Below are 48,675 nucleotides of genomic sequence, written 5' to 3' on the forward strand. Positions count from 1 at the left end.
CGTCCCCCCCCCCCCCCCCCCCCCCCCCCCCCCCCCCCCCCCCCCCCCCCCCCCCCCCCCCCCCCCCCCACCCCGTTGCTGTGGGTGTTGTACGTGTGCGCCGGCAATCCATCGAGTGAATCAGTGACGTGCGAGCGAATCACTCGCCACTCCTGCTGCCTCAGGGCATGCCCGCGGGCTTCCTCCACTTCGCTCCACTCGGCCCTCCACTTTCCTCCACCCTGGTCGAACTGCAACGCACGACCAGACCTCGTCCCGCTCACGTCTATTCGAAAACCGCGCTTGTACTGCGATTTTGTGTGGGGGAGCAACAGATCGTGGCGTAAAGGGTCGATCTGACGGCGGTGTGGGCCGGGACACGGTTACAAATTTCCCCCACGTCTCCCCACCTGCGCTGACCTGCTATTTATCAGCAAATGATGCTGAATAGGGACCATGTGCTCCTTGTTTGTGGGGGAAAGTGGGGTACTGTGGGTTCGGGCGGAGAGCTGAAGCACGATCCGCTCGATAGGGAGGGTTTCAGCGCAAGCTCGCAGGAGGTGTCGAGTGTTCCTCGGTACCTTTACGCCGAAGCTCGACGACAAAGGTCGGCTCACGTTGCCGGCAAAGTTCCGAGACGAACTGGCAGGAGGATTGATGATCACCAAGAGTCAGGATCACAGCCTCGCCATCTACCCCCGGGACGAGTTCGTCAAGCTTGCTCGAAAGGCAGCGGCAGCTCCACGCAATGATCCGGCAGCTCGGGCGTATGTCCGTGCCCTGGCCGCCGGCACAGATGAACAGCACGCCGATGCCCAGGGGCGAATCACCCTCTCGGCTGATCATCGGCGTTACGCAAACCTGTCCAAGGAATGCGTAGTGACCGGCTCCGTCGATTACCTCGAGATCTGGGATCTAGCAGCCTGGGAGAGGTATCTCGGAGACAACGAAGAGGACTATTCGCAGGCAACAGGCGAATCTCTCAGCGAGATCGTCTAGGCGAAGAGCCCCCGGCGAATGCCGCGAGGCCTCTGCCCGGAAAGACCCTGACGCACTTCCCCAGCGCCAGGTTCTCCTTCGGGCAGGGACCTCGAAGCATTCGCCTTCTCGAACAGTCATCGCCTTCTCGGAAAGTCAGCACCTTTTCGAAAAGTCATCGGAAATCATGAAAGTAGGAGCCGGAGCAATCATGGTGGATCACGAGGTGAACGAACCCTCGGATGCCGATGGCTTCGCGCACGTCCCTGTACTTCTGCACCGCGCCGACGATCTTCTCGGCCCTGCCATCACCGCCGTCGGTGACGGTGGAGCGGGCGCATACATGATCGATGCGACGTTGGGGCTCGGTGGCCACTCCGAATTCTTCCTGGGCAAGTACCCGGGCCTTCACCTCATCGGTCTCGATCGCGACACCAACGCACTCCGGATCGCTTCCGAGCGTCTGGCGCCATTCGCGGACCGAACGACGTTCGTGCACACCACGTATGACGGGATCGAGGACGCGCTCGAACAGGCAGGTCTGCCGTCGACGGAGTCGGTTCACGCGATCCTTTTCGATCTGGGTGTGTCGTCGATGCAGTTGGACGAAGCCGACCGAGGTTTTGCGTACTCGATCGACGCTCCTCTCGACATGCGGATGGATCAGACGGTCGGGCTGACCGCGGCAGAGGTCCTGAACACCTACAGTCACGGCGACCTTGCTCGCATTCTGAGCACGTACGGCGAAGAACGGTTCGCGGGAAAGATTGCGTCCGAGATCCTTCGGCAGCGTGAGCGTGAACCCTTCACCACCAGTGCAGCTCTGGTCGAATTGCTGTACCGAACAATCCCGGCAGCCACGCGGCGTACGGGGGGACACCCGGCCAAGCGCACCTTCCAAGCGCTGCGGATCGAAGTCAATGCCGAGTTGGATTCGCTTCGTGCAGCCGTTCCTGCCGGGCTCGACGCACTGGCAGTCGGTGGGCGAGTGGTGTTCATGTCCTACCAGTCGCTCGAGGATCGAGTTGTGAAGGCGGAGTTGGTTCCCCGCTCGAAGTCCACCAGTCCTGAAGGACTACCGGTCGAGTTGCCGGGTATGGGACCGGAGTTCCGCATTCTCACCCGTGGCGCAGAACGTGCGTCAGAGCAGGAAATCGAAGAGAACCCACGATCAGCTCCGGTGCGTTTGCGTGCCGCAGAACGCATTTCCAGGAGGCGGGCATGAGTCGTCAGGGCAAATCCGGTGCAGCGCAACGTGCATACGACAAGCGCACCGCACGGGCGGCAGGCCGGACCGGAACTGTCGCTGCTGCCGGCCCGTCTATCTCTCCTCGGGCGATGCTCAAGGGGAGAGTGCCGTTCGTCGCCTCCGTCATCGGACTTCTGTCCATCGGTCTCGCGGTGACTCTGCTGCTGACCACTCGCGCTGCCGAGGATTCGTACCAACTCAGTGATGCACGTGCATACAACCAGTCTTTGGTCGAGCAGAAAGCAGCGCTCGAACGTGACTTCCAGTCGCGTAACTCGGCTCCGGAGTTGGCAAATCAGGCAAGCGCTCTCGGCATGGTCCCCGCCAAGGACCCTGCACGACTGGTAGTTCATCCGGACGGTTCGGTCGAGGTCGTCGGAACGCCGACTCCCGCGACTGCCGGAGCTATGCCTCCGCTCGATGCGCCCACATCGGTGCCCGCACCGACTGCGACACCCCCGCGCACCACAACGCCGGTTGCTCCCGGAGCCACGCCGAGCGTTCCGAATAACACGCGAAACCTCGCGCAGAGTGAACAATTGGTTCCTGTGATCCCCACGACGACAGCACCCGCCACCACGACGGCGGTGCCTGCTCCGCCTGAGGAACGTCGGTGAGTCAGAACTCCCGTAACAACCCCGGTCGGCGTCCGCGCCGCTCGGCCACCGCCTCATTTCCGTTTCGTCAGCGAGTCGGTCGTATCACCATGTGTGGTGCGCTCGCCGTTGCGGCATTGCAGCTCTTGTGGATTCAGGGAATCGACGCGCCGAGTCTGGCTGCGGAATCTGCCAATCAACGAACCACGACCCAGGTCGATCCGGCTGTACGTGGCTCGATAACCGATCGCAACGGAAACCCCCTCGCCTTCACCATGGAAGCCAAGGCGCTGACTTTCCAGCCGGTGCGGGTACGCAAGGAACTCGAGGAAGCGCGCGCCAAGAGCATCGAGCAGGGCGCCGAGGGTGACAAGCAGGCGCCGGAAGTGAGCGATCGCCTCGCCGAGATCGCCGCCGGAATCCACGCCAAGCTCGGCGATACCGTTCCGGAAAAAGATCTGCTTCAGAAGATGAACAGCAACGAGACTTTCACGTACCTCGCGCGCAGCGTGGATCCGGCGGTTGCTGCCGAGATCTCGGACAAGTTCCGGGAGGTCGGCCTCGAGCGTCAGGACATCCGCGAGTACCCCGGTGGCTCTCTGGCCGCGAATCTCGTCGGCGCGACCGGCTGGGACGGGCACGGTTTGCTCGGTCTCGAAGATTCGATGGACTCCACGCTCGCCGGAACCGATGGATCCGAAACGTATGACCGCGGTTCCGACGGCGCTGTGATCCCCGGTAGCTGGCGTGACAAGCAACCGGCAGTCAACGGTTCGGGTGTCGAGCTGACCATCGATTCGGACCTCCAGTTCTACGTTCAGCAGCAGGTCCAGATCGCCAAGGACAAGTCGGGCGCAAAGAACGCTTCGGTTGTGGTCATGGACTCCAAGACGGGACAGGTGTTGGCCATGTCCAACGACAGCACCTTCAACCCCGCAATCGGCATCGACAAGAACGCGCCGACAGCCGAAATGGGCAATCCGTCGGTCAGTACGCCGTTCGAGCCCGGATCGGTGAACAAGATCGTCACCGCAGCAGCGGCCATCGAGGACGGTAAGACAACTCCGGACGAAGTTCTGCAGGTCCCGGGCAGCATCACGATGTCCGGTGCCACAGTCAAGGACGCGTGGGATCACGGTGTGGCCCCGTACACCTCTACCGGTGTGTTCGGAAAGTCCTCGAACGTCGGCACCTTGATGCTCGCTCAGCGAGTGGGCGAGGATCGCTACGCAGACATGCTGAACAGGTTCGGCCTCGGACAACGCACCGACGTCGGACTTCCCGGCGAGAGCGCGGGCAGCGTTCCGAGTCGCGACCAGTGGTCGGGCGGAACCTTCGCGAACCTGCCGATCGGGCAGGGTCTCTCGATGACAACCCTGCAGATGACCGGGATGTACCAGGCCATTGCCAACGACGGCGTGCGAATTCCTCCGCGGATCGTGAAGTCGACTGTCGATTCTTCCGGCACGCGGACCGAGACGCCGCAGCCCGAGGGCGTCGAGGTGGTCAGCGCCCAGACAGCGGCGACCGTTCGGGACATGTTCCGGTCGGTCACTCAGGAAGACACCGGCAACCAACGAGGAACCGGTGTTGCCGCGGGCGTCGAGGGATACCAGGTCAGTGGAAAGACCGGGACCGCGCAGCAGGTGGATCCCGCGTGCAAGTGCTACTCCAACTCCAACTACTGGATCACCTTCGCGGGAATCGCGCCTGCGGACAATCCTCGATTCGTGATCGGAATCATGCTCGACGCACCGGTTCGCGGCGTGGACGGCGGCGGCGGTCAGTCGGCGGCACCGTTGTTCCACAACATCGCGTCGTGGATGCTCCAGCGTGACAGTGTCCCGATGTCGCCGGACCCCGGTCGCAAGTTGGTGTTGCAGGCGGACTGATTGCGGTGTGTCGGTTTCGACACGGTCTTCGGGTGAATCCCGGACACGGTAATCTCAAACGTCGCAGTAACCTCATTCATCGCAGTGCGCCGAACTTTGCTTGCGTTGCGACCGCCATAGACAACGACCGCCATAGACAACGACCGCGATAGAACAACGACAATTGCCAGGAGTCGAGTGACAGTGCCGAATCGTTTGCAATCGTCGAACTCGGACGGCGCTCCCGGGACGCGTCCGACACAACCGGTTGCTACCGCGATCACGGCGCTCTCCGAACTGTCCGGGGCTCGCCTCGAATGGGTGGGGCAACCGGGATCACAGTCCTCGGAGGTCGTCGTCAAGGGCGTCGACCTGCGTGCGCAGGGAATCGTGACCGATGACCTCTTCGCCGCTCTGCCCGGTGCACGGACCCATGGCGCTCAGTTCGCCGTCGACGCTCTGGGGCGCGGTGCGACCGCGATCTTGACCGACGAGGCCGGCCTCGAACTGATCGAGGCCGCGGACAAGGCGCCTGACCGGTCCGTCCCAGTTCTCGTTCATCCGAACCCGCGGGATGTGCTCGGTGAGATCTCCGCGGAAATCTACGGCCGGCCCTCGGAGAAGATGCAGGTCGTCGGGATTACCGGTACATCGGGCAAGACCACGACGTCGTACTTGCTCGAAGCTGCGATTGCCGGAGCCGGCCGCAAGCCCGGCCTGGTCGGGACCATCGAGACTCGAATCGACGGCCGCCGGGTGCCCAGCGCTCTGACCACGCCGGAAGCTCCGCAACTGCATGCTCTGTTCGCCGTGATGGCAGAGCAGGGGATCGATACCGTCGTCATGGAGGTCTCCAGTCACGCTCTTGCTCTCGGACGCGTCGACGGCATCCGCTTCGACATCGGCGCGTTCACCAATCTTTCGCAGGACCACCTGGATTTCCATCGGGACTTCGAGGAGTACTTCCAGGCCAAGGCTCGGTTGTTCGATCCTGAGTCGACGGTGCGAGCCGAGCATGCCGTCGTCTGCGTCGACGACGTGTGGGGTCGACGGATGGCCGAGTTGGCCGCGACCGACGAGAGCGACGCGGTGACCACGGTCTCGACCTCGACGGCCGAGGCCGAGTGGACGGTCGGCGCAGTCGAGGTTGCCGAGGACGGCTCGCAGACCTTCGAGTTGGTCGGGCCGGATGGACAGTCGTGGCCAGTCTCACTTCGTCTCCCCGGGCGATACAACGTGGCCAACGCTGCGCTGGCGTTGACCGTCAGTTTTGCTGCGGGACTCGACCCGGACGCGGCTGTTCGAGCGCTCGGGACCGTGGACGTCCCGGGGCGAGTTCAGCGGATCGACCGGGGGCAGAGCTTTCTCGCCGTGGTCGACTACGCCCACAAGCCGGCAGCGCTCGAAGCCGTGATCGCCACGCTGCGCAACCAGGTTCCCGGCCGAGTGGCCGTGGTGGTCGGTGCGGGCGGTGACCGCGACGCCGGCAAACGGGCACTCATGGGTGAAGCGGGTGCGCGAGGCGCAGACCTGCTGATCGTCACCGACGACAACCCACGCACCGAGGATCCGGCGAAGATTCGCGCTTCGGTGATGCAAGGCGCCATGGACGTGCTCGAATCCGAACGCGGCGAGGTTCGCGAAGTGGGGGACCGGGCCGCCGCGATCGAGCAAGCAGTCCGGTGGGCACAGCCAGGAGATGTCGTCCTGGTGGCAGGCAAAGGCCACGAAGTAGGTCAAGAAATCGACGGGGTCAAACACCCGTTCGACGACCGCGAGGTGTTGGGCGAAATGATCGGCCGATTCGCGATCAACACAGCACATGGAGGCAAGCAATGATCCCGATGACGCTCTCTCGGATCGCCGAGATCGTCGGAGGAACCCTGCACGACGTCGACGATTCGTCGACGCAGGTGACTGGAACCGTCGAATTCGATTCGCGCAAAGTAGCTCCAGGTGGGCTCTTTCTCGCCCTACCCGGAGCGCGTGTCGACGGTCATGATCACGCGGAAGCGGCGGTGGCAGCGGGCGCTGTGGCGGTGCTCGCGGCGCGGCCGGTCGGAGTTCCGGCAATCGTCGTTCCATCGGTGCCGAACGACGGTCCCAGTGCAGTGATGCTGCTCGAACACGACACCGACGGGTCCGGAGCCGCGGTCCTGCATGCCCTCGGCCTTCTGGCCCGAGCCGTCGTCGACGAACTGGCAACTAACGGCGCACCGACCGATGGTGGACTGACGCTTGTCGGAGTCACCGGTTCTGCCGGCAAGACCTCGACCAAGGATCTGATAGCAGCGCTGCTGCGCGAGTGCGGCGAGGTGGTTGCGCCCCCCGGGTCGTTCAACAACGAATTAGGTCTGCCGTGGACAGTGCTCCGCGCCGACGAGAGGACCCGCTTCCTCGTTCTCGAGATGTCGGCCCGTGGGGTCGGTCATGTCGGCGAACTGACGAAGATCGCGCCGCCGAAGATCGGCGTAGTTCTCAATGTGGGCACTGCCCATCTCGGTGAGTTCGGTTCGCGTGAAGCGATCGCGGTCGCCAAAGGTGAACTGGTGGAAGCACTCCCGTCGGCAGCCGACGGTGGAGTTGCGGTCCTCAACGCCGACGACCGCATGGTCGCCGCAATGGCGAGTCGAACCAAGGCCCGGATCGTATTCGTCGGTCAGTCCGAAGACTGCGACGTTCGGGCGACCGACGTGGTTGTCGACGACCAGGCCAGGGCTTCCTTCACACTGAACTGTTCACAGGGTTCTGCACGTATTCGCCTGGCCGTTCACGGCGAACACCACGTGAGCAACGCCCTGGCCGCGGCGGCCGTCGCACTCGAGAACGGCCTCGCGGTTGCAGACATCGCGCGTGTCCTCGAGGGCACGAAGGCAGCGTCCGCGAGGCGGATGGAAGTCACCGAGCGCGCCGACGGCGTCACCGTCGTCAACGACAGTTACAACGCCAATCCCGATTCCATGCGCGCTGCGCTCAAAGCGTTGGTGTCCATGGCGCGATCGGATCGGCACTTCGGTCGCCGTAGCTGGGCTGTGCTCGGAGAGATGGGTGAGCTCGGACCGGAATCAGTTGTCGAGCACGACGCGATCGGTCGCCTGGCCGTCAGACTCGATGTCAGCAAGTTGATCGTCGTCGGGACGGGCCGCACCTCGCGTGCGATGCATCAAGGAGCAGTGATGGAGGGGTCGTGGGGTGACGAGTCCGTCGTCGTGCCCGACGCAGCTGCGGCAATCGCCATTCTCGAAGCGGAACTCGAACCGGGCGATCTCGTCCTGGTGAAGGCGTCCAAGTCGGTGGAACTGTGGACGGTCGCCGAAGCGATACTGGCCGCAACGCCCAGCGACAACACCGGTGACGCGAACACCGATGGCGAGAACGGCGGGGATTCGCAGTGATCCAGATTCTTCTCGCCGCAGGCATCGCGCTGGCGGTCTCCATCATGCTCACGCCGATCCTGATCAAGGCGTTCTCGAAACAAGGTTTCGGGCAGGAGATCCGAACCGAAGGTCCAGCCAGTCACCAGGCCAAGCGCGGCACTCCCACGATGGGCGGCGTCGCGATCCTGACCGGAATCTGGGCCGGCTATCTCGGCTCACACCTCATCGGTCTCGGCATGGACAACGCGGAGGGACCGTCGGCGTCCGGCCTACTCGTTCTCGGTCTGACCACCGCGCTCGGTGGAGTCGGTTTCCTCGACGACTTCATCAAGATCCGCAAGCAGCGCAATCTGGGACTGAACAAGACAGCGAAGCTGGTCGGCCAGTTCGTCGCTGCCATTGCCTTCGGAATTTTGGCCCTTCAGTTCCGCGGTGACGACGGGCTGACTCCGGGCAGTGTTCATCTGTCGTACGTCCGCGACATCGCCACCGTCTCACTCGGGTCCGTGGTCTTCATCGCCTTCTGCTACCTACTGGTCAGCGCCTGGTCCAATGCCGTCAACCTGACCGACGGCCTCGACGGATTGGCCGCCGGTGCGATGAGTTTCGTTCTCGGCGCCTACGTCATCATCACGTTCTGGCAGTTCCGCTACTCGTGCGAGACGAATCCCGGTAAGGGTTGCTACGACGTCCGAGACCCGCTCGATCTCGCGGTGCTCTGCGCGGCCGGCGCCGGCGCGTGCATCGGTTTCCTCTGGTGGAATGCCGCACCCGCCAAGATCTTCATGGGCGACACTGGTTCACTTGCCCTCGGCGGCATGCTCGCCGGATTGTCGATCACCACCAGCACGGAACTGTTGATGGTGGTCATCGGTGCACTGTTCGTCGCGGAGGCCGCGTCGGTGGTGATCCAGGTAGCGGTGTTCCGGTCCAGCCGACGGCGGGTCTTCCGAATGGCGCCGTTCCATCACCACTTCGAACTCGCCGGGTGGGCTGAAACCACGGTCATCATCAGATTCTGGTTGCTGGCGGCTATTGCGTCGGCTATCGGATTGGCACTCTTCTACAGCGAATACCTCGCAGCGCTCGGAGGCTGAAAACCATGACCAGCTCAGCGGATTCCGAGAACGACCTGTCCTGGCTCCGCGGTACGCGAGTGCTGGTCGCCGGTGGGCGGGTGTCCGGTCAAGCGACCATCGAACCTCTCGTCGCCCTCGGTGCTGTCGTGACGGTTGCCGATTCGACCTTGGACTTCGCGGAGCGCTGCGCGGAGCTCGGCGCGGACATGGTGACCACCACCTCGATCGAGGATGCTCCGGATTCGATCACCGAGTACGGGCTCGTAGTCACCAGTCCGGGCTTTCGGCCGGATGCACCGATCCTTGCAGCCGCCGCCGGTCACGGGATTCCCATCTGGGGAGACGTCGAGTTCTCCTGGCGCGTCGACCACAGCGGGCACTTCGGCACACCCCGTAAATGGCTCGTCGTGACGGGGACGAACGGAAAGACCACGACGACGTCGATGCTGGCCTCGATTCTCGACGCCGCCGGAGTTGTCGGCCGAGCCTGCGGAAACATCGGGCTGCCGATACTCGACGCACTCGCCGAGACGTCGCCGCGCGTGGAGTACCTCGCTGTCGAACTGTCGTCCTTCCAATTGCACTGGGCGCCTTCGGTGCGTCCGGATGCCGGCGTGGTCCTCAACGTCGCCGAGGATCACCTCGACTGGCACGGCGGAATGAGCGCGTACGCCGAGGCCAAGTCGCGGGCGCTGAGCGGAAAGGTCGCGGTGGTCGGCCTCGATGACGCGATCGCTTCCGAACTGGGAACTCGCGCAACTGCAGACATTGTCACCGGGTTCAGATTGGGTGAACCGGGCGAAGGAGAACTGGGTGTCGAAGCGGGACACCTCGTGGACAACGCATTCGGCGATCACGTCCGCTTGGCCGAAGCAGCGTCGATAGATCCCGCCGGCCCGGCAGGCGTCATGGACGCGCTGGCCGCCGCCGCGTTGGCGCGGGCACTCGGATTCGAGGCAGACGTCGTCGAACGCGGTCTGGCCGCACACAAGGTCGGCCCACACCGAGGGGCGCTGGTCGGCCGTGTCGGGTCCGTTGTGTACATCGACGACTCCAAGGCCACCAATCCGCACGCAGCCCGACCGTCGATACTCGCGCACGATCGCGTCGTCTGGGTTGCAGGCGGTCTGCTCAAGGGAGCCAGCGTCGACCAATTGGTGAGCGAAGTCGGCCCTCGACTCTCCGGCGCTGTCCTTCTCGGGCGTGACGCTGGTGTGATCGAGGACGCGCTCGCGCGACACGCGCCCGATGTTCCCGTGGTGCACGTGATGTCGGGGGACGATGCAGTGGTGAGCGAAAACAGCAGCAACTCGACTCTCACCATCCGGCTGCCGTCGGGTGCCGACGCGGATGCCGTCATGGCCGCAGTGGTAGTCGAAGCTGCCGAGTTGGCGTCCCCCGGTGATGCAGTTGTACTCGCCCCGGCCGCCGCGTCCTTGGACATGTTCGCCAGCTACGGACATCGTGGTGACAGCTTCGCCGCCGCCGTCGCCGCATTACCCGATCCGTTCACGGATTCGCCTGGCCAAGCCGGGAACTTGCTATGACCAAGGGTCCCAAGACCCGAATCGGTGCCTGGTTGGCGCGGCCGTTGGCGTCGTTCCACCTGGTGGTGACGATTGCCACGATGTTGACTGTCTTGGGGCTCGTGATGGTTCTGTCGGCGTCGAGCGTCGAGCAGTACGTGTCCGGTGGCTCGGCGTATTCGTTGTTCACCCAGCAGTTGATCTTCGCGATTCTCGGAGCTGTGCTCTTCTACGTCGCGCTGCGGATCCCGGCGAGAGTGCTCCGGCAGTATTCGTTTCCGCTGTTCGTCGTCGTGCTGATCATGCTGGTACTCGTCCTGATTCCGGGAATCGGCACAGAAGCGCAGGGCGCGCGTCGCTGGTTCAACGTCGGCGGGTTCTCGGTGCAGCCCTCGGAAATCATGAAGGTCGCGTTGGCGATCTGGGGCGCCCATCTGTTGGCTTCGCGGCGGCCGGACGACCGATCCGTGAAGTCGATCCTGATTCCGCTCGTGCCCGCAGCAATGCTGGTCTTCGCGCTGGTCGTCGCGCAACCGAACCTCAGTACGACCATCGCATTGGGAATCATCGTCGGGGCCCTGCTGTGGTTCGGTGGGCTGCCACTGAAGCTCTTCGGCTCGATCGCGGTGACGGGCGTCGTCGTGGCGGGCGTGCTGGCGATGACGGCCGGTTATCGTTCCGATCGAGTTCAAGCCTTCTTCAACAAGAGCGACGACCTGCAGGGCAACAACTATCAGGCCAAGCAGGCTTTGTATTCGCTCGCCGACGGGGGCCTTTTCGGACGCGGACTCGGTCAGAGCGTCGCCAAGTGGAACTACCTACCCAACGCGCACAACGACTTCATCTTCGCGATCATCGGCGAAGAGTTGGGATTTGTCGGCTGCGCAGTGGTGATCGGTTTGTTCGCTGTATTCGTCTACACGGGATTGCGGATCGCAGCCCGCAGCATCGATCCGTTCTGGCGGCTCCTGTCGGCCACTGCAACTACCTGGATCGTCGGCCAGGCAATGATCAACATCGGTTACGTCATCGGACTGCTGCCGGTGACCGGACTCCAGTTGCCCTTGGTCTCCGCCGGCGGTTCGTCCTTGGCGATCACATTGTTCATGTTCGGTGTCATCGCCAATGCAGCGCGCCACGAGCCCGAAGCAGTTGCCGCTCTGAACTCCGGGCAGGACGGCAAGATCTCGAAGTTGCTCAGACTGCCGAAGCCCGTGCTGTACCACCCGCCGTCAGGGGGCCGGCCGATCCGTCGACCGAAGCCCGCACGGCAGATCGAACCGGCACGCGGACGCGACGGCCGGCGCGCGATCGAGACGGGCGATCGACGCAAGCGGGCAGATCAAGGTGCTCGCCCTTCCTCGGATTCCAACCGAGGTGCGGCCGCTGGGTCACGGAAGCGCACCGCGGGAGGGCAGAATGGTCAGCGTCGGCAGGCGCCGACACGTAGGGCACAAGATCCACGAGAAGTTCGAGAGCGAGGAATTCGTAGGTGAGCGGCAACAAATCGGCTCTGTCGGTAGTGGTGGCAGGGGGAGGCACGGCTGGTCACATCGAACCCGCACTTGCTGTCGCGGACGCGGTCAAGGCCGCTGCGCCCGACACCAGAATCACTGCGCTCGGGACGGCGCGTGGTCTCGAAACCACCTTGGTGCCGGCTCGCGGGTACACGCTCGAGCTCATTCCCCCGGTTCCGCTTCCTCGTAAGCCCACGATGGATCTCGTCAAACTGCCGACACGCATCCTCGCCTCGGTGCGCAAGACCCGTGAGGTACTCGATTCCGTCGACGCCGACGTGATCGTCGGTTTCGGTGGTTACGTCGCGCTTCCGGCGTATCTTGCCGCACGTGGCGGTGTTCTTCGGCGCCGCCGCAAGATTCCGATCGTCATCCACGAGGCGAACGCCAGTGCCGGCATCGCGAACAAGATCGGTGCTCGCCTGGCGACGCGGGTGCTTGCTGCTGTTCCGGGTTCCGGAGTGAAGAACCGCGGCGATCAGGACGCCGAGATCGTTGGCATCCCGGTTCGCGCGTCGATCGCCAATTTCGATCGAGCGGGACTCCGCTCGCAAGCTCGCGAGTACTTCGGACTACCTCAGGACGGTCCCGTTCTGCTCGTCTTCGGCGGATCGCAAGGCGCGAAGTCGCTCAACGACGCGGTGTCCGGAGCAGCGGAAGAACTGGCGAAGGCCGGGATCTCGGTCCTTCACGCACACGGACCCAAGAACTCCCTCGAGGTCACGCAGTACTCGGAGACGGCACCGTATGTGGCTGTTCCTTATCTTTCGCGGATGGATCTCGCGTATGCCGCAGCCGACGCGACTATCTGTCGTTCGGGCGCGATGACGGTCGCCGAGGTCTCGGCGGTCGGGCTTCCGGCCGTCTACGTTCCGTTGCCGCACGGCAATGGTGAGCAGGAACTCAACGCGAAACCCGTTGTCGCAGCGGGCGGCGCGATCATCGTCTCCGACAACGAGCTCACGCCGCCGTTCGTCGCCGGTACCGTCGTCCCGATGCTGAGCGACAGCGCGCGCCTCGACAAGATGAGCAGTGGTGCTGCCAACGTCGGGCACCGCACCGCGGCAACCGAGATCGCACGGATCGTGCTCGACATCGCGGCAAAGGAAAACGCCGTCCAGGAAAACGCAAGGGGAAACCGATGACCGCGCTGCCCGCCCACCTCGAGCGAGTACACATGGTCGGAATCGGCGGCGCCGGTATGTCCGGCATCGCGCGAATCCTGCTTTCCCGCGGGGGTCTTGTCTCGGGTTCGGACGCCAAGGAGAGCCGAGGAGTCCTGGCGCTTCGTGCACGCGGGGCGCAGGTCCGGATCGGCCACGACGCCGATGCTCTCGACCTGCTGCCGGGTGGTCCGACCGTCGTCGTGACGACGCACGCGGCTATCCCGAAGGACAACCCGGAACTCGTCGAGGCCGCTCGCCGCGGAATCCCGGTGATTCTTCGGCCGGCTGTCCTTGCATCTCTGATGCAGGGCAATCGCACGTTCCTGGTTTCGGGTACACACGGCAAGACGTCGACGACCTCGATGCTCGTGGTCGCCCTGCAGCACTGTGGTTTCGACCCTTCGTTTGCCGTTGGCGGCGAACTCAACGAAGCGGGAACGAATGCCCATCACGGCAGCGGTGACGTCTTTGTCGCCGAGGCGGACGAGAGTGACGGGTCGCTGCTGCAGTACGACCCCAACGTGATCGTCGTGACCAACATCGAGGCCGATCACCTCGACTATTTCGGCAGCGTCGAAGCGTATGTGAAGGTGTTCGACGATTTTGTCGACAAGTTGCGTCCGGGTGGGCTCTTGATTGCTTGCCTCGACGACCCGGGATCGGCGGATCTCGCGAAGCGAATCGTGGCCTCGGGCCGTTCGGACATCCGGGTACTCGGTTACGGATCGGCAGACGCGCAGGAAGTGGAGGCGGGCACCGCCTTCGAGCCTGTCGACGGTGTCGAGGTCGGAGTCCGACTACTGGGCTTCCATGCGCACGACGTCGGGGGAGTCCTGCAGTTCCACCTGGCGGGCGAGAGCGCCGCGCGAACCGTGCGGATGGCAGTGCCGGGTCGTCACATGGCGCTCAACGCACTTGCGGCTCTACTGGCTGCCCGTGACGCCGGCGCCGAGACGGAGGAGATCGTCGAGGGGCTCGCCGGATTCGGTGGCGTACACCGCCGGTTCCAGTTCACCGGCCGCGAGCGTGGTGTCCGGGTGTTCGACGACTACGCCCACCATCCGACCGAAGTTCGTGCGGTTCTCGGCGCGGCGGCGGATCTGGTTCGACCGGAGGACGATTCGTCGTCGACCAATTCGGCAGCCGGACGCGTGATCGTGGTCTTCCAACCTCATCTCTATTCACGCACCGCCGCGTTTGCCGAGGAGTTCGCGCAGGCGCTGGACTTGGCCGACGAGGTTGTCGTTCTCGATGTCTACGGCGCTCGCGAAGAGCCGATGCCGGGCGTCAGTGGTGCGCTGGTCGCTCAGTCGGTCACGAAACCTGTTCACTATCAACCGGATCTGTCACAGGCGCCGAAGCAGGTGGCGGCGTTGGCTCACCCCGGCGACATCGTCATCACGATGGGTGCCGGTGACGTGACCATGCTCGGCAAACAGATCCTCGATGCTTTGCGTTCGGCGCCGCATCCCGCGCCGCGATGACACCCGACGCACGAAGTCGGCGCGGGCGTCGAGATCCTCGAGCCAGACAAGCCACCAGTACGCGTCGGCGCAGTACTCGCACCGAATCGCGATACTCGACGCGGTCGACGGAGCCGGCTTCCGAACCCACACCGACTCGTAAGTGGTTCAAGCGACCGCTGATCGTGGCACCGCTGGCAATCGTGCTGGTGGTGGGAATTGCGTTGACGGCTTGGTTGTCTCCGGTGCTCTCAGTCCGGGGCACCGAAGTTCTCGGTGCGACGACCGTCAGTGAGGAACAGATCCTTTCGCTCCTGGCCGTACCGACCGGTCAGCCGTTGATGCGGGTAGACACCGGCGCCGCCGCCGCACGTGTGGCGACGATTCCGAAGGTGGCCTCGGCTCGTGTGCAGCGGATGTATCCGTCGACTATCCGCGTCACCGTCACCGAACGGGTACCGGTCGTCTTCGTCGACTCACCTGAGGGTGCACACCTGCTGGACGAGAAGGGCGTCGACTTCGAGATGGGCGTCCCGCCGCCCGGGGTTCCGCGTCTGGTGACACCGACGCCCGGGTGGAACGACGAGCCGACGCTTGCCGCGCTCGAGGTGTTGTCGGTGTTGCCGCCGGATCTGAGATTTCAGGTGGGAGAGGTTGCCGCTCGGTCGATTTCGAGTGTCACGCTGACTCTGCTCGACGGTCGCGTCGTAAACTGGGGCGGTGTCGAGCACTCGGATCGTAAGGCTGCTGTGACGCTTCCGCTGTTGACCCAACCGGGGCAGACGTACGACGTGTCCAGTCCTGATCTGCCGACGGTGCGATAGCGCCCGGTGCAGCCGTGCGTCAGTGCGCAGCAAATACTTCGGTGTGTCTCGGCGCGCCTAATGGCGGAACGCGACGACGGTGCATAGCGTTTCGTTTCAGATCGAATACTTGACATAACTCTAACCCTGTGGTTGAGGTTTAGGGTTGTTCTCGAAGAGCATGAAGCTACAAAAACAGCAGTAACAAAGACAGCAGCACTGACAAGCAGCGTGAAACACGACACGGAAGGCGAGAGCCGATGACGCCCCCGCACAACTACCTCGCCGTAATCAAGGTCGTCGGCATCGGCGGCGGCGGCGTGAACGCAGTCAACCGCATGATCGAACAGGGACTCAAGGGAGTCGAGTTCATCGCGGTCAACACGGACGCGCAAGCCCTTCTGATGAGTGACGCCGACGTCAAGCTCGACGTCGGTCGTGAATTGACCCGTGGCCTCGGCGCCGGTGCCGACCCGGAAGTGGGTCGCAAGGCAGCCGAAGATCACAAGGACGAGATCGAAGAGGTCATCAAGGGCGCCGACATGGTGTTCGTGACCGCAGGCGAGGGTGGTGGCACCGGAACCGGTGGTGCCCCTGTCGTGGCAAGCATCGCCCGGAAGCTGGGCGCACTCACCGTCGGTGTCGTGACGCGACCGTTCTCTTTCGAGGGCAAGCGTCGTGGGGGACAGGCGGATACCGGAATCCAGGCGCTCCGCGAGTCCTGCGACACGCTGATCGTCATTCCCAACGATCGCCTGCTCCAGCTGGGTGACGCGGCCGTCAGCCTGATGGACGCGTTCCGCAGCGCGGACGAGGTTCTCCTCAACGGCGTCCAGGGCATCACCGACCTCATCACCACTCCGGGTCTGATCAACGTCGACTTCGCGGACGTCAAGGGTGTCATGTCCGGTGCCGGTAGTGCGTTGATGGGAATCGGTTCCTCGCGGGGTGAGGGACGCGCGATCAAGGCGGCGGAATCCGCGATCAATTCCCCGCTCCTCGAAGCTTCGATGGAAGGCGCCCGCGGCGTGCTTCTGTCGATCGCCGGCGGTAGCGATCTGGGTCTGTTCGAGATCAACGAGGCGGCTTCGCTGGTGCAGGAAGCTGCCCACATCGACGCCAACATCATCTTCGGAACGGTCATCGACGATTCACTCGGTGACGAGGTTCGTGTGACGGTCATCGCTGCGGGATTCGACGGAGGAGCTCCGGCTCGTCGTCCCGTGGAGTCGACCGCGCAGGGACGTGGAGCTATCGGCGCCGGGCGCGCGGGTGAGGTCGGCCGGTCACCGGTGGCCGCCGAACCTGCTGGCGAGCAGCCGATTTCCGCAGCGCGCGAGACCACCGGTTCGGGCAGCTTGCCTCCGATCGGTGGCCCCCGCCATGCGCCGGTCCAGGAAGACGAGGGCGACGACGACGTCGACGTGCCGGTCTTCATGCGTCGCTGACGTAGGGCTACAAACAGTTTCGAGAACAGGGTGCCCGGAATTTCTGGGTACCCTGTTCTTGACTGGATGTCCGGTCACGTCTGAGCCGGACGACAACTTTCGACGTTTGTGAGCACACTTATCTTGAGTACCGAGAAGTCGACCACCCGCACCCGCATTCGCCGCGTCGTGACCAGCCGAGCCGGTGGTGTTTCCGCGTCACCGTACGAGTCGTTCAATCTGGGCGATCACGTCGGAGACGATCCGGCAGCCGTCGATGCGAATCGCCGACGTCTGGCACGCGAAATAGGCGTCGAGCCTGACCATCTCGTGTGGATGGAACAAATCCATTCGCGCAACGTCACTGTCGTGACGGAACCGACCGACGAAGTGATTCCGGTGACGGATGCTCTGGTCACCACTGTTCCCGGCCTGGCGCTCGCCACCCTCAGTGCAGATTGTGTTCCCGTTCTGCTCTCCGACGAGGAGGCCGGTGTGATCGCGGCCGTTCATGCCGGACGGATCGGTGCCCGCATCGGTATCGTCCCGCGCGTCCTCGCGGAGATGGTGCGTCAGGGCGCGGACGTTTCGCGTATCGGCGCCTTCCTCGGTCCGGCTGCGAGCGGACGCCAGTACGAGGTTCCCGCTGCGATGCGCGCGGACGTGGAAAAGCACTTGCCGGGCAGCGCAACTCGCACCGAGAAGGGCACGCCGGGGCTCGATCTGCGTGCGGGACTGCGTAAGCAGTTGCTCGCCGCGGGTGTGTCCGGTGTCGCCGAGGACCCGCGGTGCACGATCGAGGATCGCGCGTTGTTCAGTCATCGCCGAGAATCTCTGACCGGGCGTCAAGCTGCAGTGATCTGGATGGAAGCGCCCGCAGCGCAGGAAACCGTCTAGGCAGAAATGCGCGAGACGGAAATGCGGCTGACAGAAATATCGACGGCACTCGACTCGGTGAGGGCGCGATTGGCGGCCGCCTGCCTTGCCGCCGGTCGCGAGGTTTCCGACGTAGCACTGCTGCCGGTGACCAAATTCTTTCCGGCGTCCGACGCTCGAATCCTGTACGAGCTGGGGTGCCGTGAATTCGGTGAGTCTCGTGAGCAGGAAGCAGTGGAGAAGGTCGCGGACTTCGACGGCGCTGCACAGACGGGCGCGATCGATGATCCGGTTCGCTGGCACATGATCGGACAGTTGCAGCGCAACAAAGCTCGGTCGGTAGCGAAGTGGGCCTATGCAATTCACTCGGTGGACAGTGCGCGACTGGCCGATGCACTCGATCGGGCTGCGCTGAGTGCTTTGTCGGACGGTGAGCGCACGGAGCCGCTCCGGGCGCTCATCCAGGTAAGTCTCGACGGAGACCCCGCGCGTGGCGGAGTTCCGACGGGCGAGCTAACGCCTCTCGCCGAGCGGATCGAATCAGCCGAAGGTCTCGAATTCGCGGGACTGATGGCCGTCCCGCCGCTTGGATCAGATCCGGACGAGCAGTTCGAAATCCTCCGCAGGGCACATCTTTTGATCCTCGAATCGCATCCCCGGGCAACCGAACTCTCGGCCGGTATGACCGGCGATCTGGAGGCTGCAGTGCGCCACGGATCAACCTGCGTGCGTGTCGGAACCGCACTGCTCGGCTCACGACCAGTAATCTCGAGGTGATCGCTCAGGTGATCGCCCAACCCGTCCACACCGCTGCGACCGGTCGCAGTCGGATTGATTCCGCCGCGCCAAGGAAGGTCGATCAATGAGCAACCTGCATAAGTTCAAGGCTTACTTCGGCATGGTTCCCCTCGATGACTACGAGGACGAATACGTGGAGGAGCCCGATCAGGCTCGCCGCGCACCCCGTCGTAGTCACGACGGCTATGCCGAGCGCGACGACCGCGAGTTCGTCGAACCTGCCTTCTCGAAGGCGAGCTATGCGCCCAGTCGTCGTGACGAAGAGGACGCGGAGTTCGATCGCTACGACTCCCGGCCCCGCGTCGACACCGTTCCCAGCCGCAGCAGCCGCCCGGCGATGGCGCCGCGCCCGGCAAGCCGTGGCAACCTCGCGGTCGACGCGCGCGCAGAGCGACCCGAAGCGCGACGTGCGCCGGTTGTCGACGACGGCGGCCCGCTCGCCAAGATCACGACACTGCGTCCGCAGAGCTACGCAGAGGCCCGCACCATCGGTGAGCGGTTCCGGGACGGCACTCCCGTCATCATGGATCTGGTCGACATGAGCAACGCCGACGCGAAGCGTCTGGTCGATTTCGCGGCCGGCCTGGCATTCGCATTGCGTGGTTCTTTCGACAAGGTAGCCACCAAAGTGTTTCTTCTCTCACCGGCCGACATCGACGTTTCCGCCGAGGAGCGCCGTCGGATCGCCGAGACGGGTTTCTACAGCCAGAAATGATGGTCTCGACCGCAGTCCGGCCCCTGAGCAGGGGTGACGTGAGCACATTCGAACGGCGGCCCGCCTCGGCGGACGTCGCATTCGGACCCATCGCCGGCCGTTACAAGACGGACTCGATGCGGACCGGTTCCGGAATTGCTGCGGTGTGTCTGTTTTGGACACACCGCAGAAGTCAGGCAGAGTGAGGGTGTGGACGCGCTTCTCTCTGTGATCTATCTGGTGCTGGTTGTCTTCTGGCTGTTGCTGATCGGCAGAGTGATCGTCGAGTTCGTTCGTTCGTTTGCCAGAGATTGGCGACCGACCGGATTGGTCGCAGTCATTCTCGAAACCATTTTTACGATCACCGATCCTCCGGTGAAACTGCTCCGCAGGTTGATCCCCCCGATCAACCTCGGTGGAGTTCGCTTGGATCTATCCATCATGGTCTTGCTTTTCATCGTCATCATCCTGATGTCGGTTGTTCGCTGAGCGCAGTCCGAGTGAGTGGTGTGCCAGAATGGATGCCATAACTCATCCAGTGGTTCGCCACTACGTAGACTGTGTTGAAACTGAATGCTTGCTAGACCGCCAAATGACGCGTGAAGGGATCCTTCCATGCCGCAACTGACTCCAGCTGACGTGCACAACGTTGCGTTCAGCAAGCCGCCTATCGGCAAGCGTGGCTACAACGAGGATGAGGTCGACGCATTCCTCGACCTCGTCGAGCAGGCGCTGTCGCAGCTCATCGAAGAGAATGCGGACCTGCGCCAGCGCGTAGGTGAGCTGGATCAGGAGCTCGCGGCTGCCAAGAAGTCGCCGGCACCTGCTCAGCAGGCAGCACCCGTCGCAGCGCAGCCCAAGCCGGAGCCCGCTCGGGTCGTCGAACCGCCCAAGCCTGCACCTGTTGCAGCGCCGGTTCCCGCCGCTGCTGCCGTTGCAGCGCCGCAGAGTGGCGACACCCACATGCAGGCCGCGAAGGTCCTCGGACTGGCTCAGGAGATGGCGGATCGCCTCACCAACGATGCCAAGACCGAGTCCGAGCAGCTGCTCGGCAGTGCCCGCACCAACTCCGAGCAGCTCATGAGCGAGGCTCGCAGCAAGGCTGACGGCATGATCGCGGATGCGCGCAACAAGTCGGAGGCGATGCTCACCGACGCTCAGACTCGCTCCGAGACCCAGCTTCGCCAGGCTCAGGAGAAGGCAGACGCTCTCAAGGCGGACGCCGAGAAGAAGCACACCGAAATCATGGCGACCATCAACCAGCAGCGATCGGTCCTCGAGGGCCGTATCGAGCAGCTCAAGACGTTCGAACGCGAGTACCGGGTGCGCCTGAAGTCCTACCTGGAATCGCAGCTCGAAGAGCTCGAACAGCGCGGCTCGGCCGTTCCGGTCGACGGTGGACAGGATTCCTACAGCCCGTCCTTCGCCAAGGGAAACAGCTGACCGAGAGCGCCCCGTCGGCTCAGCTATCGGACCGGACAAAGGTTGATACGTGCTGGTCGTGACGTTGGTTCTCGCCGGAGTTGGTTTCGCTCTCCTGATCGTCGCCCTGACCACAGGGTCGCTGATCTGGGCGTGGGCATGTATCGCGATTTGTGTAGCAGGTGCCGTCCTCCTGCTGGTCAGTGCGCTGACCAGCAGGAAGGCGGTTCCTTCGTTGGATGACCCGGCATCGGGCAGCGGAATGTCGTCGCCTTACGGTCGAGTCGAGAGTTCCTCGAATTCGTCGATCGACGATGCAGCCACCGCCAACGATGACAATCAGAGAAATCATGGCGAGTCGCCGGGTGGCCCCGACAAGTCCTAGGGCGAGTTCCGACAAGGTCCAGGACGAGTATTAGACTGTCCAACACGAATACCAGGCTGTGATCCGGCAATCACCGGGGAGCTTTCGGAAGAACGGTTCTTGTCGCTTCAGGCGCCCAGAACTCAGTAGAACCGAACGGGTGAGCCCGTCACAGCTCGATCGAGTGGCACCTCGGGATCCAAGCGCGGATCTACGGGGTGCAAACGGGGTGGTACCGCGGTGTCGGCGCACAAGCGCCACGTCGTCCCCGTGCCGAGTCCGACTGGCACGAGGAGATCGCCATGGCGAGTAACGGGTATCCCAAAGTCGACTACGGTGTCCCCGCCGACACCGGAGTCAAGTTCCCCGAACTGGAACAGAAAGTCCTGAAACAGTGGGACGACGACGACACCTTCCGTGCGTCGGTTTCCAATCGGGACGGCAGCGAAGAGTTCGTTTTCTACGACGGACCGCCCTTCGCAAACGGCTTGCCGCATTACGGTCACCTGCTGACGGGGTACGTCAAGGACCTGGTGCCGCGCTTCCAGACCATGCGTGGACGCAAGGTCGAGCGACGCTTCGGCTGGGACTGCCACGGACTGCCCGCAGAACTCGAAGCGGAGAAGCAACTCGGCATCAAGGACAAGGCCGAGATCGAAGTCATGGGTCTGGCCAAGTTCAACGAGTACTGCAAGGCCTCGGTGCTCAAGTACACCGACGAGTGGCGCGACTACGTCACCCGCCAGGCACGTTGGGTCGACTTCGACAACGACTACAAGACCCTGGACGTCGACTTCATGGAGTCCGTCATGTGGGCCTTCAAGGAGCTGCACGACAAGGGCCTGATCTATCAGGGCTTCCGCGTGCTGCCCTACAGCTGGTACGAGCAGACTCCGCTGTCCAATCAAGAGACTCGTCTCGACGACGCGTACAAGATGCGTCAGGATCCTGCAGTCACGGTCGACATGCCGCTGGTCGCTCCGGGTTCACCATTGGACGGCGCAAACGCGATCATCTGGACCACGACTCCGTGGACACTGCCGTCCAACTTGGCCACTGCGGTTCATCCCGAGGTCGACTACGTCCAGGTGCTCGGCGAGGACGGAAAGCGGTACGTGCTCGCGGAAGCACGGGTAGCTCATTACGCACGTGAGCTGGGGGAGGACCCCGAGGTCGTTTCCCGCCACAAGGGCGCCGAGTTGGTCGGACTGTCGTACACACCGCCGTTCGACTTCTTCCTCGGACATCCAAACGCGCACGTCGTGCTTTCGGCCGACTACGTGACAACCGATTCCGGAACCGGAATCGTCCACCTCGCACCGGCTTTCGGTGAGGAGGATATGGATGTCGCCACGGCCAACGGTATCGAGGTCGTGCAGCCGCTCGATGCGGGTGGAAAGTTCACCTCGATGGTTCCGCCGTACGAGGGCTTGATGGTCTTCGACGCCAACCCGGTCATCATCAAGGACCTCAAGGCCGCTGGAAAGCTGCTGCGGCACGAGACGATCGAGCACTCGTACCCGCACAGTTGGCGCAGTGGGCAGCCGCTCATCTACATGGCGGTTCCCTCGTGGTTCGTCGCGGTCACCAAGTTCCGCGATCGCATGGTCGAGCTGAACAAGGACATCACGTGGGTGCCCGAGCACATCCGTGACGGCCAGTTCGGCAAGTGGCTCGAAGGTGCACGCGACTGGAACATCAGCCGAAACCGCTACTGGGGCAGCCCGATCCCGGTGTGGGTGTCGGACGATCCGCAGTACCCGCGTACGGACGTCTACGGATCGCTCGATCAGTTGGAGGCAGACTTCGGTGTGCGTCCGACCGATCTGCATCGCCCGATGATCGACGACCTGGTCCGCCCGAACCCCGACGACCCGACCGGGAAGTCGATGATGCGCCGCGTTCCCGAGGTGCTCGACTGCTGGTTCGAATCCGGTTCGATGCCGTACGCGCAGGTGCACTACCCATTCGAGAACCGTGAATGGTTCGAGGGTCATTTCCCGGGCGATTTCATCGTCGAGTACAACGGGCAGACTCGCGGCTGGTTCTACACGCTGCACGTGCTGGCCACCGCACTCTTCGATCGTCCGGCCTTCAAAACCGTTGCTGCGCACGGCATCGTGCTCGGCGACGACGGACTCAAGATGAGCAAGTCCAAGGGCAACTACCCGGACGTGAAGGAGGTGTTCAACCGCGACGGCAGCGATGCGATGCGATGGTTCCTGATGTCTTCGCCGATCTTGCGCGGCGGAAACCTCATCGTGACCGAGCAGGGCATCCGCGAAGGTGTGCGTCAGGCATTGCTCCCGCTGTGGAACGCCTGGAGCTTCCTGCAGTTGTACGCCCCGGAATCCGGTGTGTGGTGTACCGATTCGGAGAACATCCTCGATCAGTACATCCTGGCCAAGCTCGCTACCACCCGCGACGTGATCACCGAGGCCCTCGAGGTCAACGACATCGCCGGTGCGTGCGACGAGCTTCGGTTGTTCTGTGACGCACTCACCAACTGGTATGTGCGACGGTCTCGTTCGCGGTTCTGGGACGAGGATCGCGACGCGATCGACACCCTGCACACCGTGCTCGAGGTCGTGACGCGTCTCGCTGCGCCGCTGTTGCCGTTGGTGTCCGAGGTGATCTGGCGCGGGTTGACCGGGGAGCGCTCGGTTCACCTGGCTGATTGGCCCGAGGCGTCGGAGCTCCCCGCGAACCCCGACCTGGTAGCGGCGATGGACGACGTCCGGACCGTGTGCTCCACGGTGCTGAGCCTGCGCAAGGCACAGAATCTGCGTGTTCGTCTTCCGCTGCCCGAGGTCACGGTTGCGGCGCCGGATGCCGAGCGTCTGCGTCCGTTCCTCGGACTGATTGCCGACGAGGTCAACGTCAAGAAGGTCGATCTGACCGATGACGTCGACGTGCACGGGCGCTTCGAGATCGCGGTCAACGCGCGTGCTGCAGGACCGCGTCTGGGCAAGTCCGTTCAGACTGTCATCAAGGCGGTCAAGGCGGGCGACTGGACCGAGAACGCGGACGGCGTCGTGGTTGCGGCGGGCATCGAACTGCTGCCCGAGGAGTACACGCAGAAACTGGTTGCAGCCGAGCCTGATTCGACGGCTGCATTGCCCGACGGTGCGGGACTCGTCGTACTCGATTCCGTCGTGACGGAGGAACTCGAAGCCGAGGGCTGGGCGAAGGACCGTATCCGTCAGTTGCAGGATGCGCGTCGTGCCGCCGGTTTGGACGTCTCGGACCGGATCAACGTCGTGCTCGAGGTTCCGCAGGACTGCAAGGAGTGGGCAGAGCGTCATCGCGAATTGATCGCCGGTGAGGTTCTGGCCACCTCCTTCTCGGTGGGTGAAGCGGGAGACGACGCCGTCGATCTCGGTGACGGTATCCGCGCCGCGATCACGAAGGTCTAATACCGCCGTAACTACTCCGGCTCCCCGAAGAATGTCTGTATGTCGGGGTGCCGGAGTAGTTTGCTCTCATGAGTACGAGCAAGGAAACCGTGGCGCGCATTCTCGAGCAGTTGGAACCGCTCGACGTGCGGGCAAGGGCGATGTTCGGCGAGTACGGATTGTATTGCGACGAGAAGATCGTGGGCTTGATCTGCGGAGACGTTCTGTTCGTCAAACCCACCGAGGTCAGTGCGGAGTTCGGATCAGAGGCGGATCTGGCTCCGCCGTACCCGGGAGCGAAGGATTACTACCGGGTGACGGAGGAACGGTTGCAGGACCTCGATCACCTGCACGCCTTCATTCAACGGACTGCCGACGTATTGCCCCTGCCGAAGAAGAAGTCGCCCAAGAAGAAGGCGCGGACGTAGATTCTGCACCTACTTTTGAGAGAACCGTAACTCCCGATGAATCAAGGTGATCCCACACGAAGTCGCAGGTGGGTGCTGCATCTCGACATGGATGCGTTTTTCGCCTCCGCCGAGCAGTTGACCCGTCCCACGCTGCGAGGTCGCCCGGTGCTGGTCGGCGGCTTGGGCGGGCGCGGAGTGGTGGCCGGGGCAAGTTACGAAGCGAGAGTTTTCGGTGCGCGATCGGCGATGCCGATGCATCAAGCACGCCGGATGGTCGGTGGTGGAGCGGTGGTATTGCCACCGCGGATGTCGTTGTATTCGGTTCTGAGTAAACGCACGTTCGACGCGTTGCGCCTTCGTATGCCGATCCTCGAGCAACTGTCGGTGGACGAGGCTTTCGGGGAGCCGGTGGAGTTGGCCGGTGTCGGAGCTGACGAGGTCCGCGCGTTTTGCGAAGATTTGCGGGCGTTGATCAAAGCCGAGACCGGGTTGGTCGCCTCGATCGGTGCCGGCGCAGGTAAGCAGGTCGCCAAGATCGCGTCGGGACTGGCAAAGCCCGACGGCGTCGCAGTCATTCCTCCCGGGATGCAGCACGAGTTGCTCGATCCACTGCCGGTGCGGAAGCTCTGGGGGATCGGCCCTGTTGCCGAGGAAAAGCTCAAGCGTCTCGGCATCGAAACCATCGGAGGGTTTGCCCGCACTCCCATAGCGGAGGTGGCGTCGATACTCGGAACCACTGTCGGACCGGGGTTGCATCGGCTCGCACAGGGGATCGACGATCGGCCGGTCGCCGAGCGTGCCGAATCCAAGCAGATCAGCGCGGAATCCACTTTCGCCGCAGACATCGTCACGATGGCGCAACTGCGCGCCGCCGTCGAAAGTAGTGGTCGTGCAGCATTTTCCAGGCTGGAGAAGGACGGAAGAGCTGCTCGCACCGTCGTACTGAAGCTCAAGAAGTCCGATATGAGTATCTTGACTCGATCCGTGACGCTGCCGTTTGCCACCATCGACCGCCAAATCCTCATCGCGACTGCGCAGAAACAGGTCATCGATCCACAGGAATTGGGGCCGATTCGCCTGGTCGGTGTGGGATTCGCCGGTTTGTCCACCGTTCGGCAAGGATCACTTTTTCCCGAGTTGGATCAGGATGTTCCCGGCTATCCGGTCGAGACTCTCACGGGCGCCCTCGATGAGGCTGAACTCGACGTTCCGGTGGCCGCACGCGTGCCTCAGCGCTACTGGCACCCCGGTTTGGACGTGAAGCATCCAGAATACGGACACGGTTGGGTGCAGGGTGCCGGGCACGGAGTGGTGACAGTTCGCTTCGAAACCCGTTCCAGCGGAACGGGAATAGCCAAAACCTTCGCCGAATCGGATGAGGTGCTCGAGGTAGCAGATGCGGTCGACAGCCTTCTCTGAGGATGTCCTTAGACTTTTTCCGCTTACCGTTGGGTAATGTTGTCGACGATCCTCGAGCAAGCACGATGTTCGACTGACGCTCGAATGTGAACACCCGAATGGATAGGACTGAGAAGTTGAAGCTTCAGAAGATGACCGTTGCAGCCGTGGCGATCGCAGCAGCCCTGACGATGACCGCTTGTGGTTCAGACGGAGGAGACTCCGACAAGACGACTTCGGCGAAGCCTACGACCACCACCTCTGCGGCAGCGACGACCACCGTTGAACTGCCGACGTCTGCTGAGCTCAACGGCAAGGTCGCCCAGGCACTCGACGAGACCGTTCCGGCCGCAGACAAGGTCAACCTCGTCCAGGGCGCCGAGCAGGATCCCGAGCTGATCAACCAGGTCGCCGCTGCCGCCAAGGCTGCCGGCGCCCAGGTCGAGATCCTCGACCCGGTCACCGACACAGGCAGCGAGACGGCAGCAGCTTCGCTGAACATCCTCGTCAACGGTCAGCCGCTGCAGCAGGGCCTGCAGGCGTCGTTCGTCTACGAAGACGGCGTCTGGAAGCTCTCGAAGACCACCGCTTGCCAGATCGTCGGCGTTGCAGGTCTGACCTCGCCGGCTTGCGCTGCTTGATCTCTCGGTAACACCTGAAACACCAGAGCGGCCGCCGACTCCCGAAGGGGAGTGGGCGGCCGCTCTTCACGCGGTAAGCGACGTCAGTGATGGAATCCCTCGGTGACGCGCGGCCGCGGCATCGGGCTGTCCAGTTCGTCGAGGAACGCGGTTTCCTCTTCGATGATGCGCAGCAGATTGGCCGCCAGGTCCATGCTCAGTCCGTTACGAACCACGATGCGCTGCACTGTCAGATCCGCGAGATCGTCCGGCATGGGGTAGGCCGGCACCAACCAGCCCTTGCCTCGCAACCGGTCCGAGAGGTCGTACAGCGTCCAGTTGGACGTGTGGCCCTCGGCGAGGCGCCACGCGAAGACCGGGATGTCGGAACCGTCGTTCCACAATTCGAAGGCGTCGAGCTTCCCGATTCCTTCGGCGAGGAATTTCGCCACGTCCTGTGAGGACTGCTGGATCGCGCGATAGCCGTCGTGGCCGAGACGCAGGAACAAGTAGAACTGCAGGATCACCTGAGCGCCGGGACGCGAGAAGTTCAGTGCGAAGGTCGGCATACTGCCGCCGAGGTAGCTCACCTTGAAGACGAGGTCGTCGGGAAGTAGATCCTGCGATCGCCAGACCACCCAGCCGAGGCCGGGGTAGACGAGCCCGTACTTGTGCGCCGAGGTGTTGATGGAGTGGACGCGCGGTAGTCGGAAATCCCATTCGAGTTCGGGCTGAAGGAACGGTGCGATCATCGCACCGGAAGCGCCGTCGACGTGGATGGGGACGTCGAGTCCCGTCTTCGCCTGGATCGCATCGAGTGCCTTCGAGATTTCCAGGACCGGCTCGTACATCCCGGTGTACGTGACGCCCATGATCGCGACGACGCCGATGGTGTTCTCGTCGACATACTTGTCCAGATCGTGACCGTCGAGGGTGCGGTGTTCCTCGCTGATCGGCACGTAACGCGCTTCGACGTCCCAGTAGTTGCAGAACTTCTCCCAGCACACCTGGACCGCGGAACTCATGATGAGATTTGGCTTTTCGGTGGACTTGCCCGCGGCTTTTCGTGCGTGCTGCCAGCGTCGTTTCATCGCCAGGCCGCCGAGCATGCAGGCTTCGGACGAACCGATCGTCGAGGTGCCGATTGCGTCCTTGGGGGAGGGCGAGTGCCAGAGGTCGGCAAGGATGCGCCAGCAATAGGTTTCGATCGCGGCGGTCTGCGGATACTCGTCCTTGTCGATCATGTTCTTGTCGAACGACTCGGCATACAGTTTGGTGGCGTGATCGTCCATCCACGTGCTGACGAACGTCGCGAGATTGAGCCGCGCATTGCCGTCGAGCATCGTTTCGTCGTGGACGATCTGATACGCGGTCTCGGGAAGCATGCCGTCGGGTTCGAGTGTGTACTTCGATGCAACCGAATCCTCGCCAGGCCTCGAGAAGATCGGATTGACGGCTACGTAATCGGTGTGATCTGACCTTCTGGGTTCCGGCATGAACTCTGGCTCCTCACATCAGTGTGTCGCGTTGGTCTGTTTCGTACCTACTCTCACCGTTCAGTGTGGACGGGCAGTTGTCAAAGGGTCTGTGGTCCCGAATCATTCGCGTAAGGCCGAGACGGGACCAATCCGCTCGTTGTCAGGGCGTTTGTGCGCGCAGGCGATCGGCGGCGGCCGATGCCATCGAGTGCAGCACGTCGGGGGCGATCGGACTCGGCGCAGTTGCGGACACCTGGGTCAACGTGGTCCCGACTGCGGCCACGATCGCATCGGCGACCAAGGTGAAACCGCCACTCTCCGTGATGATTCGGAAAGCGAAAGACGCGTCGCCGACGTTCGGGTCCGACGCTCCGCCGACGCGATAGGTGATTGTCGTTCCGTCGGCATCGGTTCCTGAATATTCCGCGCACCCGGCCAGCGTGGTCTGAAGTTTCTCGAAAGCTGCTGCTGCCGCGGTGCCGTCGGCGTACGAAGCAGAGTCCTGATCGATGCTCGTGAAATCGGGGCCGGTGAACATGTCGGAGAGGTCGGCGACCGATCCGGGAGCCTGGGTGGCTATCGGCGCCAGAACCTGGGCGCAGACGGCGGGGTCGGTGCTCGACTTGTCCGCCTCCGAACTCTCCGGCGCCGGTGCGAGGCCGAGGTCGTCGACCGGGTCGGGAACTATGTCGAAGTCCGCAGGTAGCTCGGACAGGGTGAGCGCGGCTCGTTGCAGGCCGTCACGGTCGAGAGGCGCCCCGCTCAGCGGTGCGGCCGGAGCAGCCGTGAACGGCGCCAAGCCGACCTGTGGGGCGGAAACCTGCGTAGTCGTGTCGGCACCAGGCGAGTCGTCCGAGCCGCAACCGGTCACGACGAACAGTGCCGCCGTTGCGGTCAGACCAAGTGCGAGAAGCGACCGGCGTGTCACGATTCCCACCGAATGCTGTTGGAGATGGTCTGCCGGATCACCGAGGAGCTGTCCGGGTCGCCGTATGCCTGGTCGCCGCCGACGGTCATCTGTCCGTCGATCGGCAAGGGGAGTGAGAGGTCGACGGTGAGGTTTCCGGAGCCGGCCATGACGTACTGATCGATGTTCAGCGTTCCGGCGTCACCGGCTAGGTTCCAGACCGGGCTCTGCGGGGTCTGCGATACGTCCACCGCGAGCGAAAGCCGATTGCCCTCGCGCGCGGTGAGCGTGACGGTGGTTGTCTGATCGAGCAGGATTTCGCTGCTGACTTGCTGCCGAACCACCCAACGTGCGCCGACACCGACCGGAGCGTCGGGGAGTGCAACGGTCCGGTAGACCGCTTGGCCCAGCGCTTGTTCGATTGCAGCGCGGGCAGCATTGGCCGAGTTGGCGGAGGGCTTCAACCGTAGGGCGGTGATGGCGCCCGAATCCGTGACCGACAATCCGGCCGCAGACCCGTCGGCCCCGCTCAGCGCAGCCTGCAGCGTTGCATCGGGCGAGGTCATCGACGACAGCGTGAGGTCAACGACTGCGGTGGGATCGTCAGCGGTCACGTTTGCCGAGAGCGGGATCGTGATCTCCGGCGAAGAGAAATCCTGCGCCGGTTGTTGATCGATCTGCTGACTCACGACGGCCTGGGTGACGAGCGTCGCCGTCTGCGTGGTGCCGACAGGCAAGTTCGTACGCAAAACCTCGCGCGGTTCGCTTCCCGCCTCGAGAACTTCGACCGTCGCGGCGGTCACCGGAACAGTCACCTCACTCGGCGAGGAGGTCGGGGTGTTCGGAGGTTGATCCGAGTCGCCGCAAGCGGTGAGAACGGTGGTGAGAGCGAGGGCAGCGAGGGCGAACGGAACGCGTCGGCCGGTCGTGGACAGCAGTGGCACGCGCTCCAGGCTAGCCGCAGTTGCAGAGTGCGTGACCCGGTGCGGTGAACATGAGGGATGATGGTTGCGTGAGTACAGACCACCCAGACCGAGATGTCAACGCGGAGGATCAGCCGATTACCGAAATCTCGAAGGCCGACGAGCCCGAAACCGTGAAACCGGAAGCCGTGAAATCGGAAGACGGTGACCTGGCGGTTGCGCCGGTCGAAAAGCCCCGCCGGCTGACCATGCTCATTGCCATCGCCGCTGTCATCCTGCTCTCGGACATTCTCACGAAGGTGTGGGCAGTCGCCGCGGTCAAACCGGGGCAGCCGATCGAAATCATCGGTGACGTGGTCACATTCACGATGGTGCGCAATCCGGGGGCAGCGTTCTCGATGGCGACGTCGATGACGTGGATCCTCACTCTCGTCGCAATCGGTGTGGTCATAGGTGTGATCAAGATCGGTCGCACGCTCCGTTCACCGTGGTGGGCGCTCGGTCTCGGCCTCGTTCTCGGCGGCGCGCTGGGTAACCTCGTCGACCGATTCTTCCGCTCTCCCGGAATCATGCGCGGACATGTGGTGGATTTCGTCTCCGTCGGCTGGTGGCCGGTGTTCAACATTGCGGATTCCGCGATCGTCTGTGGCGCGATTCTGCTCGTCGTCCTGACACTGTTCGGCTTCGAACCCAACGGTGAACGCCTGCGTGATCACAAGGCGGATGACAAGAAGCTCACCGAATCGAAGGCTGCAGCCGAGGGAGAAACCAAGTGAGGGAATCCCGTTCGATGCCAGTGCCCGACGGTCTCGATGCCATGCGCGTCGATGCCGGCCTCGCGCGCCTTCTCGGACTCTCGCGCACCGTGGTCGCGACACTCGCGGAAGAAGGCTCGGTACTCGTCGACGGTGTGGCCGTCGGCAAGTCCGATCGTCTGACCGCAGGGTCGTGGCTCGAGGTAGTCCTGCCCGAACCGCCGCGGCCCCTGACCATCGAAGCGACACCGGTCGAGGGAATGGAGATCCTCTACGCCGACGACGACGTCGTGGCAGTCGACAAGCCCGTCGGAGTTGCCGCGCACGCCAGCGTCGGGTGGACGGGACCGACCGTCATCGGCGGACTTGCCGCGGCCGGTTTCCGCATCTCGACGTCCGGTGCCCACGAGCGTCAGGGCATCGTCCACCGCCTGGACGTCGGAACGTCGGGTGTCATGGTGGTTGCCACATCCGAGCGCGCGTACACGTTGCTCAAGCGCGCTTTCAAGCAGCGGACCATCGACAAGCGCTACCACGCTCTCGTGCAGGGACACCCCGACCCGAGCAGCGGAACGATCGACGCGCCCATCGGACGCCATCACGGGAACGACTGGCGATTCACGGTCACGGCCGACGGCAAGCCCAGCGTCACGCACTACGACACCATCGAGGCGTTCCAGGCAGCGAGTCTGCTGGACGTGCACCTCGAAACCGGTCGCACACACCAGATCCGTGTCCACTTTTCGGCGTTGCGCCATCCGTGCTGCGGCGACCTGACTTACGGCGCGGACCCTCGACTTGCCGAAAGGCTCGGCCTCGAGCGCCAGTGGTTGCACGCCGTGTCTCTTGGATTCGCACATCCGGCGGACGGTCGCTGGGTCGAGATCAAGAGCAAGTACCCGAAGGATCTCGAACACGCACTCGAAGTTCTCCGGTCCTCATGACACCGCGCGGGCTTACCCCCGCGCTGGCCGTCGTCGCGGTGGTGGTCGGTGTGGCGGCGGTGGTGGGCGTGGGGTTCGCGAATCCCGTGCCGACCCCGCCGATCCGGACGGACACTCTGGGTCCGGACAGTGGGGAAGCTGTCCCGGACTACCTCGACCGAGCGCGAGATTCTGTTTCGTCGGTCGACGGGCCGGTGTGGGCGTTGGTCTCGTTCACGAAGGCACTCACCGTCGACGAGGTCATCACGTCGACCAGCAGTGTTCAGGTGCCGGGCGCTGAGGTCTCGGGCGTTCGCGTGTCCAGGGTCATGTTCCGAGTTCCGATCGAGCGCGTCCAGACGCCGCTCATGTCGGTGCCCGTTCCCGACAACGACGAATCAGTGCGCAGATCGCCCGGGGTTGCAGCCACGCGACTGGTCTCGCTCGGCGGCGACACCGATCGTCAGCAACAGGTGGCGCTCGCGTCGGCGAAGCGATTGTCCGCCGGGTGCGCCTGCGCGGTGGGCGTGCTGGTGCGAGCGACTCCCGAAGGACTCGAAGCGATCGAACGTGACTCGAACGTCCGTGCAGTGGAAGCGTTGCCGTCCGACGCCTCGCCGTGGTTGGCAGCCGTCCGTCCCTTGCTGCCGGAGTACGTGGACGTCGTTGCTCCCGGCCCCGACGACGGTCCGGTCCCGTGAACTCCGGTTCTGTGAACAAGGACGAACGCGCTGAGTCCCGTTCGTCCTCGGGGATCTTCTACGGTGTGGCGGCCTTCCTGTTGTGGGGAACGTTCCCGGCCTTCTTCGGATTACTCGACTTCGCCGATCCGGTCGAGATCCTGGCGCACCGGGTGGTGTGGACCCTTCTGTTGATGCTGATCGTGTTGGCCTTTGCCGGCCGCCTCGGATCGCTTCGCGGAATCAGCGCACGCACCTGGCTGCTGGTGACCGCGGCGTCAGCGGCGATCGCCGTGAACTGGGGCACGTACATCTATGCCGTGGTGTCAGGCCGCGTCGTGGAGGCGGCTCTCGGGTACTTCATCAACCCGCTGGTCACCGTTCTGCTCGGCGTCGTGATCTTCCGCGAACGATTGCGTCCCGCCCAGATCGCCGCGCTCGTTCTCGCTGCCACGGCAGTTGTGGTGATCACGGTCGACTTCGGGAAACCTCCGATCGTCGCTTTGCTGCTCGCCGGCTCGTTTGCCACCTATGGGTTGGTCAAGAAGGTGGTTCCGCTCGATCCTCGAACCAGTTTGACTGCCGAGGGAGTCGTTGCCGCACCGTTCGCGGTCGGCTACCTCGTGTTTCTCGGCCTGACCGGGGCCGGTGCATTCATCAGCAGCGGTACCGGGCACAGCCTGTTGCTGCTTGCCGCCGGCCCGGTCACCGCGCTGCCGCTGCTCCTGTTCGGCGTCGCCGCTCAGAGAGTTCCGTTGGCGACGATGGGCATGCTGCAGTACCTCACCCCGGCGCTCCAGATGGCGTGGGGTGTGGCCGTCATGCACGAGGACATGCCGGCCTCACGCTGGATCGGCTTCGTTCTGATCTGGGCTGCACTGGTGATCTTCACGACAGACACCTTCGTCGCCGGTCGACGTTCGCGGCGTTCGGTGAGGTCGAGCGCCGAACCCGAGGTTCCGGTCACGTGACCGGAGGCGGCGCACGGCGACTCCGCTACGTCGGTCGCCGGTCGTGTCGGCAGCGCGGCATACACTCGATCTCGCTCCCAGACCTTCAGAGAGGCGCACGTGGCTGACTCGTTCGTACATCTTCACAATCACACCGAGTACTCGATGCTCGACGGTGCGGCCAAGGTCGGCGCCATGTTCGAGGAGGCCGCTCGTCTCGAAATGACCGCAGTCGGCATGACCGACCACGGAAACATGTACGGCGCCAGCCAGTTCTACAACGAGGCAAAGAGCGCCGGCATCAAGCCGATCATCGGCATCGAGGCCTACATCGCACCCGAGTCTCGCTTCAACACCAAGCGAGTTCTGTGGGGAGATCGCAGCCAGAAGTCCGACGACGTCTCCGGTAGCGGTGCGTACACCCACATGACGATGGTGGCCGAGAACGCGACCGGACTCCGCAACCTCTTCAAGCTGTCGTCGCTCGCGTCCATCGAGGGCCAGCTCGGTAAATGGCCACGGATGGACGAGGAGCTCATCGCCGCGCACGCCGAGGGCATCATCGCGACCACGGGTTGCCCGTCCGGTGAGATCCAGACCCGCCTTCGTCTCGGTCACGATCGCGAGGCTCTCGAAGCTGCCGCGAAGTGGCAGGAGATCTGGGGCCCGGACAACTTCTTCCTCGAACTGATGGATCACGGTCTCTCGATCGAGCGCCGTGTGCGAGAGGGTCTGCTCGACATCGGCAAGCAACTCGGTATTCCGCCACTTGCCACCAACGACTGCCATTACGTCACCAAGGACGCCGCCGAGAATCACGAGGCGCTGCTCTGCATTCAGACCGGCAAGACGCTCTCCGACCCCACTCGCTTCAAGTTCGACGGCGACGGCTACTACCTCAAGTCCGCTGCCGAGATGCGCGCCATCTGGGACAACGAGGTACCGGGGGCATGCGACAACACCGTTGCCATCGGCGAGCGTGTGCAGTCGTACGAGGACGTGTGGGCGTTCCACGACCGCATGCCGATCTTCCCGGTCCCGGAGGGACACACGCAGCAGACCTTCCTGCGCGCCGAGGTGATGCGCGGACTCGATCGCCGCTTCCCGAGCGGACCGCCGCAGGAGTACCTCGCCCGCGCCGACTACGAGATCGGCGTCATCAACGAAATGGGCTTCCCCGCCTACTTCCTCGTGGTCGGCGACCTGATCAACCACGCCAAGGACGTCGGGATCCGTGTCGGGCCCGGCCGTGGATCGGCTGCCGGTTCGTTGGTGGCCTACGCGATGGGTATCACCAACATCGACCCCATCCCGTACGGGTTGCTGTTCGAGCGATTCCTCAACCCCGAGCGTGTGTCCATGCCCGATATCGATATCGACTTCGATGATCGCCGTCGCGGCGAGATGGTTCGCTACGCGACGGACAAGTGGGGCAACGACAAGGTCGCCCAGGTCATCACCTTCGGCACCATCAAGACCAAGGCTGCCATCAAGGACTCGGCTCGCGTCCAGTTCGGCAAGCCGGGCTTCGCCATCGCCGATCAGATCACCAAGGCACTCCCGCCGCCCATCATGGCCAAGGACATCTCGGTTTCCGGTATCACCGATCCGAAGCACGAGCGGTACAAGGAGGCCGTCGAGGTTCGAGCGCTCATCGACTCCAGCCCGGACGTCGCGAAGATCTACAAGACTGCGGTGGGTCTGGAGGGGCTGATCCGTAACGCCGGTGTGCACGCCTGCGCGGTGATCATGTCGTCCGAACCGCTCACCGACGCAATCCCGGTCTGGAAGCGCGCCCAGGACGGCGCCATCATCACCGGGTGGGACTACCCCTCGTGTGAAGCCATCGGCCTGCTCAAGATGGACTTCCTCGGTCTGCGAAACCTCACGGTCATCGGCGACACGCTCGAGAACATCAAAGCCAACCGCGGCATCGACCTCGACCTCGACACTTTGCCGATGGACGATGCGGCAACATACGAACTGCTCGCCCGCGGCGACACTCTCGGTGTGTTCCAGCTCGACGGCGGCGGTATGCGCGAGTTGCTGAAACTGATGCAGCCCACCGGATTCGGCGACATCGTCGCCGCCTTGGCGCTGTATCGACCGGGACCGATGGGTGTGGACGCCCACATCTCGTACGCCAAGCGCAAGAACGCCTTGGAAGACGTCAAGCCGATTCACCCCGAATTGGAGGAGCCGCTCGCGGAGATCCTCTCGGAGACATACGGCCTGATCATCTACCAGGAGCAGATCATGCAACTGGCGCAGAAGGTGGCCGGGTACACCCTGGGCCAGGCCGACTTGCTGCGTCGCGCCATGGGTAAGAAGAAGCTGTCCGAGCTGGAAAAGGCCTACGCCGGCTTCCGGCAGGGCATGTTGGACAACAACTTCAGCGAAGCCGCCATCAAGGCGCTGTGGGACACGGTCCTTCCCTTCGCCGGCTACGCGTTCAACAAGTCGCACTCCGCCGGCTACGGACTCGTGTCGTACTGGACTGCGTACCTCAAGGCGAACTACCCGGCCGAGTACATGGCGGGTCTGCTGACCTCCGTCGGTGACGACAAGGACAAGTCCGCGATCTATCTCGCCGACTGCCGCAAGTTGGGCATCACCGTTCTCCCGCCGGACGTCAACGAGTCACGCGTCGACTTCGCGACCGTCGGCGACGACATCCGTTTCGGTATGGGGTCGGTGCGCAACGTCGGCGCCAACGTCGTCGCCTCGATCATCAAGGCGCGCACCGAGAAGTCGAAGTTCACAGATTTCTCCGACTATCTCGGCAAGATCGACGCGATGGCTTGCAACAAGAAGGTCACCGAATCGCTCATCAAGGCCGGTGCTTTCGACTCGTTGGGTCATCCGCGCAAGGGCCTGATGTTGGTCCATGCCGACGCCATCGATTCCGTGATGAGCACCAAGAAGGCAGAGGCGATCGGACAGTTCGACCTCTTCGGTGGTGCCGAGGCGGACGAGTCGATCACCTCGGTGTTCGACGTCAAGATTCCTGACGAAGAGTGGGATTCCAAGCATCGCCTGGCGCTCGAACGAGAGATGCTGGGGCTGTATGTCTCCGGTCACCCGCTCAACGGCGTCGAGCACATTCTTCGGCAGCAGTCCGACACGTCCATCGCCGCGATACTCGAAGGCGGCGTTCAGGACGGTGCCCAGGTAACTCTCGGCGGCATCATTGCCTCGGTGGACCGCCGGGTCAACAAGAACGGTCTGACCTGGTGCATCGTGCAGCTCGAAGATCTCGTGGGTGGAATCGAGGTGCTGTTCTTCCCGCAGGCGTACGCCGTGTACGGAATGGACATCGCCGAGGATGCCATCGTGTTGGTCAAGGCTCGCGTTTCGATCCGAGACGATCGGATGTCGCTGATCGGCAACGACCTTGCGGTGCCTGATATTTCGGCGATCGGGGTCGCGCGCCCCCTGTCGGTCTCGCTGCCGCTTCGGCAATGCACCAAGGACAAGCTCAGTGCTCTCAAGCAGGTGCTGACGAGGCACCCCGGAACGTCCGACGTTCACGTTCGGCTGATCGGTGGAACCGAGATCAGCTTGTGGAAGGTCGACGACGTCCTTCGGGTCGAACCTTCCTCGGCTTTGATGGGCGACCTGAAGGCATTACTCGGGCCGAGCTGTCTGACGGTCTGACCGCCGATCGAGCGGATCTGAACAGAACGAAGGGACCTTGCTGCATCAGCAGCAAGGTCCCTTCGTGGTTCGCGGGAGATCGGGGGAGTGCGGTGATCAGGTGGTGCGTGAGTAGTGCACGCGCCGTACCCACCACGTGACTACAGCGGCCGTTGCGGCAGTCAGTACGGCCACCTGCATCGACTGCGTGACGGCACCGGCGACGACGAACAGCACGAACCCGACCACGAGAGCTTCGATCTTGTACAGCGGCCACCGAGTTCCGGCCAGATCGACGCAATAGTCGGGGGAGGGGCGTGATTCGCGAGTGGAGATATCTGCGGTGGTCATCTCGTCCCCTTCTGATACGGCTGTTCGAAGCTGTGGTTTCAGAGTAGCCAGAGATGAGAGTTCGGGCAAGCGAACTTTATTGATCGGCAGCTCACTTAATCGATCAACCAGGGGAGCGCGCGGGCGACAGGCCTGGTCGGCGTGGTTCGGTGGCCAAGGTGCTCGAGTGGGTGTTCACTGGTACACATGCCAATCACAGGTGAGTACGAACCCAGTCCAGCGTCGTGGGCCGCCGATCAGGTCGCACGCATCGAGAACTCCGGTGGCACCGAGGGAAACGACATGAACGGCATGCCCGTCGTCGTTCTCACGACCATCGGGGCAAAGTCCGGCAAGGTCAGGAAGACGCCGCTGATGCGGGTCGAGCACGACGGTTCGTATGCCGTTGTGGCTTCGCTCGGTGGCGCCCCGAAGAATCCGGTCTGGTACTACAACGTCAAAGCCGACCCGCACGTCACGCTGCGTGACGCGACGCAGGTCTTCGACCTGGTTGCTCGGGAAGTCACCGGCGACGAGAAGGCGGTCTGGTGGGAGCGCGCTGTCGCTGCGTACCCCGACTACGCCGATTATCAGACGAAGACCGATCGTGAGATTCCGGTGTTCGTGCTCGAACCCAAGTAACCCCGCATTCCACAAGAAGCGCTGCATCAATCACAAGTAAATCGTCACTCCCGGGGGTCGGCGATCCCGACTCCCGTGAGTGTGTCATGGAGGTCTGATGAGTCCGAAAACCGTTGCAGATCAATTGGTTCAGCAGCTCGTTGACGCGGGTGTCAGTCGGATCTACGGCATTGTCGGTGACAGTCTCAATCCCATCGTCGATGCGGTTCGTCGCACCGGTGGTTCCGAGAAGGGCGGAATCGATTGGATACACGTCCGGCATGAGGAAGCAGCCGCCTTTGCGGCCGCAGCGGATGCCCAGATCACCGGAAAACTCGCAGTGTGTGCCGGATCCTGCGGTCCCGGAAACCTTCACCTGATCAACGGCCTGTACGACGCTCATCGTTCGGGCGCGCCGGTCCTCGCGATCGCCTCGCACATCCCCAGCGCCCAGATCGGAATGGGCTACTTTCAGGAAACGCATCCCGAGCGGATCTTCATCGAATGTTCGAGTTACACCGAACTCGTCAGCACGGCAGTCCAATCACCTCGCGTGGTGCAGTCGGCGATTCAGCATTCGGTGGCTCGAAACGGCGTCTCGGTGATCGTGCTTCCCGGGGACATCGCCGATTGTCCGGCAGAAGGCACCCCGCCGACGCTCGTCGAAACCCGAAGGCCGACAGTCGTTCCGGATGCCGGTGACGTCAAGGCGTTGGCAGATGTGATCAACGGCTCGCGTAAGGTTGCGATCTTCGCCGGCGCGGGCGTGCGAGATGCGCGCGCGGAGGTTCTGGCGTTGGCCGAAACCGTCGGCGCTCCCATCGGGCATTCACTGCGTGGCAAGGAATGGATCCAGTACGACAATCCATACGACGTCGGGATGACCGGATTGCTCGGTTACGGTGCGGCGCACGACGGTATCCACGGCGCCGATCTCCTGCTCCTGATCGGTACGGACTTTCCCTACGATCAGTTCTTGCCCGACGACGTTCGTACCGCTCAGATCGACATCGCGGCCGAGCGGTTGGGGCGTCGAACCAGCCTGGACCTGGCTGTGCACGGCGACGTCGCGAGCACCTTGAGCGCACTGATTCCGCAGCTCGATCGAAAGACCGACCGCGGGTTCCTGGAGGACACGCTCGCCAAGCACAACACTCTGATGACCAAAGTGGTTGGTGCATACACGGATCCGGTCAAGCAGCGCACGCCGATTCACCCCGAGTATGCGGCCTCGATCTTGGACGATCTGGCAGCCGACGACGCAATCTTCACCGCCGACACCGGGATGTGCAACGTGTGGACGGCGCGCTATCTCAATCCGAACGGATCGAGACGCTTCATCTCCTCGGCGCTGCACGGATCGATGTCCAATGCGCTCCCACATGCGATGGGTGCTGCATGGTCGAGTCCGGGGCGTCAGGTCATCTCGGTGTCGGGCGACGGTGGATTGTCGATGCTGCTCGGTGAGTTGGTCACCGTCGCGATGTACAAGTTGCCGGTCAAGATCGTGGTGTTCAACAACTCGACGCTCGGAATGGTCAAGCTCGAGATGCTGGTCGACGGCCTTCCGGATTTCGGGGTCGACGTGCCCGCGGTCGACTACGCGGCGGTTGCTGCTGCGCTCGGTATCTTCTCGCGCCGAATCGAGAATCCTGCGGACATCGAAGCGGGCCTACGCGCCGCGCTCGATCATGACGGTCCGGCCTTGGTGGATCTGGTGACCGATCCGTTGGCATTGTCGTTGCCGCCCACCATCACCGGTGGTCAGATGAAGGGCTTCGCTTTGGCGATGTCGAAGATGGTGATGAACGGCGGCGTCGGCGAGGCAGTACAGATGGCCAAGTCGAATCTGCGGAACGTGCCACGTCCCTCACAGTTGGATCCGCGCGGCTGACCTACCGCCACCCTGCCTCGCAGACCATGCGGGGCGGGGTGGTGGGAAGGTTGATCTCCGACGTGCGAAAATGGCGGGGTGTCTAACTCGCCCGATGTCGTAGTAACGAAGTCCACCGTCCCCGCGCTCGACGCGCAGGAGATCGACGCGGCCATCGAGCGAATTCAGCACGTCATTGCGGCGACGCCCCTGCAGTACAGCGATCGTCTTTCGGCGTTGACCGGGGCACACGTGTATCTCAAGCGTGAGGACCTCCAGGGCGTTCGTTCGTACAAGATTCGTGGCGCGTACAACCTGATCGCTCAGCTCAACGAGGCCGAACGCGGTGCCGGCGTAGTGACTGCCAGTGCCGGTAACCATGCGCAGGGTGTTGCTTTCGCGTGCCGAACGATGCAGATCAAGGGTCGGATCTACGTTCCGGCCAATACCCCCAAGCAGAAGCGTGATCGCATCCGCGCGCACGGTGGAGCGTTTGTCGAACTGTTCATGATCGGTGAGACCTATGACGCCGCCGCTGCTGCGGCCGCGGAGGACGTAGCCGAAACCGGCGCAACCATGGTTCCGCCGTTCGACGACGTGCGCACCGCTGCGGGGCAAGGAACCATTGCAGCGGAGATTCTCACGCAATTGGACGCCCCTCTCGACACGATCGTCGTGCCGGTCGGCGGCGGCGGTTGCATTGCGGGCATCGCCACCTACCTGCACGAACGGTCGCCGAAGACGTCGATCGTCGGGATCGAGCCGTCCGGTGCGGCGTCAATGACGGCCGCTCTTGTTGCCGGGGGCCCGGTGACTCTTCCCGACGTCGATCCATTTGTCGACGGAGCAGCGGTCAAGAGGATCGGCGATGTTCCCTACGAGGTCGTCTCACGTCTGGGTGCCGCCGTGGTGTCGCACGCGTCGTTGCCGCTCGTGGCTCGTCAACTTCAGACACGGTCCGGTTCGGGATCGTTTGTCGTCAATCAGATCGACGAGGGCGCTATCTGCACGGCGATGCTCGAGCTGTATCAGAGCGAGGGCATCATCGCCGAACCCGCGGGAGCGCTTTCCGTTGCGGCACTTCAGAATTTGACGTTCGAGCCGGGTTCGACCGTCGTGTGCCTGATCTCCGGTGGCAACAACGACGTCTCTCGTTACGGCGAAATCCTCGAGCGTTCGCTCGTTCACCTCGGGCTCAAGCACTACTTCCTGGTCGACTTTCCGCAGGAACCGGGAGCGCTCCGTCGCTTCCTCTCGGACGTGCTCGGGCCGGACGACGACATCGCGCTGTTCGAGTACGTCAAGCGAAACAATCGCGAGACGGGTGCCGCGTTGGTGGGTATCGAACTCGGTTCCGCCGACGGTTTGGCGGCGTTACTCGAGCGGATGGAGCGCGCGCCGATGCAGTCCGAGAGGCTCGAGCCGGGAAGCCCGGCGTACCGCTATCTGACGTAAGGGACGCCCCCGGTCAGGGCCGCAGTCGCTCGACCACCTGTCGATGCAGTTCGGGATCCGGCTGGGGGAGCCCGAGCATGGCCGCCAGATACAGGCCGTCGCCGACGAGTCGGATGATCTCGGCCTGCACAGGGTCGGCGATCTCGGTCTGAAGGCCCTTGTCCCAGCTCCGCATCACATGTGTGACGGCCTTCTGGATTTCGTCGTGTTGTCCGTCGACTGTTCTCAGTGCCGCGATGATCGACCGGAAGAGTGAGAGTTCTTCGCTTTCGTTCGCATCGGGGATCTGCAGATAGAACTCGGTGACCGTCGTACCGCCTGCTACGGCGTCTTCGAGTTGCTGATCCGAGCGTTCTCCGAGTCTGCGGACCATCGCCGCGAGCAGTGCTTCCTTGCTGGGGAAGTGATAGAGAAGTCCGCCCTTGGAAACCCCGGCTTCGGCGGCAACGCCTTCGAGCGTGACTTGGGCGACGCCGCTGACCAGCAGCAGCTTCTCCAGTGCGTCGAGAATTCGATCGCGAGTGTCGGCAGCCATGTGATGTGACCCTACCCGGAAATAACTTTACCGCTCGGACGGTTCACTGTTACCGTAGACCTACTGTACCGGCTGGACGGTGCAGTGAAGTCTTTTCGAAAGAACTCAGAGAAAGTCGCAGGGGAGCAATGTCAGTGTCGGCAGATCACACGTCTGCAATCAATCCCGACGAGGTTCGGGCGACAAAGCGTGACTGGGCGGGCTTGATAGTCCTTGCCTTTGCTGTGTTGCTCATCGCAGTCGACGGCACGGTGCTCGATCTTGCGCTTCCGTTCATCAGCGCCGACCTCGAACCGAGCAGCACGCAGTTGCTGTGGATCATCGACGTCTATTCGTTCGTGCTCGCCGGTCTGCTCATCACCATGGGTACGCTCGGCGACCGGATCGGTAGGCGAAAACTGCTCCTGATCGGCGCAGTCGGCTTCGGTCTCGCCTCGATCATCGCCGCTCTCGCTGTCAGTCCCGAGATGCTCATTGCCGCCCGCGTGCTGCAGGGTATTTCCGGTGCAACGCTGATGCCGGCCACCCTCGGTCTAATCCGCACGATCTTCGTCAACCCGCGTCAGCGCACCGAGGCGATCGGTGTCTGGGGCGCGATGGCCGGTGGCGGTACCGCGGCCGGCCCGTTGGTCGGTGGTTGGTTGCTCGAGCACTTCTGGTGGGGTTCGGTCTTCTTGATCAACATTCCGGTCATGATCGCGCTGGTTGTACTCGGCCCGATCCTGATCCCGGAGTCGAAGGACCCCAATCCGGGTCGATTCGACCTCATCAGCGCTGGTCTGTCGATGGCGACCATGTTGCCGCTGGTGTACGCGGTCAAGGAATCCGTGGTGCACGGCGTCAGCATCACGTTGCTGGTGATCGGCCTCGTTGGTCTCGCGGCGGGTTACGTGTTCGCGCGTCGTCAGCGGATGCTGAAGGATCCGATGTTGGATCTGAAGCTGTTTGCCAACGCGTCGTTCTCCACCGCCGTCATCACCAACCTGCTCTCGATCTTCGCGCTGGCAGGTGTCCTGTTCTTCGGCTCGCAGTACCTGCAGTTGGTGCTGGGTAACTCGGCGCTCGACGCCGGCCTGCTGATGCTCCCGGGTATGTTGCTCAGCGCATTCACCGCGGTTGCGGCGGCCTGGTTGATTCGCCGGTGGTCGGTGTCTCACGTGCTCAGCGCGGGCCTCGCGGTTGCCGGTATCGGTGCTGCGATGCTGCTCGCGCTCGGCGTCGACAGCGGCCCGTTGATGTTCGTGATCGGCTTCGGTCTGGCCGGTGCTGGTGTCGGTGTCGCGTTGACGTTGACATCGGATCTCGTGGTCAGCTCGGTGGAACCCGAACGCGCCGGCGCTGCGTCCGCTGTGTCGGAGACCGCGTACGAACTCGGCATCGCGCTCGGCGTGGCGATCCTGGGCAGCGTGGTGATGGCGATCTTCCGCAAGGGAATCGACACCTCGATGCTCGAAGCAGATCAGGCGCACGCTGCACAGGGCACGCTCGGCGGTGCCCTGCAGGAAGCAACGTACCTACCTGGTGAACTCGGTTCGGTGCTTGCCGATTCCGCGAAGTCGGCGTTTGTCGACGGTATGCACGTTGCTGCCGGTGCAACAGCTTTGGTTCTGTTCGTCAGTGCCGCATTGGTGTTGCGGATGCTGCGGAGTACACCAGAGAACGCGAAGCGTTAATACCGGAATCTCGAGAGTTAGTCAGCTTTCGAGTACGACGAACGAGTGCCCCGGCACCACTGTTGCGGACGCGGTCTCGTCCTGTGTCGGCGGATCCCACCAGAGGATGGGGGTTCCGCCGGCCGGGACCGAGGCCGCGTCCGTTCCCAGATTGCACACGATCTGTAATGCGCCGCGGCGCAGGGTGATCCACTGGTCGTCCTCGTTGTAGTCGACGTGCAGGTGCCCCAGCCAAGGGTCGGTGATCTCGATTCGCTTCCTGCGCAGGGCAAGTAGATCGCGATAGCAGGCCAGGACGCGAGCGCGTGTCTCGTCGTCTCGCTCGTCCCAGTCCAGTTTCGATCGCAGAAATGTCTGTGGGTCTTGCGGATCCGGAATGTCGTCACTGTTCCAGCCGTGCGCCGCGAACTCCGCTTTGCGGCCTTTGGCAGTGGCCTCGCCGAGTTCCGGTTCCGGATGCGAGGTGAAGAACTGGAACGGAGTGGTCGCTCCCCATTCCTCGCCCATGAACAGCATCGGCGTGTACGGCGAGAGCAGGACCAGCGCCGCCTTGATCGCCAATTGTCCTGGCGTCAGATAGGCGCTCGGGCGGTCCCCGATCGCGCGGTTGCCGATCTGATCGTGGGTGCACGTGTATGCGAGCAGGGCGCTGGCGGGCTGATGCGTGATGTCGATCGGCCGGCCGTGAACCCGTCCACGGAACGAGGAATACGTTCCGGCGTGGAAGAAACCGCGCCGCAATGTATTTGCAAGGGATTCCAAGGATCCGAAGTCGGCGTAATAACCCTGGCGTTCGCCGGACACGGCCGTGTGAATGGTGTGGTGGATGTCGTCGTCCCACTGCGCGTCCAAGCCGAACCCGCCGGCCGCTCGTGGCGTGATCAGAGTGGCGTCGTTGAGATCGCTTTCGGCGATCAACGTGAGCGGTCGACCCAGATGAGCCGACAGTGTTTCCGTTCGGACGGCGAGTTCCTCGAGGATGTGCGTTGCGGTGTGATCGACCAACGCGTGGACGGCGTCGAGGCGTAGACCGTCGATGTGGAAATCGCGCATCCATCGCAGGGCATTCCCGATGATGTACTCGCGAACCTCGCCCGACTGCGGACCGCCGATGTTGATCGTTCGGCCCCAGGTGTTCGCTCCATCGGCAATGTAGGGGCCGAACTTTTCGAGGTAGTTGCCCGACGGGCCCAGGTGGTTGTAGACCACGTCAAGAATCACGCCGAGTCCGCGTTCGTGGGCCGCATTCACCAAGCGTTGCAATCCGTCCGGGCCACCGTAGATCTCGTGGACCGTGTACCAGAGCACACCGTCGTAGCCCCAGTTGTGAGTTCCGTTGAAGCCGTTGACCGGCATGATTTCCACGAAGCCGACGCCGAGGTCTACCAGGTGATCGAGACGTTCGATCGCGGCGTCGAATGTTCCTTCGGGGGTGAACGTTCCGATGTGCAGTTCGTAGACCGATGATCCTGGGAGTTGTCGTCCGGTCCACTGAGAGTCGGTCCAGGACGCCTCGTCGAGTTGGTGCAGTTGGGAGCGGAGATGCACGCCTTCGGGCTGGCGTGGTGAACGCGGATCCGGGAGTGTTTCACCGTCGACGACAAAGCCGTAGCGAGCGCGGTTGTCGCAGTCGACCTCGGCGCGCCACCACCCGTCGTCGGTCCGGTCCATCTCGTGCGTGATGCCGTCGACTTCGACCCGGACCGATTCCGGTGTTGGCGCCCAGACCTCGAATGTATGCACACGATCAGCATGCCTTGTTCGGCCGGATGTGGCAGCCCGGCGGGCTGGTTCCGTCGTCAAGGACTGTTTCTATCCGCAGGTGTTGCCGGACGGTGCAGACAGCGTGATCAGTTTCGGAGCGGGGGCGCTGCAGCATCCGCCCTCGGCTTTCCCTGTGTCGGTTTCTGCTGTGTCAGGTTCGTCGAAAATGCCTGCGCCGCCGCAGACTCCGGTCTCCGGAAGGACCAACTCGACGCGGGCCGCTGCTTCGTGATCGCCGGCGAGCTCGGCTGCGATGCTGCGAACCTGCTCGTAGCCGGTCATCGCCAGGAAGGTGGGTGCTCGGCCGTAGCTTTTCATTCCAGCCAAGTACACCCCCGGCTCCGGATGGCGAAGCTCCTTCGCGCCATGCGGGTAAACGGTGCCGCACGAGTGGACGTTCGGGTCGATCAGCGGAGCAAGCTCGACCGGTGCTTGTAAGACCGGGTCGAGGCCGAGTCGAATTTCCGAGAGCCAGGACAGATCGGGGCGGAAGCCGGTCAGCGTTATGACGTTGTCCACGTTCTCGATGCGATCACCCGCATCGGAGGCGAGTATGAGTTGTCCCGAAGGGGTAGTTGTCACCTCTGCGGTGCGGAAGCCGGTGACGACTCTCAACAGGCCATCCTCGACGGCCTTCTTTGCACGCAAGCCCAGGGCGCCGCGCGCGGGCAGTTCGTCAGCGTCGCCGCCTCCGAATGCAGAGCCGATGTTTCCTCGGCGGACCGCCCAGGTGATGCGGGTGCTCGGAGCCTGCTCCGCCAACCCTGACAGCGCAACGATCGCCGTCAGCGCGGAGTGGCCACTACCTGCGATGACGGTGTGCGTTCCGGCGAACTGTGCCCGCACTGCCGGATCGTCGAGATCAGGAACCCGGTACCGGATCGCAGTACCCACAGCGCCTTCGCCGAGTGCAGGAAGACCTTCACCACCGAGCGGGTTGGGGGTGCCCCAGGTGCCGGACGCATCCACAACGGCCTGGGCGAACATCCGATCCTCGGTTCCGTCCCGGCGCCGCAGGTGAATCGAGAGGGGTTCGCTGTCGCGTCCGGCGTCGACGACCAGGTCACGTCCGCGTCGAGCTACGCCGATCACCTCGGTGTCGAACTGGACCAGGTCGGCGAGGGCCGAGGCGAGTGGTTCGAGGTAGAGCTCGCGCCATTGCCGGCCGGTCGGATAGGTCTGCCCGTCGGGTGAGCTCCATCCATTCTGGTCGAGGAGTCGCCGCGCGGCGGGGGAGACGAGTTCGGACCACCGGGAGAACAGTCGAACGTGATTCCACTCGGAGATCGCAGCACCGGCTATGGTTCCGCGCTCGAATACAAGGGGTGTGAGTCCGCGCTCGCGCAGTTCTGCTGCGGCTGCCAGGCCGATCGGGCCGGCCCCGATCACGACAACGGGTAGGGGGTTCATTTTCGTGCCTTTCATCGACGATTATCGATCTACGGGGAACAGTATCGACGATCATCAATGTAGGCAACCATCGACAGCTGTCGATATAGTGGAGAGATGACTTCGCTGCAGACTCCGACGGTGCGAGTCGGAGATTCGGACTCGGATCAGATCCGTTCTTCCGTCCTCGCGCAGGGCGATGCCGATACCTACGCGCAGTGGTTCGCCTGCCTTGCCGAGCCGATGCGCGTCCGATTGCTTCACCGGGTAGCGAGCGCGGTCGGTGGTATTACCGTCGGAGCGCTCGCCGAGGCGTTGGGGATCGGGCAACCGACGGTGTCGCACCACCTGCGCAAGCTTGCCGATGTGGGTTTTGTGACCATGCGTAAGGAAGGGACGAGCACGGTCGTCGCGATGAGTCCGACGTGTTGCGTTGCCTTGCCGCAGGCGGCGGATGTGGTGATGGGAGTCCTTGCTCCGCGTCCGTGCTGCCCGAGTGATCTGCCCGACGATGTCTCTGTCCGGGCCATGATCGACGACGACTGGGATGCGGTTCGCCGTATTTACGGCGAGGGTATCGACACCCGAAATGCCACCTTTGCCGCTGAGGTCCCCTCGCGTGAGCATCTCCACGAACGGTGGCTGCCGCAGCATCGATGGGTGGCGACTGTCGGGGGTGTTGTTGTCGGATGGGCTGCGTTGAGTCCGGTTTCCGAGCGTGACTGCTACCGCGGGGTTGCCGAGAACTCCGTGTACGTTGCGGACGGCATGCGTGGTCGTGGCGTCGGAAAGGCGTTGTTGCGCAAGCAAGTCATGGCCGCCGACGCCGACGGACTCTGGACTCTGCAGACGTCGATGTTCCCGGAGAACCGTGCCTCCATCTCGCTCCATCATTCGGCCGGGTTTCGAACGGTCGGCCTTCGCGAGAAGATCGCCGAACTCGACGGCGTGTGGCGCGACACTGTTCTGCTCGAGCGTCGAACGGCGATCGCCGAGGGATGAGTCCGGGATCCGGCTGACCGGATGCCCGATTGCGCGTTGATTCGATATCTGCCAATATCGAAGAATGTCGAATCAAGAGCTGCCGGACTCCGAGGCTTGCTGCACCCCGCTCGTTCGTGAACCGTTGACCGAGGATTGGGCCGGCGACTTGTCTCGGATGTTCAAGGCCCTCGGCGATCCGGTTCGTCTCCGCTTGCTCAGCTTGGTGGCAAGTCACGAGGGTGGTGAAGCCTGCGTCTGCGACATCTCCGACTCGTTCGACTTGTCTCAGCCGACTATCTCGCATCACCTGAAGGTGTTGCGCCAGGCCGGGCTGCTCGATTGTGAACGACGCGGGACCTGGGTGTACTACTGGGTTATTCCGGCTGCGCTGCAACAGCTTTCCGCCGTTCTGCTGGTAGAAGGTGCGAGCGTGAGTGCCGTGGACGCTTGCGCTGAGGTCACCGCATGAGCAACACCGCTGCCACCACCGAACACCCCGAAGTCGTCGGAAAACTCTCCACCCTCGACCGCTATCTGGCGGTCTGGATCGGCGTGGCCATGGTCGTCGGCCTGCTGGTTGGACGCTGGATCCCCGGTGTGAACACTGCCCTGGACAAGGTGCAGATCGACGGCATCTCGCTACCGATCGCCCTCGGTCTGCTGATCATGATGTACCCGGTCCTGGCGAAGGTCCGCTACGACCGCCTCGACACAGTCACCGGGGACAAGAAACTCCTCGCCGGCTCCCTGTTCCTGAACTGGGTTCTCGGCCCGGCGCTGATGTTCGCCCT

41 protein-coding genes and 1 pseudogene are annotated in these 48,675 nt (G+C 63.3%); 35 read left to right on the top strand and 7 right to left on the bottom strand.

Annotation, left to right across the window (positions count from 1 at the left end; translation table 11 throughout):
• The first annotated feature begins 546 nt into the window (after positions 1-546).
• The 23 genes from mraZ (at position 547) to AC1Q6C_RS27795 (ending at position 27,029) form a co-directional block, all read left to right on the top strand.
• Positions 547-978, top strand: a complete 432-nt coding sequence (mraZ, locus tag AC1Q6C_RS27685) for a division/cell wall cluster transcriptional repressor MraZ (protein WP_003941779.1) — start codon at positions 547-549, stop codon at positions 976-978.
• A gap of 190 nt (positions 979-1,168) precedes the next feature.
• Positions 1,169-2,182, top strand: coding sequence for a 16S rRNA (cytosine(1402)-N(4))-methyltransferase RsmH (gene rsmH, locus AC1Q6C_RS27690; RefSeq protein WP_007730079.1), 1,014 nt, complete (start codon positions 1,169-1,171; stop codon positions 2,180-2,182).
• Positions 2,179-2,823: a cell division protein FtsL gene (ftsL, locus tag AC1Q6C_RS27695; protein ID WP_003941715.1), complete on the top strand. Its 645-nt coding sequence runs from the start codon at positions 2,179-2,181 to the stop codon at positions 2,821-2,823. The genes rsmH and ftsL overlap by 4 nt, the downstream gene beginning before the upstream one ends.
• Positions 2,820-4,694: a peptidoglycan D,D-transpeptidase FtsI family protein gene (locus AC1Q6C_RS27700; protein ID WP_003941764.1), complete on the top strand. Its 1,875-nt coding sequence runs from the start codon at positions 2,820-2,822 to the stop codon at positions 4,692-4,694. Before ftsL ends, AC1Q6C_RS27700 begins: the two co-directional genes overlap by 4 nt.
• 183 nt (positions 4,695-4,877) lie before the next feature.
• Positions 4,878-6,512: a UDP-N-acetylmuramoyl-L-alanyl-D-glutamate--2,6-diaminopimelate ligase gene (locus AC1Q6C_RS27705; RefSeq protein WP_058039514.1), complete on the top strand. Its 1,635-nt coding sequence runs from the start codon at positions 4,878-4,880 to the stop codon at positions 6,510-6,512.
• On the top strand, positions 6,509-8,068 hold the full coding sequence (locus AC1Q6C_RS27710; protein ID WP_064444147.1) for a UDP-N-acetylmuramoyl-tripeptide--D-alanyl-D-alanine ligase: 1,560 nt from the start codon (positions 6,509-6,511) through the stop codon (positions 8,066-8,068). Before AC1Q6C_RS27705 ends, AC1Q6C_RS27710 begins: the two co-directional genes overlap by 4 nt.
• Positions 8,065-9,147 (top strand): phospho-N-acetylmuramoyl-pentapeptide-transferase, encoded by a 1,083-nt coding sequence (gene mraY, locus AC1Q6C_RS27715; protein WP_003941699.1) that lies wholly within the window; start codon positions 8,065-8,067, stop codon positions 9,145-9,147. The genes AC1Q6C_RS27710 and mraY overlap by 4 nt, the downstream gene beginning before the upstream one ends.
• A 5-nt stretch (positions 9,148-9,152) precedes the next feature.
• On the top strand, positions 9,153-10,676 hold the full coding sequence (gene murD / locus AC1Q6C_RS27720) for a UDP-N-acetylmuramoyl-L-alanine--D-glutamate ligase (protein WP_047270101.1): 1,524 nt from the start codon (positions 9,153-9,155) through the stop codon (positions 10,674-10,676).
• Positions 10,673-12,151 (top strand): putative lipid II flippase FtsW, encoded by a 1,479-nt coding sequence (gene ftsW / locus AC1Q6C_RS27725; RefSeq protein WP_007730088.1) that lies wholly within the window; start codon positions 10,673-10,675, stop codon positions 12,149-12,151. The genes murD and ftsW overlap by 4 nt, the downstream gene beginning before the upstream one ends.
• Entirely contained in the window at positions 12,148-13,317 is a 1,170-nt protein-coding gene (murG, locus tag AC1Q6C_RS27730) for an undecaprenyldiphospho-muramoylpentapeptide beta-N-acetylglucosaminyltransferase (protein WP_050655311.1), read from the top strand. The genes ftsW and murG overlap by 4 nt, the downstream gene beginning before the upstream one ends.
• Positions 13,314-14,822: a UDP-N-acetylmuramate--L-alanine ligase gene (gene murC, locus AC1Q6C_RS27735; protein WP_030537033.1), complete on the top strand. Its 1,509-nt coding sequence runs from the start codon at positions 13,314-13,316 to the stop codon at positions 14,820-14,822. Before murG ends, murC begins: the two co-directional genes overlap by 4 nt.
• Positions 14,823-14,986: 164 nt before the next feature.
• Positions 14,987-15,625 (top strand): cell division protein FtsQ/DivIB, encoded by a 639-nt coding sequence (locus AC1Q6C_RS27740; protein ID WP_007733212.1) that lies wholly within the window; start codon positions 14,987-14,989, stop codon positions 15,623-15,625.
• A 239-nt stretch (positions 15,626-15,864) separates the two neighbouring features.
• The gene (gene ftsZ, locus AC1Q6C_RS27745) at positions 15,865-17,052 is read left to right on the top strand and encodes a cell division protein FtsZ (protein ID WP_003941788.1); all 1,188 of its coding nucleotides are present in this window, start codon (positions 15,865-15,867) and stop codon (positions 17,050-17,052) included.
• A gap of 108 nt (positions 17,053-17,160) precedes the next feature.
• On the top strand, positions 17,161-17,928 hold the full coding sequence (pgeF, locus tag AC1Q6C_RS27750; protein ID WP_007733207.1) for a peptidoglycan editing factor PgeF: 768 nt from the start codon (positions 17,161-17,163) through the stop codon (positions 17,926-17,928).
• A gap of 6 nt (positions 17,929-17,934) precedes the next feature.
• The gene (locus tag AC1Q6C_RS27755) at positions 17,935-18,684 is read left to right on the top strand and encodes a YggS family pyridoxal phosphate-dependent enzyme (RefSeq protein ID WP_030537030.1); all 750 of its coding nucleotides are present in this window, start codon (positions 17,935-17,937) and stop codon (positions 18,682-18,684) included.
• 85 nt (positions 18,685-18,769) lie between these two features.
• Positions 18,770-19,420, top strand: a complete 651-nt coding sequence (locus AC1Q6C_RS27760) for a cell division protein SepF (protein WP_003941752.1) — start codon at positions 18,770-18,772, stop codon at positions 19,418-19,420.
• 189 nt (positions 19,421-19,609) lie between these two features.
• Positions 19,610-19,888, top strand: coding sequence for a YggT family protein (locus tag AC1Q6C_RS27765; protein ID WP_003941780.1), 279 nt, complete (start codon positions 19,610-19,612; stop codon positions 19,886-19,888).
• 126 nt (positions 19,889-20,014) lie between these two features.
• Positions 20,015-20,842 (top strand): DivIVA-like cell division protein Wag31, encoded by an 828-nt coding sequence (gene wag31, locus AC1Q6C_RS27770; protein ID WP_003941722.1) that lies wholly within the window; start codon positions 20,015-20,017, stop codon positions 20,840-20,842.
• Positions 20,843-20,891: 49 nt separating this feature from the next.
• Positions 20,892-21,206 carry a hypothetical protein gene (locus AC1Q6C_RS27775; RefSeq protein ID WP_007733197.1) on the top strand — a complete coding sequence of 105 codons (315 nt, stop codon included), beginning with the start codon at positions 20,892-20,894 and terminating at the stop codon, positions 21,204-21,206.
• A 281-nt stretch (positions 21,207-21,487) separates the two neighbouring features.
• Positions 21,488-24,601, top strand: coding sequence for an isoleucine--tRNA ligase (gene ileS, locus AC1Q6C_RS27780; RefSeq protein WP_230358785.1), 3,114 nt, complete (start codon positions 21,488-21,490; stop codon positions 24,599-24,601).
• Between the two features lie 68 nt (positions 24,602-24,669).
• A complete protein-coding gene (locus AC1Q6C_RS27785) occupies positions 24,670-25,008 on the top strand; it encodes a TfoX/Sxy family protein (protein WP_021344556.1) in 339 nt (112 codons plus the stop codon).
• 36 nt (positions 25,009-25,044) lie between these two features.
• Positions 25,045-26,409 carry a DNA polymerase IV gene (locus AC1Q6C_RS27790; RefSeq protein WP_042452844.1) on the top strand — a complete coding sequence of 455 codons (1,365 nt, stop codon included), beginning with the start codon at positions 25,045-25,047 and terminating at the stop codon, positions 26,407-26,409.
• A gap of 116 nt (positions 26,410-26,525) precedes the next feature.
• A complete protein-coding gene (locus tag AC1Q6C_RS27795) occupies positions 26,526-27,029 on the top strand; it encodes a WKL family lipoprotein (RefSeq protein WP_492666913.1) in 504 nt (167 codons plus the stop codon).
• Positions 27,030-27,112: 83 nt separating this feature from the next.
• Here AC1Q6C_RS27795 and gad read toward each other — a convergent pair whose 3' ends face one another.
• The 3 genes from gad to AC1Q6C_RS27810 form a co-directional block, all read right to left on the bottom strand.
• Positions 27,113-28,504: a glutamate decarboxylase gene (gene gad, locus AC1Q6C_RS27800; protein ID WP_042921836.1), complete on the bottom strand. Its 1,392-nt coding sequence runs from the start codon at positions 28,502-28,504 to the stop codon at positions 27,113-27,115.
• A 142-nt stretch (positions 28,505-28,646) separates the two neighbouring features.
• A complete protein-coding gene (locus AC1Q6C_RS27805) occupies positions 28,647-29,414 on the bottom strand; it encodes a sensor domain-containing protein (protein ID WP_228401058.1) in 768 nt (255 codons plus the stop codon).
• A complete protein-coding gene (locus AC1Q6C_RS27810) occupies positions 29,411-30,337 on the bottom strand; it encodes a hypothetical protein (RefSeq protein ID WP_003941753.1) in 927 nt (308 codons plus the stop codon). Before AC1Q6C_RS27810 ends, AC1Q6C_RS27805 begins: the two co-directional genes overlap by 4 nt.
• A gap of 68 nt (positions 30,338-30,405) precedes the next feature.
• On the opposite strand from AC1Q6C_RS27810, the gene lspA reads away from it, so the two are divergent.
• The 5 genes from lspA to dnaE all read left to right on the top strand — a co-directional run bounded on the left by lspA (position 30,406) and on the right by dnaE (position 37,281).
• Positions 30,406-31,092 (top strand): signal peptidase II, encoded by a 687-nt coding sequence (gene lspA, locus AC1Q6C_RS27815; RefSeq protein WP_003941684.1) that lies wholly within the window; start codon positions 30,406-30,408, stop codon positions 31,090-31,092.
• Positions 31,089-32,015, top strand: coding sequence for an RluA family pseudouridine synthase (locus AC1Q6C_RS27820; RefSeq protein WP_007733161.1), 927 nt, complete (start codon positions 31,089-31,091; stop codon positions 32,013-32,015). The genes lspA and AC1Q6C_RS27820 overlap by 4 nt, the downstream gene beginning before the upstream one ends.
• Positions 32,012-32,695, top strand: a complete 684-nt coding sequence (locus tag AC1Q6C_RS27825; RefSeq protein WP_230358783.1) for a hypothetical protein — start codon at positions 32,012-32,014, stop codon at positions 32,693-32,695. Before AC1Q6C_RS27820 ends, AC1Q6C_RS27825 begins: the two co-directional genes overlap by 4 nt.
• Positions 32,692-33,645, top strand: coding sequence for an EamA family transporter RarD (gene rarD / locus AC1Q6C_RS27830; RefSeq protein ID WP_007733157.1), 954 nt, complete (start codon positions 32,692-32,694; stop codon positions 33,643-33,645). The genes AC1Q6C_RS27825 and rarD overlap by 4 nt, the downstream gene beginning before the upstream one ends.
• 99 nt (positions 33,646-33,744) lie before the next feature.
• Positions 33,745-37,281: a DNA polymerase III subunit alpha gene (dnaE, locus tag AC1Q6C_RS27835; RefSeq protein WP_003941755.1), complete on the top strand. Its 3,537-nt coding sequence runs from the start codon at positions 33,745-33,747 to the stop codon at positions 37,279-37,281.
• Positions 37,282-37,377: 96 nt separating this feature from the next.
• Here the strand turns inward: dnaE and AC1Q6C_RS27840 are convergent, their stop codons facing one another.
• Positions 37,378-37,611, bottom strand: coding sequence for a hypothetical protein (locus AC1Q6C_RS27840; protein ID WP_003941759.1), 234 nt, complete (start codon positions 37,609-37,611; stop codon positions 37,378-37,380).
• 186 nt (positions 37,612-37,797) lie between these two features.
• Here AC1Q6C_RS27840 and AC1Q6C_RS27845 point away from each other — a divergent pair, with 186 nt between their 5' ends.
• The 3 genes from AC1Q6C_RS27845 (at position 37,798) to ilvA (ending at position 41,539) form a co-directional block, all read left to right on the top strand.
• Complete coding sequence (locus AC1Q6C_RS27845; RefSeq protein ID WP_003941666.1) at positions 37,798-38,232, top strand: nitroreductase family deazaflavin-dependent oxidoreductase; 435 nt, start codon at positions 37,798-37,800, stop codon at positions 38,230-38,232.
• Positions 38,233-38,329: 97 nt separating this feature from the next.
• Positions 38,330-40,105: a pyruvate dehydrogenase gene (locus tag AC1Q6C_RS27850; protein WP_020969844.1), complete on the top strand. Its 1,776-nt coding sequence runs from the start codon at positions 38,330-38,332 to the stop codon at positions 40,103-40,105.
• A 78-nt stretch (positions 40,106-40,183) separates the two neighbouring features.
• Positions 40,184-41,539, top strand: a complete 1,356-nt coding sequence (ilvA, locus tag AC1Q6C_RS27855; protein WP_007733150.1) for a threonine ammonia-lyase IlvA — start codon at positions 40,184-40,186, stop codon at positions 41,537-41,539.
• Positions 41,540-41,552: 13 nt separating this feature from the next.
• On the opposite strand, the gene AC1Q6C_RS27860 is transcribed toward ilvA, so the two are convergent.
• Positions 41,553-42,074 (bottom strand): TetR/AcrR family transcriptional regulator, encoded by a 522-nt coding sequence (locus AC1Q6C_RS27860; protein WP_007733148.1) that lies wholly within the window; start codon positions 42,072-42,074, stop codon positions 41,553-41,555.
• 128 nt (positions 42,075-42,202) lie between these two features.
• On the opposite strand from AC1Q6C_RS27860, the gene AC1Q6C_RS27865 reads away from it, so the two are divergent.
• Positions 42,203-43,747 carry an MFS transporter gene (locus AC1Q6C_RS27865; RefSeq protein ID WP_230358782.1) on the top strand — a complete coding sequence of 515 codons (1,545 nt, stop codon included), beginning with the start codon at positions 42,203-42,205 and terminating at the stop codon, positions 43,745-43,747.
• Between the two features lie 21 nt (positions 43,748-43,768).
• On the opposite strand, the gene treZ is transcribed toward AC1Q6C_RS27865, so the two are convergent.
• Together treZ and AC1Q6C_RS27875 are read right to left on the bottom strand one after the other, a co-directional pair.
• Positions 43,769-45,490, bottom strand: a complete 1,722-nt coding sequence (gene treZ, locus AC1Q6C_RS27870; protein WP_030537019.1) for a malto-oligosyltrehalose trehalohydrolase — start codon at positions 45,488-45,490, stop codon at positions 43,769-43,771.
• A 69-nt stretch (positions 45,491-45,559) separates the two neighbouring features.
• The gene (locus AC1Q6C_RS27875) at positions 45,560-46,921 is read right to left on the bottom strand and encodes an NAD(P)-binding domain-containing protein (RefSeq protein WP_125051238.1); all 1,362 of its coding nucleotides are present in this window, start codon (positions 46,919-46,921) and stop codon (positions 45,560-45,562) included.
• 96 nt (positions 46,922-47,017) lie between these two features.
• On the opposite strand from AC1Q6C_RS27875, the gene AC1Q6C_RS27880 reads away from it, so the two are divergent.
• The 3 genes and pseudogenes from AC1Q6C_RS27880 to AC1Q6C_RS27890 form a co-directional block, all read left to right on the top strand.
• Entirely contained in the window at positions 47,018-47,902 is an 885-nt protein-coding gene (locus tag AC1Q6C_RS27880) for a helix-turn-helix domain-containing GNAT family N-acetyltransferase (protein ID WP_050655317.1), read from the top strand.
• Between the two features lie 64 nt (positions 47,903-47,966).
• The gene (locus tag AC1Q6C_RS27885) at positions 47,967-48,353 is read left to right on the top strand and encodes an ArsR/SmtB family transcription factor (protein ID WP_047270115.1); all 387 of its coding nucleotides are present in this window, start codon (positions 47,967-47,969) and stop codon (positions 48,351-48,353) included.
• A pseudogene (locus AC1Q6C_RS27890) lies at positions 48,350-48,675 on the top strand (ACR3 family arsenite efflux transporter); the annotation flags it as partial. The gene AC1Q6C_RS27885 and the pseudogene AC1Q6C_RS27890, both read left to right, overlap by 4 nt.

It is taken from the genome of Rhodococcus sp. MT28, assembly GCF_058792695.1.

Bases quoted from the DNA above. Each gene is read 5' to 3' on its own strand.
- rsmH (WP_007730079.1), top strand. From the start codon at position 1,169: ATGGTGGATCACGAGGTGAACGAACCCTCGGATGCCGATGGCTTCGCG.
- ftsL (WP_003941715.1), top strand. From the start codon at position 2,179: ATGAGTCGTCAGGGCAAATCCGGTGCAGCGCAACGTGCATACGACAAG.
- AC1Q6C_RS27710 (WP_064444147.1), top strand. From the start codon at position 6,509: ATGATCCCGATGACGCTCTCTCGGATCGCCGAGATCGTCGGAGGAACC.
- murD (WP_047270101.1), top strand. From the start codon at position 9,153: ATGACCAGCTCAGCGGATTCCGAGAACGACCTGTCCTGGCTCCGCGGT.
- ftsW (WP_007730088.1), top strand. From the start codon at position 10,673: ATGACCAAGGGTCCCAAGACCCGAATCGGTGCCTGGTTGGCGCGGCCG.
- murC (WP_030537033.1), top strand. From the start codon at position 13,314: ATGACCGCGCTGCCCGCCCACCTCGAGCGAGTACACATGGTCGGAATC.
- ftsZ (WP_003941788.1), top strand. From the start codon at position 15,865: ATGACGCCCCCGCACAACTACCTCGCCGTAATCAAGGTCGTCGGCATC.
- AC1Q6C_RS27755 (WP_030537030.1), top strand. From the start codon at position 17,935: ATGCGCGAGACGGAAATGCGGCTGACAGAAATATCGACGGCACTCGAC.
- AC1Q6C_RS27760 (WP_003941752.1), top strand. From the start codon at position 18,770: ATGAGCAACCTGCATAAGTTCAAGGCTTACTTCGGCATGGTTCCCCTC.
- wag31 (WP_003941722.1), top strand. From the start codon at position 20,015: ATGCCGCAACTGACTCCAGCTGACGTGCACAACGTTGCGTTCAGCAAG.
- ileS (WP_230358785.1), top strand. From the start codon at position 21,488: ATGGCGAGTAACGGGTATCCCAAAGTCGACTACGGTGTCCCCGCCGAC.
- AC1Q6C_RS27785 (WP_021344556.1), top strand. From the start codon at position 24,670: ATGAGTACGAGCAAGGAAACCGTGGCGCGCATTCTCGAGCAGTTGGAA.
- AC1Q6C_RS27790 (WP_042452844.1), top strand. From the start codon at position 25,045: ATGAATCAAGGTGATCCCACACGAAGTCGCAGGTGGGTGCTGCATCTC.
- gad (WP_042921836.1), bottom strand. From the start codon at position 28,504: ATGCCGGAACCCAGAAGGTCAGATCACACCGATTACGTAGCCGTCAAT.
- AC1Q6C_RS27825 (WP_230358783.1), top strand. From the start codon at position 32,012: ATGACACCGCGCGGGCTTACCCCCGCGCTGGCCGTCGTCGCGGTGGTG.
- AC1Q6C_RS27840 (WP_003941759.1), bottom strand. From the start codon at position 37,611: ATGACCACCGCAGATATCTCCACTCGCGAATCACGCCCCTCCCCCGAC.
- AC1Q6C_RS27845 (WP_003941666.1), top strand. From the start codon at position 37,798: ATGCCAATCACAGGTGAGTACGAACCCAGTCCAGCGTCGTGGGCCGCC.
- AC1Q6C_RS27850 (WP_020969844.1), top strand. From the start codon at position 38,330: ATGAGTCCGAAAACCGTTGCAGATCAATTGGTTCAGCAGCTCGTTGAC.
- AC1Q6C_RS27860 (WP_007733148.1), bottom strand. From the start codon at position 42,074: ATGGCTGCCGACACTCGCGATCGAATTCTCGACGCACTGGAGAAGCTG.
- AC1Q6C_RS27865 (WP_230358782.1), top strand. From the start codon at position 42,203: ATGTCAGTGTCGGCAGATCACACGTCTGCAATCAATCCCGACGAGGTT.
- AC1Q6C_RS27875 (WP_125051238.1), bottom strand. From the start codon at position 46,921: ATGAACCCCCTACCCGTTGTCGTGATCGGGGCCGGCCCGATCGGCCTG.
- AC1Q6C_RS27880 (WP_050655317.1), top strand. From the start codon at position 47,018: ATGACTTCGCTGCAGACTCCGACGGTGCGAGTCGGAGATTCGGACTCG.
- AC1Q6C_RS27885 (WP_047270115.1), top strand. From the start codon at position 47,967: ATGTCGAATCAAGAGCTGCCGGACTCCGAGGCTTGCTGCACCCCGCTC.